Below are 57671 nucleotides of genomic sequence, written 5' to 3'. Positions count from 1 at the left end.
GAGGCGAACGGGCGCGCCCTGGCGTTCCTCGCCCACCGGTACGTCGGCAACGGCTTCGGCACCGTCTACGACATCAGCACCGTGCTGATCCTCTGGTTCGCGGGCGCATCGGCCATGGCCGGTCTGCTCAACCTCGTACCCCGGTATCTGCCGCGTTACGGCATGGCGCCCGACTGGGCCCGCGCCGTACGCCCGTTGGTGCTGGTCTTCACCGTGATCGCGTTCCTGATCACGGTGGTGTTCGAGGCCGACGTCACCGCCCAGGGCGGCGCGTACGCGACCGGGGTACTGGTGCTGATCACCTCGGCCGCGCTCGCCGTCACCCTGTCCTCGTGGCGACGGCACCGGCGCCGGGCGACCGTCGCGTTCGCGTTGATCACGCTGGTGCTCGGCTACACCACGGTCGCCAACGTGATCGAACGCCCCGACGGTGTCCGGATCGCCTCGCTGTTCATCGCCGCGATCATCGCCACCTCCATCCTGTCCCGAGTGTTCCGGGCCACCGAACTGCGCGTCAGCGGTGTGCGCCTGGACCCGGTGGCGCAGCGCTACCTCGCCGAGGTGGTCGAGCGTGGGGAGATCCACATCATCGCGAACGAACCCAACGAGCGCGACGAGACCGAGTACCGGGAGAAGGAGGCCGAGCAGCGTCACGACAACCACATCCCGGACGGTGAACCGGTCCTCTTCCTGGAGGTGACGGTCCGCGACCCGTCCGAGTTCGAGTCGGAACTGATCGTCACCGGCGAGGAGCGGTTCGGCTACCGGATCCTCCGGCTGGAGGGCGCCAGCATCGCCAACGCCATCGCCGGCCTGCTGCTGCACGTCCGGGACACGACGGGGAAGCTGCCGCACATCTACTTTGCCTGGACCGAGGGTAACCCGCTGATGTACCTGCTGCGTTACCTCTTCTTCGGCGACGGCGAGGTGGCCCCGCTCACCCGCGAGGTGCTCCGCCAGGCAGAACCGGATCGGCGTCGCCGCCCCCTGGTGCACGTCGGATGACCCCGCCGGGCCCGTCGCCCGCCGGCGGTTGCGGGTCGGCCGGGGTTCGGGCACCCCGGCCCGCGAGCATCCCGACCAGCAGGGGGAGCAGCAGGCACTGGGCGGCCACGGCAAGCCAGAACAACGGGGTACGACCGAGCCGGTCGACGTACTGGTAGGCGGCCCCGCCGACGATCCCGCTGGCGAAGGCGCCGATCCCGGCGGCGAGCCGGAGTTGACCGAAGACCACGGCGGGCGGACGGGTCGACGCGGCCAGCGCGGTCAGCTCGTTCTTGAGGAAGAGGACCACCTCGCCCAGGCAGACGAGCAGGGCACCGCCGAGGATCGCCACCGGGTGGCCGGCGGCGAGTGCGGCCATGCCGCCGCCCATGGCGGTGAACCCGATCCGCATCGCGGCCCGGTGGCTCAGCCGCCCGATCCAGCCGGCGAGCAGCGGCTGCACGACCACGATCACCGCCGCGTACGCCGTCAGCACCGCGCCGTAGTACCCGGCGGAGGTACGCGGGACCGCGTACACGGCGAGGAAGTGCTGGAAGAACATGAACAGGTAGACGCTGACCGTGGTGATCGCGAACGGCAGCGCGGGTATTTCGGCCAGCACCCGCCGTGGTCGGTCGACCGGTTCCCGCTCGGTGCGTCCGGGCTCGGTGCCGTCCTCGACCGGCAGCCGGGCGTGGCCGATCGTCACGACCGCGAACAGCCCGGTCACCACGGCGAACAGCGGCGCCGACGCGTTGAGCACGAACGGGCCGGCGGCGAGCGGCCCGAGCGCGATGCCGGCGTTGAGCGCCGAACCGCTCGCCGCCAGCAGGCCCGGTCGGCGGTCGGGGGCGACCCGGTGGATCAGGTACGCCTTGTTCGCCGGCAGGTAGAGCGCGGCCCCGCAACTGGTGAGCACGAGTGCGGCGATCGCCGCCGGGGGCCGGTCCAGGCCCGGGACGAAGGCGGCGAAGCCCACGGTACGGATCACCAGCGCCAGCAGCATGGTGCGTTGCAGTCCGATCCGTTCGGCGACGGCCGCGCCGACGATCCCACCGGCGAACTGCACCAGCGCGGCGACCGCGAGGACCGCTCCGACCACTCCCAGCCCGAGCCCGAGGCGCTGGTGCAGCAGGACCGACATGAACGGCAGCACGGCGAAACTGCCCAGCGGGATGAGGAAGGAACTGGCCAGCAGGAAGCGCTGGGCCCCGGTCCAGGCTCGCCATCCGCGCGCCGGTCGGCCGCCGGCCGCCGAGCGCCCGCTCACCCGGCGACGACCACCGGGCGTACGGTGCCGGCGGCGCTGAGCACCCGGTGCAGCGCCAGTTCGGCGGTACCCGCCTCGGCGAGCACCATGCCGGTGCAGCCGCGCTGGTCGGTGAGGTGTTCGATCCGGTCGCCGACGGCGGCGGTGGGGTACCAGCGCGGGGTGCCGGGGAAGTCGACCAGCCCGCTCAGCCCGCTCACCCCGCCCAGGGTGCCGATCCGGTCGGCGTAGACCAGGGCGAAGGCGACCGCCGGCCCGTCGACCGGGTCGGCGGTCAGCAGGGCCGGTGACCGTCCCAGGGCCAGCTCCACCAGGGCCTCGTACACGTTGGTCCGCAGCGACCGGGACAGCACCTCGCCGACCAGGGCGCCACCGATCCGGCCGTTGATCTCGACCAGTTCCGGCCCGTCGGTGGTGAGGACGAACTCGACGTGGGCGAATCCTCGGTCGAGTCCGACCGTCGCCAGCACCCGCCCCACCCAGTCCCGTACGGCGGCTAGCTCGACCTCGGGCAGCGCGACCGGGAACGCCGCGGCCTCCTCGCGTACCAGGGGTTCGCGGGAGACCTGCCGGCTGAGTACGCCGAGCAGCCGGGTCTGGCCGGACCAGCTGATCGTCTCGGCGCTGTAGAGGGGGCCGGCCAGGAACGGTTCGGCCATCAGCCGGCCGGTGAGCCGACGGGCGGTGGCCTCGGCCAGGGTGCTGGCCAGCTCCGAGCGGTCCCGCACGATCCACACGTTGCGCGACGAGGTGCCGGCCGAGTCTTTCAGCACCAGCGGCAGCCCGACCGCCCGGACCAGTACGTCGGCCGCCCGGTCCGCCCCACCGGCCGGTACGTCGACCGCGGTGCCCCGGCTCAGCCCGTGTTCGTGCAGCAGGGCGCGTACCCGGCGCTTGTCCCGCAGCAGTCGCCAGGTGTCGGCGTCGGTGCCGGGCAGCCCGAGTTCGTCCAGCAGCAGCCCGCCGGTGATCCCCCAGGTGTCGGTCGAGTTGATCAGCCCGTGCAGGTCCGGCACCGTACGCAGGATCCGGGCGCAGGCGGCCCGGTCGTGGGTGTCGACGTCGATGATGTCCAGGGCGTTCGGCGTCAGCCGGGACAGCTCGTGGCGGTACCAGCCCCGGTCGTGGGTGAGCAGGCACAGCCGTTCGCCGGCCCGGTCCGCCGCGTCGACCAGCCGGCCCAGCCCGAAGGTGAGCGCCTCCAGCAGGGCGATGGTCATCGGGCGGCCTCCGGTTCGGTCTGCAACCACGGTCGGCGTCCCCATTCGAGCACCGACCACGGTAGCGCCAGCTCCGCCAGCGAGCTGATCTCCCGTGGTCGCAGCCCGGCCGGGTCGTCCGCCTCGGCGTGCCGGGTGAACACCCGTTCGGCGTACCGGTGTCCGGTGTCGGCGCCGATCACCAGGTGGGTGCGGTGCCGGTCGCGGGCCGATTCCCAGCCGGCGGCCAGGTACGTCGCACCGGTGGAGAGGCCGGCGAAGACCGCGTGTGCGCGCAGCAGGTCGACCGCGCCGGCCATCGCGTGCCGGAAGTCGATCCAGTGGATGGTGTCGTACAACTCGTGCCGGACGTTGTCGAACCGGATGGCGCTGCCGATGCCGGCGATGATCGCGTCCGGGTCGGCGAAGCCGTCGCTGCCGAAGGTGACGCTGCCGAACGGCTGGATCCCGACCAGGCGTACCGGCCGCCCGGCCGCCCGCAGCGCCTGCGCGAGGCCACCGGTGGAGGCGCCGGTGCCGACCGAGCCGACCACCGTCAGGTCGTCACCGGGCAGCGCCTCGGCGAGCAGGGTGGCGAGTTCGTGGTAGCCGAGGTGCTCCATCTAGCGCCCCCCGAACAGGTAGCCGCGGCGGTGGATCAGGGTGACGAACACCGGCACCCCGACCAGGGCGGTGAGCACCCCGATCGGCAGTTCCTCGGGTGCGAACAGGGTGCGGGACGCCAGGTCGGTCCAGACCATGAAACCGGCCCCGACCAGCGGCGCCACCAGCAGCACCCGGCGGTGGCCGGAGCCGACCAGGATGCGTACCAGGTGCGGCATCACCAGGCCGACGAAACCGATGGCGCCGCTCACCGCGACCAGCAGGCCGGTGACGGCGGCGGTGAGCACGAACAGCCGGCGGCGCAACGCGACCACGTCCACCCCCATGCTCGCCGCGGTCTCGTCGCCCATCGCCAGCGCGTCCAGCTCCCGGGCCGAACGCGACAGCAGCACCATCGCGAGGACCACGCCGGTGGCGGCCAGCGGCAGCGAACCCCAGGTCGCCGCGCCGAGGCTGCCGAGCAGCCAGAACAACACGGTACGGGCGGCCTGCCCGTCGGGGGAGAGGAAGACCAGCAGACTCATCACCGCCTGGAACCCGTACGCCAGCGCTGTCCCGGTCAGCACCAGGCGCAGCGGGGTCAACCCGGCCGGTCCACGGGCGGCCAGGTACACCAGGGCCGCGGCGAACAGGCCGCCGAGCAGGGCGGCGGTGGAGAGCGCGTACAGGCCGAGGCCGGTGAAGAGACCGAACACCACGACCGAGGTGGCGCCCACCGAGGCGCCGGAGGAGATGCCGAGGACGAACGGGTCGGCGAGCGGGTTGCGGACCATCGCCTGCACCGCGACCCCGACCACGCTGAGTCCGGCACCGACCACCATGGCCAGCAGTACCCGTGGGGTGCGTACCTGCCACACGATCGTGTAGCCGGTGAGTTCGTCGGCGCCGATGGTGCCGCCGGTGAGCGCGGCGACCAGGTATCCGGCCACGTCCGGCAGGGGGATCACGGTCGGGCCGAGCGCGATCGCGGCCAGCGCCGACCCCCCCCAGGACCAGACCGAGCAGGAGTACGTATCCGGCCGTGCGGACCGGTGGTCGTCGTCGGGTGGGGCGGTCGGCGTCGACCGCCGTGTTACCCGGCTCGTTATGGTTCGCCACGTTTCAGTAGTGGGCGCCGCGGTCCCGTCGGTTCCTGAGCAAATCCGTTACTTTCGAATTCCGCGGACGATCAGCCGCTCGGCGTGGTTGTCGTAGCGGCCGCCGTCGAACCCGCCGAAGCACTCGACCTCGGTGAAGCCGGCCTGCTCGAACAAGGAGCGCAGCTCGGCGGCACTGTAGACGTACGAGGTGATGGTGGCCGAGCGGGCGGTCCCGTCGTGCACCAGCGTCCACTCGGTACGCAGCCGGGTCCAGTCGTCCAGGATCGTGTCCCGCAGGTACACCGTTCCCTCGGGCAGGTCGACCGCCTGGGGGCGCCCCACCCACCCGGCCAGGATCTCCTTGCCGAGTACGTCCATCAGCAACCGCCCGCCCGGCACCAGACTCGCGTACGCGTCGCGCAGCACCCGCAGGTTGTCCGCCGGTTCGGCGAAGTACCCGAACGACGTGTACATGTTCAGCACCACGTCGAAGCCGGCCGGCCGGACGAACTCGGCCATGTCGGCGCGGACCAGTTCGACCCGTACCCCGGCGTCGGCGCAGGTGGCGGCGGCCCGGTCCAGCATGGCCGGGCTGAGGTCGACGCCGGTCACCCGGTGACCCTGCCGGGCCAGTGGCACCAGGTACAGACCGGGTCCGCAGCACAGGTCGAGCACCCGGGCCCCGGCCGGAAACGCGAGCAGGGGCGACTCGGTCGTGTTCCGTGCCGCCTCGACCGCCCGACGGGGGGCGAACATGAGTGCGCCGAATCCCGACCACAGCCCGTCGTCCTCGTACCAGTGCACGCGTTTCCTCCGCTCGGGCCCGGCCTGATGCGCGTACGCGGCGGTCCACCGGACACCGCGCGCCGTCGTGACATCAGTCGGTCCCGGCGGGCCGGTGGTTCCCGGCTGTCCCGACGAGCGTCGGTGTGGCGTAATGATCGAGCGATCGGGGCAGGAACCATCCTGTCCGAAGTCGGCCGTCCGACGGGGCGGACCGGCTGCCGGTCACCGGAACTCAGGAGGACGTGTGGATTCGTGGTTTGTCGTCGCGCTGGTGGTCGTGGCCGCCGTGACGCTCGTGGTCGCGATCGTGCTCGTCGTCAGGCTGCTCAGGATGAGGTCGTTGATCCGGAGCAGCCGGATGCCGCTACCGGGCAGGTTCGCCTTCTGGGCGGCGGTGATCTACGGCATCTCGCCGGTGGACGTCCTGCCCGATCCGATCTACCTGGACGACATCGGGATCCTGCTCGGCGCGATCACCTACCTCGGGCACCTGGCGAAGAAGCACGGCATCATCGGTGGTCGGTCCGCCGAGCCTCGGATCGACCAGCCGACGGCCAGGGGAGTCGGGACGAAACCCTAGGCGCGGTCGTCGCCGGGCGGGGTGGGCTCGGCCGCGACCTCGAACGGGGTACGCAGTCGGGTCATCGCGGCCAGGCTCACGTCGACCTCCGGCCGCTGTTCGGCTGCCGGGTCCTTCGGCAGGTCGCCGAACGGGTTCGGGTCGTGAACGGTCACATCGGTCAACATCTGCTCCAATGCTTGCGCGCCGGTGCGCGGCTCACCCGCAGGCAGGTGCGAGTCGGGTGCGGAAGGGACGAGCGGGGTGGATCCGGTCGATGCCGGAGACCGCAACGCATCGTGCCATGAGCGTACCCGTAGCCTGCGACACGACTTTGGCGTACGGTGGCCGACCGTCGCCCGGCGGCGGGTAGAGTGGGTCATGCAGCGCCCCGGTCCCGACCGCTACCTGCGCTGATCTCGACCACCACGCGCCGCGACCGTTCGGTCAGCGCCGTGCAGGGCGATTCCTTCCACGTTCGGAGACACTCCATGGCGGCACGCCGCCCCAGTAAGACGATTGATTCCCCGCCCCGGTCCTTCGCCGAACTCGGCGTGCCCGGACCGCTCGTCGGCGCGCTCGACCGGGCGGGCATCACCAGCCCGTTCCCGATCCAGACCGCGACCCTGCCGGACTCGCTCGCCGGGCGGGACGTGCTCGGCCGGGGCAGGACCGGGTCCGGCAAGACGTACGCGTTCGCCATCCCGCTGCTCGCCCGGCTCCTCGCCACCCGCCCGGCCCGGCGGCCGGGTCGACCCCGGTCGCTGATCCTGGCGCCCACCAGGGAGCTGGCCACCCAGATCGAGGCGACGATCGCCCCGCTGGCCGCGGCCGTGTCACTGCGCACCCTGACCGTCTTCGGCGGGGTCGGCGCGCGGCCGCAGGTGAGCGCCCTGCGCGCTGGGGTCGACATCCTGATCGCCTGCCCCGGTCGGCTGGCCGACCACGTGTCGACCGGCGAGGCCGTCCTCGACGCGGTCGAGATCACCGTGCTGGACGAGGCCGACCACATGGCCGACCTCGGCTTCCTGCCCGTGGTGAAGCGGCTGCTCGACCGTACGCCGGCCGGCTCCCAGCGGCTGCTGTTCTCGGCGACCCTGGACGCCGGGATCGACGTGCTGGTCCGGCGGTACCTGAGCAACCCGGTCACGCACAGTGTCGACTCGGCCCAGTCCCCGGTCGCCGCGATGACCCATCACGTGCTCCGGGTACGCCACGACGACCGGTTGCCGGTCCTGATCGACCTGGCCGCCGCCCCCGGCCGCACCCTCGTGTTCACCCGTACCAAGCGGGGGGCGAAGAAGCTGACCAGCCAGTTGGTCGCCTCGGGCGTGTCGGCCGTGGAGTTGCACGGCAACCTGGCGCAGAACGTGCGTACCCGCAATCTGGCGGCGTTCTCCACCGGCGACGCCCGTACGCTGGTCGCCACGGACATCGCCGCGCGCGGCATCCACGTCGACGACGTGGCCCTGGTGATCCACGCCGATCCGCCGGCCGAGCACAAGGCATACCTGCACCGGTCCGGGCGGACCGCCCGCGCCGGGGCCAGCGGCACGGTGGTCACGCTGATGACCGAGGACCAGGTGAACGACGTGCGGGACCTCACCCGTCAGGCCGGCATCAACCCGACGGTCACTCCGCTGCGGCCCGGTGACGCCCTGCTCGCCGAGCTCGCTCCGGGTGAGCGGCTGTTCACCACCCCGCCGGCGCTGCGACCGGCGGTGTCGACCGGCGGGTCGACCGGCGGTGGTTCGGGTCGTGGTGGTTCGGGTCGCGGCGGGTCGAGCCGGGGCGGGACCGTCCGGGCCGGGTCGGACCGTGGCGGATCCGCCGATGGCGTGGCGGGTGCGGGTGGTTCGGCACGTGGTGGGACAAAGCGCCGCAGATCGCCACATAACGGGTCAGAACCGACCCGAGCGGCCTCGGACAGTGCTGGTTCGGGGCGTCCGGCCCGGGTGCCCACGGCCTCGACGGGCAGTGCGGCGGCGTTCTCGGCCGGCAGCCGGGTGGGTAGCCGCGGCCGGCGCTGACCGCGCGTCAGACGCACGACCGGCGCCGGCCGGGGTGAACAAGGGGAAGAGGGAATGACCAGCGGTGAGGGCCGCTGGCCGTGGTCGGCACGGGGGAAGTGCCGTCATGATCTCCCGGCGCGGGGCGATGCACGCCCACCCCGCGCCGGCCGGTTGCCGGGCCTCAGGCCCGCGGTGGCCCGTCGTAGTCCGGCGCGACGTAGACCGGGAGGCGTTCGCCGCCCCCACGGGCGTACCGACGGGTGTAGGTGACGTGCCCGCGTGGCTGCGGCAGCCGGGAGGCCGCCGTGGCCGGGTCAGCGGACTCGCCGCCCTCAACCGACGTAACCGGAACTTTCAGGTACATCGGCAGCGAGCGCGCAGCAGCCACAGATCGAGCGGGAGTCACCTCGTGGCGTTGGTCGTGCCACGGACCGCCAAGGAATAGGACCTTCATCCGCTTATCGTCCCCTGTCCGGGGCTCCAGCGCCTCATCCGTCGGTCCTTGAATCCGTGAGGCGCCCGAAAATCGTCCGATCAGGCGGTAAATACCCCGCCACCGCCGGACGATGGGGCCTCCATCATCGCGGCGGTGGGGGATATTCGAGCGGTGGAGCGGGCTCCGTTCGGGAGCACATTTCACCAGGTCAACGGTGAGTGGTCGACCGACTACCCGCCGATAAGGTCGAACCGTTCCCAGGCGCCGATCGCCGCTCGATTCGCGATCAGCGGCGCGGCGCCGCTGTTTTCCGCGGCGACGTACGAGTTGTTGCCGAGGGAACGGAGGCTGACGCTACCGTCGGTGTTGCGGACGAGTTGGAATGTTTCCCAGGTACCGATGGCGGTTTTGTTGGCGATCAGGGGCGCGGTCCCGTTGGACGCGCTGACGATGAGTCCGTTGGCCCTCGACCGCAGTGCGATGTTGCCGTTGCCGGCGTCGAGCCGGTCGAACTGCTCCCACGGGCCGACAGTGGTCCGGTTGGCGATCAGGGGCGCGGCACCGCCGTTGTCGGCGGTCACGTACCGGCTGTTGACCCGGGCCCGCAGACTCACCACCGGGCTCGTCGGCACGCCCGGGTTGAACCGCTCCGCCCAGTAGCGGGTCCGGTCCAGGTACGCGGTCTGCGCCGCCGTCCCGGTCAGCCCGTACGCACCCGAGTAGGTCAGGTAGCCGTGACCGGCCGGCGGGGTGGAACTCGCCGGCTCGATCGTCGAACCCTCGTGCCACTCGTTGAACGAGGTGATCGACACCCAGTCCGGCGGCGTCGGCGTACCCAGCGCGTTGCTCCACTGGCGGTCGTACGCGGCGCCGTTGTCCCGGTTCAGGGTGGGTGTGGTGTTGCCCGGCACCGCCCGGTCGTCCAGGTAACCGGGCGCCACCGACGGTGCCCAGACCAGCCCGTTCGCCCGGCAGAACGCCGCGGCGTTCGCCCAGCCCGGTGCGGTCGCCCCGGCGATCCCGTCATAGGTGTACATGCCGCCGAAGTTGGCCACCTTCGAGGTGTCGGTGGTCTGGGCCAGCACGATGTTGTTCGCCCGCACCTGGGCCAGCGGGGCCCAGTCGGTGATCCGCAGGCTCTCGAAGACGTAGAACGCCGCCCGGTTGCCGTGCGCGGCGTCCCGGTAGAAGGCCGGGCTCGACCCGTACCGGGAGTTGATGTAGTTGATGTCGGCGACCGTGCTGGCCGCGGTCCGCCCGCTGTACGGCTCCAGGTGCCAGGCGACCTTGATGCCGTACTGGGCGGCGGCGGTCAGGGTACGGGCAACCAGGTTGTCCTCGTACGAGCCCTGCCCCCACCAGCTGTAGACGATCGTGCCCACCCCGGCCTGGCTGATCCAGGCCATGTGCTGGTTGATCGTGGCGACGTCACCCGAGTCGTACGCGCCCCGGGTCGGGTAGAAGTCCGCCCCGATGTCCTGCGGCGGGGTGTGGTTGCCCTGCTGCCAGTGCCGGTAGCCGCCGTTGACGGCCGGGTTGCCGTACCAGGAGTAGTAGAAGATGTGGACGTTGGACGCGGGCGCGGCGAGTGCCTGGACGGGTGCTTGCGCGGGCACGGTGGCCCGCGCGGGTGGTGCCGCCTGTGCGGTCGGGCCGGGCGCGCCGGCGAACCCGACTGCGACGAGCAGCAGGGGCGCCAGGGCGAAGCGCGCCCAGCGGGAGATCCGGTGCATGTGTGTCCTCCGTAGTGGCCGAGCCGGACCCGTGACCGGTGCGGGCGGTGGAACGCCCGCACCGGTCAGCCGGGTTGCGGCGGTCAGCCGCCGATCAGGTCGAAGCGTTCCCAGGCGCCGATCGCCGGACGGTTGGCGATCAGTGCCTGGGCGCCACCGCCCTCGGCGGCGACGTACTGGTTGTTGCCGAGGCTGCGCAGGCTGACGCTGCCGTCGGTGTTGCGCACCAGGGTGAAGGTCTCCCAGGTGCCGATGGTCGTCTTGTTGGCGATCAGCGGCGCGGTGCCGTTGGACGCGGTGACGATGAGCCCGTTGGCCTTCGCCCGCAGGGCGATGTTGCCGTTGCCGGCGTCGAGCCGGTCGAACTGCTCCCACGGGCCGATCGCCGGCCGGTTCGCGATCAGGGGTGCCGCACCGCTGTTGTCGGCGGAGACGTACTGGCTGTTCACCCGCGCCCGCAGACTGAGCACCGCGGGTGTGGCGACGGTGCCGGTGGTGAAGGTGAACGCGTCGACGTCGAACAGGTTCCCCTGCCCGGTCACGCCCTTGAACACGAGGTAGAGCGAGGTGGTGCCGGTCGGCGCGTTCGACAGGTTGGCGGTCACGTTGGTGAACGTCTCCCAGCCACCGGTCGGCGCGACGGCGACGCTACCGAGCAGGGTGCCGGTGGCCGAGCCGGTACGCACCTCGATGGTGCCGCCGACCCCGCCGGAGGAGACCCGGGCGGTGAACTGGGTGGCGTTGCCCAGCAGGTACGGCTGGTACGAGATCCAGTCGCCGTTGTCGACGAAGCCGGCCGTGCGGCCACCCTCGGCGGCGGCGTGGTCGGCGGTCTGGATGCCGGACTGGGCGCCGAAGTGCTCACCCTGCCGGTGCTTCGGCTGGAGCGTCTTGGTGGCGCGCGAGGTGAGGCCGCCGTTGTCGGTGTAGGTGGCGTCGAAGACCCCGAAGATGTTCGCGGCCGAGTCGTGCTCACCGTCGACCGGGATGGTGATCGTCCCGGTGCAGCCGGTCTTGGAGGTGATCTGGTGGGCGTGGCTGTCATGCCCCAGCGAGTACGTCACCGTGACCCGGGCACAGTTGACCGTGCCGTCCTCGGCGTCACCGGCGGTCACCGTGAACGGCACGGTGTCGCCGAAGTTGAACAGCTGGCCGTCGGCCGGCAGTTGCAGGTTCACCGTCGGCGCGGTGTTGCCGACCGTCACCACCAGGCTGGCCGTGCCGGACAGCCCGGTCGGGTCGGTGACCCGCAACGTCGGCGAGTAGGTGCCGTTCGCGGTGTACACCTTGGTCGGGTTCGCCGCGGTCGAGGTGGTCCCGTCGCCGAAGGTCCAGAGGTACGACAGCGCCCCGCCCTCCGGGTCCGAGCTGCCGGCCGAGGAGAACCGGACGGTCAGCGGGTTCGCCCCGGAGGTGGGGGTGGCCGAGGCGACCGCCACCGGGCTGCGGTTGCCGCCGCCGATGTACTCGACCCGGATCAGCGCCTGGTTGTTCGACCCGGTGCCGTAGTCGAGCACGTACAGCGCCCCGTCCGGGCCGAACGCCATGTCCATCACCTGGGTACCGGTCCACGGGAAGGCGGAGATCTCGCCGGGGGTGCCGTTGGCGTTGACCGCGATCGCCTTGATCCAGCGGCGGCCGTACTCGCCGGCGAAGAACTGGCCGTCGAGCGACTGCGGGAACTTGACCGGGGAGTTCAGCGAGGCGTTGTACCGGTAGACCGGGCCGCCCATCGGCGACTCCGAGCCGCCACCGAACTCCGGCGGGGAGCCGGCGTCGCCGTACCTGATCCAGCTCGGCTTGGCGGCCGGCAGGGTGGTCTGGCCGGTGTTGCGGAACGAGTTGTTGGTCGGGCCGGTGGCGCAGTTGTACTTCGCCTGGGACGGGCCCGAGGGGAAGGTGTACTCGTTGTACGTCTCCGACGTGGTGTTCGTACCGGTGCAGTACGGCCAGCCGTAGTTGCCCGGCGCGGTGATCCGGTTGAACTCCACCTGACCGCCCGGTCCCCGGTTGGCGTCGCCGACACCGGCGTCCGGACCGTAGTCACCGAGGTAGACGATGCCGGTGGGCTTGTCGACGCTCATCCGGAACGGGTTGCGGAACCCCATCGCGTAGATCTCCGGCCGGGTGTTGGCCGTGCCCGGCGCGAACAGGTTGCCGGCCGGGACGGTGTACGTCCCGTCCGCCTGCGGCTTGATCCGCAGCACCTTGCCACGCAGGTCGTTGGTGTTGCCCGAGGAGCGCTGGGCGTCGAACTGCGGGTTGCGGGTGGTCCGCTCGTCGATCGGGGTGTACGAGTTCGACTCGAACGGGTTGGTGTCGTCACCGGTGCTCAGGTAGAGGTTGCCGGCGGCGTCGAAGTCGATGTCACCGCCGACGTGGCAGCACTGACCCCGGTCGTTGTTGACCTGGAGCATGATCCGCTCGCTGCCCAGGTTCAGCGTGTCGTCGGCGTTCAGGGTGAACCGGGACAGCCGCAGGTGCCCCTTCCAGCGGTCGAAGTCGGCCGCCGTACCGGTGGTCGGGGCGTCCCCGGCCGGGGTGGTGAGGGTGGGGGAGTAGTACAGGTAGATGAAGCGGTTGCTGGCGAAGTTGGGGTCCGCCGCGACGCCCTGCAACCCCTCCTCGTCGTGGGTGTAGACCGGGATGTTGCCGGCGACCTTGGTGTTGCCGGCCGCGTCGGTGACCCGGACGGTGCCGTTGCGGGCGGTGTGCACCACTGAACGGTTCGGCAGCACCGCCAGCGACATGGCCTCGCCGATCTCGGCGGAGCCGGTGGCGAGGACGACCTGCTGGTAGTCGGCGGGCGGGATCACCACGGCCTGGGCCGCGCTCGGCGCGGCGGCCAGGGTGAGCGCGGTGGTCGTGGCGACGACGGTGGCCGCGACGACCAGGCGCGACCAGCGATGGGGGGTAGGGGACATCGGGTTCCTTTCCGGGGTGGTGCCGGGGGTGTGGGGGAGAGCGCGGGGGTCAGGCGCCGTAGACCTCGAACTCCCAGAGCGAGTAGCCGTAGGGGGTCAGGGCGCGCTGGGTGCCGTACACCCGGACGTAGCGCCCGGTGCCGGTGAGGGTGACGTCGTCGACGCCGCCGTCGGAGGCGGTGGTCGAGTGCACGGTGGTCCAGGTGGTGCCGTCGGGCGAGGTCTGGATCTGGTACGCCCGGCCGTACGCGGCCTCCCAGTTCAGCCGTACCCGGCTGATCGAGCGGCTGGCGCCGAGGTCGACCGAGATCCACTGCGGATCGGCGTAGGCGCTGCCCCAGCGGGTGGCCGGATTGCCGTCGACGGCGTTGCCGGCCACGTGCCCGCTGCCGGTCTCGACGGTGGAGGCGGCGGTCGGCCGACCCGCCGACAGCAGCGACGGGGTGCCGGTGACCGGGGTGCCGTACACGTTGAGGTCCCACAGCGAGTAGCCCCAGGCGGTGGCGCGCTGGGTGCCGTACACCCGGACGTAGCGCCCGGTGCCGGTGAGGGTGACGTCGTCGACGCCGCCGTCCGACGTGGTGGTCGAGTGCACCGTGGTCCAGGTGCTGTTGTTGGCCGAGGTCTGGATCTGGTACGCCCGGCCGTACGCCGTCTCCCAGTTCAGCCGCACCCGGTTCAGGTTGTACGTCGCGCCCAGGTCGACCGAGATCCACTGCGGGTCGGCGGAGAGGCTGCCCCAGCGGGTGGCCGGGTTGTTGTCCACCGCGTTCGCCGCCACGTGCGGGCTGCCGGCCTCGACGCTGGAGGCGCTGGTCGGCTTGCCCTGGGCCAGGTCGGCGGTGGGCTGCGGCGGGTTGCCGCCCTCGGCCTTGATCCGGATGTTGCGGTAGTTGATGTCCATCCCGGCGCCGTCGTTCTGTACGCCGATGTAGCCGTTGGCGATGTTCCGGGTGCTGGTGTAGTCGTTGATCTTCACTCCGTTGAGCCAGATCTCCACCCGCTGCCCGTGCACCCCGATCTCGTACGTGTTCCACGACCCCGGCGGGTTCAGCGCGGCGGCCCGCGCGGCGGTGTCCGGCGCCTTCAGGCTGTAGACGCTGCCGGTGGTGCGCGACGGGTCGGCGTCGGTCGCGTCGATCTGGATCTCGTGACCGGTGTCGACCGGCTGCCACGGGTCGCCCTGCGGGTCGGGGAAGCCGATGAAGACGCCGCCGTTGTCGTCGCCGGGCATCATCCAGTCGAGCTTCAGCGAGTAGTTCGCGAACGTCCGGACCGGGTACCAGAGCAGCCCCATCCCGCCGACCGAGGTGAGCGTGCCGTCGGCCAGGGTGAAGCCGCCCGGACCCGCCTGGCGCCACTGGTTCAGGCTGGCCTGGCTGCCGTCGAACAGCGCGGTGTAGCCGACCTCGGGACGGCAGTCGGCCGGCTTGGACCCGGCCGCGATCTGGATCCCGCCGAGCAGCATCCGGGTGAAGTTCGCCTCGGTGTACGTCTGCTCGGTGTGCCCCAGACCGGTGTACCAGGACCGCCCGCCGCCGTAGCTCTGGCACCAGGTGATCGGGTGGTCCCCGGCCATCGACCCGCCGCTGTACGACGACTCGTCCAGGTTGGACAGCACTTTGACGTTGGCCCGAGGGTTGGCGCGGTAGTTGTACCACTCGTCGGTGCGGGTCCAGCTCTGCGGCAGGTGCGCGGTCGAGACGTTCGACCGGTCCTCGGTGCGTACGGTCGCCTGCTGGGTGGCCGGGTGCGAGGCGAAGTAGCCGCCGACCAGTCCGCCGTACCAGGCCCAGTCGTACTCGGTGTCGGCGGCGGCGTGTACCCCGACGTACCCGCCACCGGCGGCGATGTACGACTGGAACGCGGTCTGCTGGGTGGCGTCGAGCACGTCGCCGGTGGTGGAGAGCCAGACCACCGCCTGGTACTGGGCCAGGTTGGCGGTGGTGAACTGACCGGCGTCCTCGGTCGCGGTGACCGTGAAGCCGTTCGCCGCGCCGAGCGTCTGGATGGCGGCGATGCCGTTCGGGATGGACGAGTGCCGGAAGCCGGCGGTCTTGGAGAAGACCAGCACCTTGGTCAGCGGTGCCGCCGACGCCGCCGGTGGGGTCACCCCGACCAGGGCGGCCGTCGCCACCAGGGCGAGGCTGAGGACCGTGGAGAGCGCACGGATGCGCATGGTTGCTCCTTCGCGGAGGACTGGAGGGGGTCCGGGCAGTGCGCCGCCCATGGGCGTGGACGGGGCTGGTCAGCCGCCCGGCCGGGGGTCGTCAACCTGGCACCGCCCGCCGGGCGATGCTTGCGGCTGCCGACCCCCGCCGGGCGGCTCGTAGCTGGGTCGCTAGCTGGTGACCAGGGTGAACTTCTCCCAGGGGCCGATCGTGGGGCGGTTGGCGATGAGCGCGCCCGCGCCCCCGTTCTCGGCCGACACGTAACTGTTGTTGACCGTGGCCCGGAAGCTCACCGTGCCGTCCGAGTTGCTCACCTGCGTGAACGTCTCCCACGCGCCGGCCGACGGCCGGTTGGCGACCAGCGCCGCCGCACCGGCGTTCTCGGCGCAGACGAACTGGTTGTTCAACCGCGACCGCAGCGCCACGTTGCCCGAGCCGACGGCGACCACGTCGAACTGCTGCGCGGTGCCGACGGTGGTCGAGTTGGCGATCAGTGGCGCGGTGCCGGCGGTGACGTACTGGTTGTTGGCCATCGCCCGCAGCGCGGTTCCGCCGGTCGGTGGGGGAGTGCCGCCGGTGAGGATCCGCAGCGCGTCGACCATGCCGACCGCGGTCGCCTTGTTGACGATCCGGATCGTGTGCGAGCCGTTCGTCAGCCCGGTCTTGCTGTAGACCACCGCCTGCGCCTGCCGGGCCCCGCTGACGTACAGGTTCACGTTGGCCTGGAACACGTTGTCGATGTAGACGTCGACGTTGCCCATGTCGCCGTTGCGCTCGGACAGGTACTCCACCCCGGTGCCGGTGAAGGTGTACGAGGCGGTCGCGCCGACGGTGTTGGTGTGGTGGGTGTCGTCGTTGTAGTCGCCGTACCCTCGGGCGTTGGTCAGGTGCCAGTTGGCGTCGTAGGTGAGCAGCGTGTTGTTGACCAGCCCGCCGCCTCCGCCGCCCCCGCTGCCGAGGCCGAGCGTCGAGGCCGTGTTGAGCAGGCTCTTGGCGCCCTGGTTGGCGGTGCCGGTCAGGGTGGTGGAGGTGTAGTTGGCCAGCGGCTTGGCGGTCCGCTCGACCACGTACACCGCGTTCGCCGCCGTGGCGAAGGTGATCTCGCCGGCCGAGCTGGTGGTCAGGATGGCGTTGTCCGACGTACGCCGGACCCGGACCTCCTGGGTGCCCCACGGGTTGACCACCCGCGCCTGCTTGCCGTACAGGCTCTTGATTCCGACGTACTTGGTCTCGTTCGCCTCGCGCTCCGAGCTGACCAGGAAGCCGTCCTTGGCCAGCAGGGTGAACTTGCCGACGAAGCCGGACGGGACCGCCGGGAAGACCCGGATCTTGTCGTTGTAGCTCTGCATCAGCGACTCGTTCATCGCCGCCAGGTGGATGCCCAGGTACTCGAACACCCCGTTGGTGTTGTTGGTCATGCCGTTGGGGTAGTTCTGGTACTTCTGGAGCATCGTCCGCATGCCCTGGAACGCCTGGTCGGCGAGGCCGAGCCTCGCCGCGTGCACGTGGTCGTTGGACCACACGTTGCCGTACGGGTGCGGCCGCACGTTGAACGTGTTGATGGCGGTCTGCTGGTCCGGGTAGCCGATGCCGGTCTGGTCGTACGGCCAGACGAGCTCCAGCGACACGTTCTCGTTGTTGCGGGTCTGCGAGATCGGCGGGTCGTGCGGCAGGTAGGCGCCGTTCTGGATCTGGTACGGGGCCAGGTTGTTGACGATGTTCTGCCAGTTCGCCCGCAGCCCGCTGTCCAGCCCGAGCTGGTTGCTGACCGAGATGGTGAGCGGGAACAGCAGCCGTACGGCGGCCAGGTCGGTGATCGCGTTGCGCACGTCCCAGTACGTCTCGTGCGAGTTCGAGTTCGCCATGTAGTACCGGCCGTTGCCGTCGACCGAGAGCCGGTCCTCGTAGAACTTCACCGCCTCGCGCATGTACGGATACGCCGTGTTGCGCAGGTACGCCTCGTCATTGGTGTACCGGTACTGGAGGTACATGTTGTACGCGGCCTCGGTGCCGGTGGAGTACAGGTCGTTGACGTAGTCGCTGTTGATCGTCCCGCGCGCGTTGCCGTCCCAGCCCATCGTCTCCGGTACCCAGAGCCCGTCACTGCCGTACCGGGTTGTCGTGTACGACTTCAGCGGGGCGAGGTTGCGGCTGTAGAGCCGGTTGAACCCGCCCATCAGCTCGGTGTGGTTCGAGGCGTAGAACGAGTTGTAGACGTCGCGTTGGTTCCAGTACCAGTAGCCGTTGCTCCACTTGCTCTGGTCCTGCGTCGCCCGGAACACGCCGTTGATGAAGTGCAGCGGGTAGTTGCCGTAGCCACCCGCCGCGATCATGTACGTCGCCAGGTAGTAGACGTTCTCCAGGTAGTCGGCGTCACCGGCCGAGTTGGAGTACTGGACGAACGACTTCTCCCAGAACGCGTGCCACCAGTTGCGGTAGTTGTTCAGCGTGGTCGCGTACCCGGTGCTCTTCACCGAGGCGAGTTGGTTCTTCGCCTGGGTGACCGAGTTGAGGCCGGGGGAGTTGATCCGGCTGGCCGCGGTGAACCAGACCGTGTAGCTGGAGGTCGGGGTGATGTTCAGCCGGACCTGCCGGCCGTTGACGACCTGCGAGGTGTAGCTGGCGCCCTCGACCGTGGCGGCCAGCGTGTAGCCGAAGTTGTTCGGGTCGCTCTGCCCCCGGCTGATCCCGACGCCGGTCGAGTCCGCGAACGTCGAGTACGTCCGCCAGGTGTTCAGGTCCGGCACGTCGGCGATGTTCTGCACCGTGTTCGGGTCCCACAGGCTCAGGTCCAGCCCGACGCTGGTGACGCCCGGCCGGGTGTCCTCGACGTGGATGCCCATGACCTCGGAGTTGGGCGAGCCCATCACGGTGACCGTGCGGTTGCTGTCGTACTTCGTGGTGAGCGTGCCGTCGTAGAGCGACAGGCGCTGCTGGAACGTCGTGTACCCGGTGTCCATCTGTGGGTTGCTGAACAGGTTGACCAGCCCGGCCGCGTACGTCGACTGCTGCGACAGGTCCACGCCGGACACCTGCATGGTCAGGCCGTTCTGGTTCCAGGCCATCGCGCCGGTGCGCCCGTTGCCGACGGTCAGCCCGTGCAGCGGGTTGGTGTTCGGGCGGTTGTAGACGATGTCGTGCTTGGACAGGTAGTTGGCGTAGTTGACGTTCAGCGCTCCGGTGCTGGAGTTGAACGCCGCGTCCGTGGGTGACGCCGCCGCCGGGGCGCTCTGTCCGCTGACCGCCAGGCCGACCAGGAGCAGGGCGGCGGCGGCGATGCGGGTCGGCGTGCTCATCTTCATCGACACGATCCCCTCTAGATCGCTCGTTGCGATGTGCTCGTGCCACGGACGCGGTGCGTCCGTGCGACCCCCCATCCGCCGAAGTGGGGGGCTACCACGAGACTGTCGTGCATGGGTTCGGACGGTTTCCGGGCAGGATGATCCGACCGTGATGTCCAACCGACCCACATCTGTCACATGCAGTTAACATCGGATGTCTTTGCTAGTCAATCCTTGGCTGTCGATGTTCTGTCGGCCCAGCTCAGCGCCGGTGGACCGCTCTCCGGGCGCGGTGATCCTTGGTAGCAGGGCAGCCACCGGAAGCCATATCAGCCCTGTTCGGGCCGCTAACCCCGCCGCTGCGCCACGACTATCCAACGCCGAAATTCATCCGATGACGTGCCGCGCCGCCACGACTGCCAGCCCATCCAGCCCGGACCGACACCAACCGAACCGCCTCCCCCACCCCACCCCCACCGCCGCCCCCACCGCCGCCCCCACCGCCGCCCCCACCGCCGCCCCCACCGCCGCCCCCACCGCCGCCCCCACCGCCGCCCCCACCGCCGCCCCCACCGCCGCCCCCACCGCCGCCCCCACCGCCGCCCCCACCGCCGCCCCCACCGCCGCCCCCACCGCCGCCCCCACCCCACCACCTCGGCGATCTTGCACTTGTGGCGCCCGATTTAGGGCATTCATCCAGGTTTGCGGACGACCACAAGTGCAAGATCGTCGCGGTAGGCCGGGGTGGGGGGAGGGGTGGGGGGAGGGGGTGGGTCAGGGGTGTTTGGTTTTTCCTAGGTAGGTGCGTAGGTGTTGGGCGGTGAGCGTGTTCGCGTGGGTCAGCAGGTTGGCGGGGGTGCCGGTGAACACCACTCGGCCGCCGTCCTGTCCGGCGCCCGGACCGAGGTCGATCAGCCAGTCGGCGTGCGCCATCACCGCCTGGTGGTGCTCGATCACGATCACCGTGTTGCCGTTGTCGACCAGCCGGTCCAGCAGGGCGAGTAGCTTGTCCACGTCGGCCAGGTGCAGACCGGTGGTCGGCTCGTCCAGGACGTACGTGGTGGCCTTCTCGGCCATCTGGATGGCCAGCTTGATCCGTTGCCGTTCGCCGCCGGACAGGGTGGTCAGCGGCTGCCCCAGGCCGATGTAGCCCAGGCCCACGTCGGCCAGCCGGTCCAGGATCGCCCGCGCCGGTCCGCTGCCGAAGAAGTCCCGCGCCTCGGTCACCGACATCGCCAGCACCTCGCTGATGTCCCGGCCGCGCAGCCTGTGGGTGAGCACCTCGGCGGTGAAGCGCTTGCCCTCGCACTGCTCGCAGACCGACGCCACCCCGGCCATCATGGCGAGATCGGTGTAGACCAGACCGATCCCCTTGCAGTTGTGACACGCGCCCTCGGAGTTCGCGCTGAACAGGGCCGCCTTGACCCCGTTGGCCTTGGCGAAGGCGGTCCGGATCGGGTCGAGCAGACCGGTGTAGGTGGCCGGGTTGCTGCGCCGGGAACCCCGGATCGGCGACTGGTCGACCACGGCCACCCCGTCGCGGCGGGGCAGCGACCCGTGGATCAGCGAACTCTTGCCCGAACCGGCGACCCCGGTCACCACGGTCAGCACCCCGAGCGGGATGTCGACGTCGACGTCCCTGAGGTTGTGCAGGTGGGCACCGGTGATGTGCAACTGCCCCTGCGGCTGCCGTACGCGCTCGCGCAGTCGGGCCCGGTGGCCCAGGTGCCGGCCGGTGAGCGTGTCGGAGCGCCGGAGCCCGGCCACGTCACCGGTGTAACAGATCCGGCCGCCCGTCGATCCGGCGCCCGGCCCCAGGTCGACCACGTGGTCGGCGATCTCGATCACCTCGGGCTTGTGCTCCACCACCAGTACGGTGTTGCCCTTGTCGCGCAGCCGGATCAGCAGGTCGTTCATCCGCTGGATGTCGTGCGGGTGCAGACCCACCGTCGGTTCGTCGAAGACGTAGGTGACGTCGGTCAGGCTGGAGCCGAGGTGCCGGACCATCTTGACCCGCTGCGCCTCGCCCCCGGAGAGGGTGCCGGACTCCCGGTCCAGGCTCAGGTAGCCGAGGCCGATCTCGACCAGCGAGTCCAGGGTGTTGCGCAGGGTCTTGACCAGCGGCCCCACCGAGGCGTCACCGATCCCGCGGACGAACGCGGCCAGGTCGCTGATCTGCATCGCCGAGCACTCGGCGATGTTGCGGCCGTCGATGGTGCAGGCCAGGGCCGCCGCGTTGAGCCGGGTGCCGGCGCAGGCGGGGCAGCCGGTGAAGGTGACGGCCCGGTCGACGAAGGCCCGGATGTGCGGCTGCATCGACTCGCGGTCCTTGGCCAGGTAGAGCCGCTGCACCTTGACCAGGAGGCCCTCGTACGTGGTGTTGAAGTTGTGGGTCTTGATCTTGGTGGCCGGTTTGTTGAGGAAGTCCTCCCACTGCTCGGGGGTGTAGTCCCTCAGCTTCGTGTCCGGGTCGAACAGGCCGGACTGGACGAAGGTCTGCCAGTACCACGAGCCGACGGCGAAGCTGGGCGCGGTGATCGCGCCCTCGTTGAGCGACAGGTTCACGTCGAACAGTTGGTGGATGTCGGTCGCGGAGACCCGGCCGAGTCCCTCGCACTCCGGGCACATGCCCTCGGCGCTGTTGAAGCTGAACGCGGTCGAGGTGCCGACGTACGGGGTGCCGAGTCGGCTGAAGATGATCCGCAGCATGGTGTGGGCGTCGGTGGCCGTACCGACGGTGGAGCGCGAGTTGGCGCCCATCCGCTCCTGGTCGACCACGATCGCGGCACTGAGGTTGTGCAGGGCGTCCACGTCCGGCCGGCCCAGACTCGGCATGAACGACTGGACGAAGGCGGTGTAGGTCTCGTTGATCAGCCGTTGCGACTCGGCCGCGATGGTGCCGAAGACCAGCGAGGACTTACCGGAACCGGAGACGCCGGTGAAGACCGTGAGTCGGCGCTTGGGGATGTCCAGGGATACGTCGGTCAGGTTGTTCTCCCTGGCTCCCCGTACCTCGATCATCTCGTGGCTGTCCGCGGCCGGGCGGGCCGGGTCGGGGCCGGCGACGGCGTGCCGGCCGGGCGTGGTGGCGAGCTGTCCCCGCCGCTCGTCCTCGGCGAACAGCACTCCGCCGCCCGGCCCGTCCCCGTTGCCCGCCGGCTGGCTGGCGTGGTCGGTTCCCATACCGTTCCCCCCTGATAACCTTACGGCATAAATGGATAACCCGACGAGGTTAGTTTATGTGCTAAGGAGTTGCAAGTGGTGGTCTTTGCCGGCCAGGGCGATCCTCGCCGTTCGATGGCCCTGCTGTGGCGCACGCCCGGCTCCGCCGAGGTGCGGACCGGGCCGGGGCCCAAGCCGGCACTGAGCGTGGACGAGATCGTCGACGCCGCGATCGAGGTGGCCGACCGGGACGGAATGGCCGGACTCTCCATGCGCGCGGTGGGCGAGCGGTTCGGGCGTACGGCGATGGCCCTCTACACGTACGTCCCGAACAAGAGCGAACTGCTCGACCTGATGTACGACCGGGCGCACGCCGAACTGCCCACCGAGTACGCGCCGGAGCCGGACTGGCGGGCCACCGTCACCGCCTGGGCGGGCGACCTCTGGGCGTTCTACCTGCGACACCCGTGGGTGCTACAGGTGTCCCAGGCCCGGCCGGTGCTGGGGCCGAACGAGTACGTCGTGCTGGAGACGTTGCTGCGGATCCTCTACCGGACCGGACTGCGGTCGCAGGCCGTGCGGCGTACCGTCGGCACGCTGTTCCACTTCGTCCGGGGCATCGCCCAAACGGTCACCGAGGCCCGGCACGCGAAGGTGGCGACCGGGATGTCGGACGAGGACTGGTGGTACGCCCGTTCGGCCCTGCTGGCGGAGGTCGCGCCCGACTTCGGTGAGCGGTTCCCGACCGTGACCCGGCTGGAGAGCGACCGGGGGTTCCGGCTCGACGACGAGAGCGTGCCCTACCTGGAGCAGGAGGCGAGGGAGACGTTCGACTTCGGGCTCACCGTGCTGCTCGACGGCATCGAGGCGGTCGTGGGTGCCGGTGGCGGACCGGTTCCGTCCGTCGGGTAGGTGGAGAAATGCGGTGGCCGGGTACCGGCGACTCGTGCAGCATGGCCCGGTGCCGCAGAGCCCGACCACCGTCTCGATCGCCCGGACGAGTCCCGAAGCCGACGACGCGCGCCGGATCCTGCGCGCGTACTACCACGACATCGTGGGCCGCTACCACGGTCGGGAGGCGACCACCGCCGAGGTCGACTCGGTGCTGGTCGAGGAGCCGAGCGACGATCTCACGCCGCCGGGCGGCCTGTTCTGGGTGGTGACCGACGGCGCGGTGGCCGTCGGCTGCGCCGGTCTGCGGCTCCTGTCGGCCGGGGTCGGCGAGGTGACCCGGGTGTTCGTCGCGGCGGCCGCACGGCGACGGGGGATCGGCTCGCTGCTGCTGACCGAGGTGGAGACCGCGGCCCGCGACCGCGGCCTGTCCCGGCTCCGGCTGGACACGCGCCACGACCTGGTCGAGGCGCGCCGGCTCTACAACCGGCACGGGTACGCCGAGGTCGAGCCGTTCAACGACAGCCCGTACGCCGCGCACTGGTTCGTCAAGCCACTCCGTTAGACGGTGGGAGGGATTGCCGTGCGACGCTCGTACGTCGTCACCGGCGGTGGTCGAGGGATCGGGCGTTCCATCGCGGAGCGGCTGCTCGGCGACGGCCACGCGGTCGTGTTGGTCGAACTCGATCCCGCGGCGGTGGCCTGGACCACGGGTCATCCGGCCGGTCCGCGGCTCGTCGCGGTGCTGGGTAGTGCCTCGGACGAGCGGGTGACCGCGGCGGCGGCGGATCTCGCGGCGACGGCGGGGACCTTCGCCGGCTGGGTCAACAACGCCGCCGTCTTCCGTGACGCGGCGCTGCACTCCGCGCCGGCCCGTGAGGTCGCCGACCTGATCGCCCGCAACGTCGAGCCGGCCGTGGTCGGCTGTGCGACGGCGGTCCGCCGGTTCCTCGCCGCCGGTACGCCGGGTGCGATAGTCAACATCTCCTCGCACCAGGCCCTGCGCCCGGTACGCGGCGCGCTGCCCTACGCCACCGCCAAGGCCGCGGTGGAGGGCCTCACCCGCGCGGCGGCGGTCGACTACGGGCCGTACGGCATCCGGGTCAACGCCGTGGCGCTCGGCACCATCACCACCGAGCGCTACGAGTCGCTTCTGCTTGGTCGTCCGCCCGAGGAGGCGGCCGGGGTGCGGGCGGAGATGGCCCGACTGCACCCGGTGGGGCGGGTGGGCCGACCCGACGAGGTCGCGGCGACGGTCGCCTACCTGCTCTCGGACGAGGCGAGTTTCGTCAACGGCGCCGTCCTGCCGGTGGACGGCGGCCGCTCGGCGCTCGGGCTGGACCCCGAGGCGACCTGACGGTGCGGTGGGGCGGTCGGCGTACTCCATGAGGACAACGTGCCGTCCGGGCGGGTAACTTGGCAATGGCAAGATTCGCTCGGGAGGGTCGTACCGGACTCGAAGCTGTCGTACCCCGGCGGCATCATCGCGTGATGTCGGTCCCCGCCGCGCCGCCCGACCCGGACAGTCCCGTCAGAGCGGACAGGGGAGTAGGTAGGCTCGCGGTCAGCGCCGGCCCGCCGACCGACGATCATGCCGATCCACGGCGTGTACACCGCACCTCCGGGGGAGTTCAGCTCGTTGACTGCACAGCCTGAGATTCTGTACGGGGCAGATGACCTCACCCATCTGGAAGGCCTGGACGCCGTCCGGAAGCGACCCGGCATGTACATCGGGTCCACCGACAGCCGTGGCGTGGGCCACCTGTTCAACGAGATCCTGGACAACTCCACCGACGAGGGCGTCGCCGGTCACGCCACGCACGTCGAGGTCACGCTGCACGCCGACGGCTCCGTCCAGGTGGACGACGACGGTCGCGGCATCCCGACCGACCTGCACGCGCGCTCCGGACTGTCCGGCGTCGAACTGGTGCTGACCCGGCTGCACGCGGGCGGGAAGTTCGGCGGCGCCGGCTACAAGACCTCCGGCGGCCTGCACGGCGTGGGCGCCTCGGCGGTCAACGCGCTCTCCCACCGGTTCGACGTGACCGTGCAGCGGGGCGGGCAGGTCCACCAGATGTCGTTCCAGCACGGCGTACCCGGTGTCTTCGACGGCGCGGGGCCCTCGGCCGCCTTCACCCGGCAGCCCGGCCTCCGACCGCTGGGCCGGATGAAGCGCGGTGCCCCCACCGGCACCTCCATCCGCTACTGGCACGACGCTCGCTACTTCGAGACCGGGGCGACGCTCGACGTCGACGCCGTCCGGGCCAAGCTGCGCAACACCGCGTTCCTCGTGCCCGGTGTCACGTACGCGCTGCGCGACAACACCGCCGAGTCACCCACCACCGAGACGTTCCACTTCCCCGACGGCCTGACCGACATGGTGGACTTCCTGACCCCGGCCGGCGACAAGCCCGTCTCCGGCACCCTCCTGATCATCGGCGAGGGCACCTACCGGGAGAACGCCGCCGACGAGCACGGCGTCATGCAGAGCAACGTCGAGCGCCGGGCCGAGGTCGAGGTCGCGCTCAAGTGGGGAACCGGCTACGACCGGACGGTGGAGACCTTCACCAACACCATCCGCAACATGCACGGCGGCACCCACCGCAAGGGCTTCGAACGCGGTGCCGTACGGGCGTTGACGACCGCCATCCGCAACACCCGCGGCCTGCTCAAGCCGAAGGAGGACCCGCCGATCCTCGACGACGTGCTGGAGGGCATGACCGTCGTGGTGCACGTGCGGATCCCCGAGCCGCAGTTCACCTCGCAGACCAAGGACGAGCTGTCCACCGCACCGGTCACCAAGGTGGTCCAGACGGTGGTGGAGCAGCAGCTCAAGGTCTGGCTGGAGGACCGGCGGACCAAGGCCGAGGCGCGTACCGTGCTCCAGAAGATCGTGGACGCCGCGCGGGTCCGGTTGACCCAGAAGCAGCAGAAGGACGCGGCCCGGCGCAAGACCGCGCTTGAGGGCGCCTCGATGCCACCGAAGCTGGTGGACTGCCGCTCCACCGGGGTCGAGCGCAGCGAGCTGTTCATCGTCGAGGGCGACAGCGCGCTGGGCACGGCCAGGCTGGCCCGGTCGTCGGAGTACCAGGCCCTGCTGCCGATCCGGGGCAAGATCCTGAACGTGCAGAAGGCCAGCCTGCAACAGGTGCTGGACAACGTCGAGTGTTCGGCCATCGTCCAGGTGCTCGGTGCCGGCTCGGGCCGCACCTTCGACCTCGACGCGATGCGGTACGGCCGCATCATGATTATGGCGGACGCGGACGTGGACGGCTCGCACATCCGTACCCTGCTGATCACCCTGTTCGCGAAGTACATGCGGCCGGTGATCGAGGCCGGTCGGCTCTTCGCGGCGGTGCCACCGCTGCACAAGGTCAGCACCAAGGGCCGCAACCCGGAGACCCACTACACGTACACCCAGGCCGAGATGACGAGCAGGGTGGCCCGGCTGGAGAAGGCCGGCAAGCAGGTCGTCACGCCGATCCCCCGGTTCAAGGGCCTCGGCGAGATGGACGCCGACGAGTTGTGGGACACCACGATGAACCCGGCCACCCGCGCGGTCCGGCGGATCAAACTCGACGACGCCCAGGCGGCCGAGGATGTGCTGGAACTGCTGATGGGGGAGAAGGTCGAACCCCGCAAGAACTGGCTCATCGACTCCGCCAGCCGGGTCGATCAGGAAACCATCGACACCTGACGGGTGGAGCCGGCCTCCCGCAGGCCGGTTCCACCGCGCCCGAGTCGCTGTGTAACGAGAGCGGTCGCCGAACCGGCCGACGGATGGAAGAGAGCACGCAGTCATGGCACGCCGTACCGGCAAACCCTCGAAGGTCGACCTGTCCGCCTTCGACCAGGCGGGGGCGCGGGTTCTCGACAACCCGCTCGCCACCGAGGTGGAGGACTCCTACCTGGAGTACGCCTTCTCGGTGATCCACTCCCGGGCACTGCCGGACGCGCGCGACGGTCTCAAGCCGGTGCACCGCCGCATCCTCTACTCCATGAGCGAGCAGGGCTACCGGCCCGACCGGGGCCACGTGAAGTCGGCCCGCGTGGTCGGTGACGTGATGGGTAAGTACCACCCGCACGGCGACACCGCCATCTACGACGCGATGGTCCGGCTGGCGCAGGATTTCTCCCTCAACGTGCCGCTGATCGACGGCCACGGAAACTTCGGTTCCCCGGACGACGGCCCGGCCGCCGCCCGATACACCGAGGCGCGGATGTCCCGCGAGGCGATGCTGCTGGTCGGCGAGCTGGGCGAGGGCACCGTCGACTTCCGGCCGAACTACGACGGGTCGCTCTCCGAGCCCGCCGTACTGCCGGCGGCCTTCCCTAACCTGCTGGTCAACGGCACCTCGGGGATCGCGGTCGGGATGGCCACGAACATGATTCCGCACAACCTCGGCGAGGTGGTCGCGGCGGCCCGCTGGCTGATCAGGCACCCGGACGCGTCCCTGGACAAGCTGATGGAGTTCGTCCCCGGCCCGGACCTGCCCACCGGTGGGTTGCTGCTCGGCCTGGACGAGGTGCGCAAGGCGTACGAGACCGGCCGTGGGGTGGTCCGGATGCGGGGCCGGGTGACCATTGGCCCGCTGGAGGGCAGCCGGGGCCGGCAGGCGATCACCGTCACCGAACTGCCCTACGGCGTCGGTGCGGAGAAGGTCATCGAGGCGATCACCGACGAGGTACGCGGCAAGCCGATCACCTCCGGCCCGCGCAAGGGCCAGCGCCAGCCGGCCCGGCTACAGGGCATCGCCGACGTGAAGGACCTGACCGACCGGGAGAACGGCACCCGCCTGGTCATCGAGTGCAAGGTCGGGGTCAACCCGCAGGCGCTGCTCGCCGACCTCTACCGGCTCACCCCGCTGGAGCAGTCGTTCGGCATCAACAACCTCGTCCTGGTCGACGGGCAGCCGCAGACCCTCGGGCTCAAGGCGCTGCTCGATGTCTTCCTCGCCCACCGCTACCAGGTGGTCACCCGTCGCACCTCGTTCCGTCGGCGCAAGCGGCAGGACCGGCTGCACCTGGTCGACGGCCTGCTGATCGCGCTGCTCGACATCGACGAGGTGGTCCGGCTGATCCGGGGCAGCGACAACGCGCTCGCCGCCCGGGACGCCCTGATGGGCCGGTTCCAGCTCTCCGAGATCCAGGCCGGCTACATTCTCGACACCCCGTTGCGGCGCCTCACCCGGTTCGACCGGATCGAGCTGGAGGCCGAGCGGGACCAGTTGCGCAGCGAGATCGCCGCGCTGTCGGCCATCCTGGACGACGAGAGCGTGCTACGCCGGGTGGTCTCCGACGAGCTCGCCGCCGTGGTCAAGGACTTCGCCACCGAGCGGCGGACGACCCTGGTCGACGGGGATCTCAAGGAGGTGCTGGCCGCCTCCGCGCCGGCCGGTCCGCTGGAGGTCGCCGACGACCCCTGTCAGGTGATCCTCTCCGCGACCGGTCTGGTCGCCCGGACCGCCGCCGAGTCCGAGGAGAGCTCCGAGGGGCGGCGCCGCAACGGCCGGACCAAACACGACGCGGTCCGTACGGTGGTCCGGGCCACCGCCCGTGGCCAGGTGCTGCTGATCACCAGCGCGGGTCGGGCGTTCAAGACCGACGTCCTTCCGCTGCCGGTGCTGCCGGAGCAGGCCGGGACGGTGTCGGTCAGCGGCGGCATGTCCGCGTCCGAGCTGGTGTCGCTGCGCTCGGGCGAGACGGTGGTGGGGCTGGCGCCGCTGGGCGACCAGGCGACCGGGTCGCCGGGCCTGGCCCTGGGCACCAGGCAGGGCATGGTCAAGGTGTGCGCGCCGGAGTGGCCGGTCCGGTCGGACGAGTTCGAGGTGATCGGGCTGCGCGAGGGCGACGAGGTGGTCGGCGCGACCTGGCTGTCCGACGGGGCGGACGCGCTCGTCTTCGTCACCTCGGACGCCTCACTGCTGCGGTTCCCGGCGCAGCTCGTCCGTCCGCAGGGCCTCAAGGGCGGCGGGATGGCCGGTATCAACCTCGCCGCCGACGCGCGGGTCCTGTTCTTCGGCGCGGTCCGGGCCAACGACCCGGAACACGGCGACCCGATGGTGGTGACCAGCACCGGCAGCGGTGTGAAGGTCACGCCGTTCGCGCTCTACCCGGCCAAGGGGCGGGCCACCGGCGGGGTGCGGGCACAGCGGTTCCTCAAGGGCGAGACCCGGCTGGTCGTGGCGTGGGTCGGCCCCCGTCCGGTCGGGGCGAGCAAGCGGGGGGAACCGCTCGCCCTGCCCGCTCCCGACGAGCGCCGCGACGGGTCCGGCACCGCCATCTTCGGCCCGGACATCGTCGGCCACCTGATCGAACGGGGCTGACCAGGGTCGTGCCGCGGACGGTGGGGGTGAACGGTAGCGGTTGTCAGGGCTGGGGGCCGGCGGCCGGCGCAGGGTACGTTTCCGCCACCCCGGTACGCCGGCCGCCGGTCCCTGGTCTCGCTACCTGCCGTTCGGAGCGGTGTCCCACTCCGGGTTGCCGAGGGTCGTCACCCAGCCCCGTACCCGCTCGACGTCGGTGGGGGCGAAGGCGAGGCTGAGCAGGAGCAGCAGCCGCGCCTTCTGCGGCAGCAGGTCGTCGCCGGCGATGATCGGCGCGGTGGTGCTGCCGCCGTAGACGGAACCGGAGCCGGTCCGGGTCGTACTCACGAAGACCACGCCCTGCGCGGCGGCGGCGGTCCGGGCGCTGCTCTGGGCGGACGACAGCCCGCCGGCGCCGGTGCCGGCGGTGACGATGCCCTTGACCCCGGCGGCGGCGAACCCGCTGATCGCCTCACCGCCGGCCTGCTGGTAGCTGTACACGACCTCGACCCGGGGCAGTGCGGTCGGCTGGATCCGGGACAGGTCGAACGGGGTCAGCCAGTCCCGGGTCCGGTCGCAGTCGTCGACCCGTGCCGGTGCCCGCCCGACCTTGATGTTCGGCCCGTCGACCCAGCCCAGTACGCCGAACTCCCGGCTCTGGAAGGTGTCCATCCGGGAGGAGTTGGTCTTGGTCACGTCGCGGGCGGCGTGGAACTCGTCGCCGAGCAGCAGCACAGTGCCGTAGCAGTAGGTGGTCTGGCTGGCCGCCAGCACGATGGAGTTGTAGAGGTTCGCCGGCCCGTCCGCGCCGATCACCTGCGGCCCGTCCGGGGTGACCGCCGCCCACGGCCGCATCGCACCGGTGATCACCACCGGCTTGCGGCTCTGCACGGTCAGGTCGAGCCAGTACGCGAACTCCTCCATCGTGTCGGTGCCGCTGGTGACGACCACCGCGTCGGCCGACTTCAGCGCGTTCTGCACGGCGAGGGTGAGCGCGTGGAACTCGGCCATGGTGTATCCGCCGGAGCCCTTGTTGCCGAACTGCACGGTGCTGACGTCGGCGACCTGCCCGATCTCCGGCTGGAGCTGGCCGACCATGCTGGAGATCGCGATCTGCCCGGACCGGTAGTCGGTGAAGCTGCTGCGCGAGGTGGCGACGCCGGAGATGGTGCCGCCGGTGCCGATCACGGTCACCTTCGGCTTGCGGGTCTTCGCCGTGGCGAGCGCCTCGGTGTACGCGACGCTGCGGATCCCGGCCGGAGCCTGCACTCCGGTCACCGCGCCGGCCGGTGGCGCCCCCGCCTCGGCGTCGGTCGAGCCGCCGTTGCCCAGTGCCGAGGTGTCGATCCCGCCGGCCAGGCCGAGCACGAGGGCGGCACCGAGGGACGCGCTGAGCAGCGGCGTGAGTACGGCACCGAGGCGCCACGGCGCCGGCCGGGACCGGGCCGGCGGTTCGGGACGATTCGCTGCGGTGGGCGGGTTCGGGTCGGACGGGATGGTCGGGTCGGACATGGCGGCCTCCGCGGTGGGGTGCGGTACAACGGAAACCGCATCCTCCGAGTCAGAGTTTTCGATCTTGTTAATCTTCGATTTCGCCTCGCCGGTGCTGCTCCGACTACGCCGCCGACACCCGTCACCGCAGCCTGCCTCGCCGCACGCCGGGTGCGCCTTCTAGCCTGTCCGGGTGCGGATGAAGACTGGATCGTTCCTGCTCGCCCTCGGTGTCGCCGCCGCCCTGCTGCCCGGCTGCGGGCGCGGTGCCGACGTCGAGCCGCCGCCGGCCACCCCGACCCCGGACGCGAGCGCGGTGGCCGCCGCCCCGGACACCGGCGCCAGCGACGGGCTCGGCGCCGCGCCGACGGGCAGGCCGTCGACCTCGCCCGGCCGGGCCCCGGCGCGGGCGGGCAATCCCGGCGGCGGCGCCACGGTCCCGGCCGACGGCCGCGCGGTCGACACCAGCCGCCCCACCCGCAGGGTCGGCACCGGCACGCCCGCGAGCTGCACCGGCAGGGCGGTCGTGGCGGCGGTCGCGGCGGGCGGGATCATCACGTTCGACTGCGGACCGGATCCGGTGACCATCACCCTGACCGAGACCGCGAAGGTGCGCAACGCGAACGGGCCCAGGGTCGTGCTGGACGGCGGCGGCAAGGTCACCCTCAGCGGTGGCGGGAAACGTCGCATCCTCTACCTGAACACCTGCGACCAGGCGCAGGGCTGGACCACCTCGCACTGCGACAACCAGGACCACCCGCAGCTCACCGTACAGAACCTGACGTTTGCCGATGGGAACTCCACCGGTGAGAAGACCGAGGGCGGCGGCGGGGGAGCGATCTTCGTCCGGGGCGGGCAGTTCAAGGTGGTCAACTCGCGCTTCGTCCGCAACCGGTGCGACCGTACCGGGCCGGATCTGGGCGGGGCCGCCATCCGGGTGCTCAGCCAGTTTCAGGGCAGACCGGTGTACGTGGTCGACAGCACCTTCGGCGGTGCCGCCGGCCAGGGCGGCTCCTGCTCCAACGGTGGCGCGCTGAGCAGCATCGGTGTTTCGTGGGTGGTGCTCAACAGCGTGTTCAGCCACAACGAGGCGATCGGCCGGGGCGCCAACCCGGCCCGCGGCGGCACCCCCGGTGGGGGCAGCGGCGGGGCGATCTACTGCGACGGCAACAGGTTCACCGTACGGATCGCCGGCAGCATCGTCGAGGACAACCACGCCGAGGAGGGCGGCGGTGCGGTCTTCTTCGTCAGCAACGACCGTACCGGCACCATGCGGATCGAGGCGTCGACGCTGCGACGCAATCCGAGTGACGGATTCGAGACCCAGGGCTTGCCCGGAATCTTCTTCCTCGGCGCGAATCGGCCGACAACCACGGGATCGAAATTGAGCTGAGTCCGGCCGGTAGGTCACGTTGGAGCGGCTCACGGACACGCACGTCTTTGCCGATTCGGCGAAAGACCGCAAGATATCGGAAGACAGCAAGAAGTCTATTGTGGAAGCTGAAGGCGCCTCTCTAGGTTCGGGTGCATGAATCTCCCGACCGAACCGATCGGAAGCGTTCCCCGACCACCCGAACTGCTCGCCGGCATCGCCGACTTCGAGGCCGGACGGATCGGACGCGACGCGCTCGACGCCCTCTACGACGACGCGGTACGCGACACCATCGCCCGATTCGAGGCGCTCGGCTCGCCGGTCGTCACCGACGGCGAGCAGAGCAAACCGAGCTTCGCCACTTATCCCGTACACGGCTCGCCGGCCCTGTCCCCGGACGGGGTGGTGATCCCGTTCGCCGACGGGCACACCCGTACGCTGCCCAGTCTCACCGCCGGCCCGTTCCGGTACGCCACCCGCGCCGAGGGTTACCTGCGGGCCGCCCAGCGGCACACCTCCGTACCGGTCAAGCAGGCCGTGATCGCGCCGTCCGCGCTGAGCCTGCTCTACCCGGCCGGCGGCATCCCCGGCTACGACCGGGAAGCCTTCCTCGACGACCTGGTGGACGAGGCGGAGGCCGACATCCGGGGCGCCCTCGACGCCGGCGCCCACGCGGTCCAGCTCGACTTCACCGAGGGCCGGCTGTCGGTCAAGCTCGATCCGTCCAAGGGCATCCTCGACTCGTTCGTGGCGCTCAACAACCGGGTGCTGGACCGGTTCACCCCCGAGCAGCGGGCCAAGATCGGCGTGCACACCTGCCCCGGCGGCGACCAGGACTCGACCCACAGCGCCGACGTCGACTACGCCGAACTGCTGCCGAGCCTGTTCGCACTGCACGCCGGCATCTTCTACGTACAACTGGCCAGCGAGCCCGAGCCGGACCGGGTGCTGGCGGCGATCGCCGCCCACGCCCGCCCGGACCAGCGGGTCTTCATCGGGGTGACCGACCCCATCGACCCGGTGGTCGAAACGCCGCAGCAGGTCCGCGACCGGGTGCTGCGGGCCGCCGAGTACATCGCGCCGGAGCGGCTCGGCACCTGCGACGACTGCGGGTTCGCGCCGTTCGGCGACGACCGGTCGACCTCACGAGAGACGGCCTGGGCGAAGGTACGCGCCCGGGTGGAAGGCACCGCACTGGCAGCACGAGAACTGGGAGTGTGAAAACGTGGCACACATCGATCTGGGCGTCGACGAGGCCGAGTTCCCGGGCATCCGGGGCCCGCTGCGGTTCCGTCCGGAGACGGCCAAGCCGCTCAACGAACTGGCCGAGGTACTGCTGCGGCAGGGCCCGCACCCGCTGACCCCGGGCGAGCGTGAACTGATCGCGGCGTACGTCTCCGGGCTCAACGACTGCGAGTTCTGCTGTAGCTCGCACTCGGCGTTCGCCGCCCGGCAACTGGACGAGGGCATGACCCTGGTCGACCAGGTGCGGGCCGACCTCGACAACGCGCCGGTGTCGGCGAAGCTGCGCGCGTTGCTGCGGATCGCGGGAGCGGTCCAGAACAGCGGCCGCAAGGTCACTCCCGACCTGGTCGAGGCCGCCCGTACCGAGGGCGCCACCGACCTGGAGATTCACGACACGGTGCTGATCGCGGCGGCGTTCTGCATGTTCAACCGGTACGTCGACGGCCTCGGCACCCTGGTACCGGCCGACTCGGCCTACTACCCGGCCTCGGCGGAACGGGTCGTCACGGTCGGCTACGGCACCTGAGTCGTACCGCCGGCGTCGTGGGTCCGGGTGAGCCGGTCCTGGAGGCGGGCGTGCCGGAACTGGTAGACCGAACCCACCACGCGGAGGATCTCCCGCCGGTGGGCGTCCTCCAGGAACCGCATCCCGCGCACGGGACCGTCTCCCCGGGCCCACAGCTGTAGGAACAGCAGACCGGTCCGCCAGGTGCTGGACACCGTGATCGTGGCGGCGACCGCGGTCGCCAGGCCGAGCGTCAGCCCGGTGACGATCCCGACGACGGCGGCGACCGGCAGCGAATCGTGCCGAATGCTCGCCATCGCGTCGGTGAACCCGGCGGCGAAGCCGACCACCAGGCCGAAGATGCCGCCGACGGACAGGCCCCGCCGTCGATCCTGCCGCCACGCCGTGATCGGGTCGATCGGGGCGGCGACGTCGAAGGACGCTGCCGAGAAGCCGTCGATGAGGCCGAACGCGAGAACGAACGCCAGCCCGGTGACCAGCCCGGTGCCGAGTCCGGTCGGCAGCCCGTACGCGAGACCGACCGGTACGCCGGTCGCCAGCCCGATCGGCACCCCGGTCGCGATGCCGGCCGGCAGCCCGTGGGTGAGCCCGGCCCGGATGGTGCGCCCGAGCCCGGACTGCGGGGCGAGGGCGGAGCCGGTCGGTCGCAGCCCCACGCCGGAGGCGACCCCGGTCGCGATCCCGGCGGCGAGGGCGGCGCCGAGCGCGACCGGGACGGCGGTGGCGGCCCCGTACGCCGGACCGACGGTCAGGACGGTGGCGATGCCGACCGCGAGCCCGGAAACCAGCCCCATGCCGAGGCTGAACCGGGAGCCGGCCGATCCGGAGAACCCGCCGACCGGCGACTCCCGCCGCTCGACGGCCAACCCGATCGCCAGCCCCAGCAGCAGTCCGATCACCGTCGCCGGCAGCGGGTCCATGGTGGTGCGCTCGCCGAACTCCTCGGTGAACCGGGCGACGACCGCGGCGGTCGCCCCGGCGGCGACGCCGACGAACAGCACCGTGGCGACGATCCGTATCGGGGCCGACGCCCACTCGTGCATCTGCCACCAGGCGAGGTCACGGGTCTTCATCCGGGTGGCGGTGTGGCCGAGCCAGCGCCGGGCCCGGACCAGGTCGTACGGCCCGGCCTCCTGACCGGGGCGGAGCCGGTAGGCGGCCGGCAGGACCCGGTCGAACAGGAAGTCCTCGATCTCGGTCGAATCGTGGAAGCGGCCCGGTTCCAGCAGCTCGTCGACGTCGGCGGGGTCGACGAAGGTGTCCCGGAGCAGGGTCACGGTCAGCGGCGAGGACAGGGCCCGGGCGAGCGAGCTGTCCGGCTGTTCGCGGAGCCGTTCCACCAGGCGTTGCCAGGCCGGGGGCGGGGCCGTCACCCGCCACCGGGCGAGGTAGTCGGCGGCGACGCCTGCCGGCAGCGGCCGCAGTTCGAGCGCGGCGGCGCCGTGCAGGTGCCCGCCGCGTACGGCGTCGGTGAACTCCTCGCCGCGGGTGAGCAGCACCAGCCGGAAGTCCGCCTGTTCGTCGATCGCCTCCAGCGCGTTCGGCCGCGACTCGGCCGCCATCTCGTCGAAGCCGTCGAGGAAGAGTGCGACGAGGCCCTCGTCGACCAGCCGGCCGGCGGCGTCGGGCCCGTACTGCGGCGCGTTCAGGAAGGCGAACTCGCTGGCGAGCCGGCCCACCAGCCAGGTACGCAGCGACTGTCGCCCCGGCTCCCAGCTCTGCGGGGTGAGCAGCACCGGCACCGGCACCCGCCGCCGTACGTCGGGGTCGAGCCGGCGGCGGTGGCGCAGTGCCTCGACCAGGGTCAGGATCGCCGCGGCGGTCTTGCCGGCACCGGGGTCACCGAGGATCACCAGCCGGCCGGAACCCAGCCCGGCGTACACCCGGAAGAGTTGCGCCACCCCGCCCGCCTCGACCATGTCGGCGGTCACGGCCTCGGTGCCCGGCAACGGTTCGAACCTACCCAGGGTCGGGCCGTCGGGGTCGCCGATCGCGTCCTCGACCCGACCGGTCACCGGCCGGGGTGACCACGTCCAGCGGACCGGGATCGGCGTGGGCTGGTGCAGCCGCCGGTCTGCGGCCGCCCTTTCCCACTGCTCCTGCATCGCCTTCGCGAGGGCGTCGGCGGCCAGCGTGAGCGACTCGGCGCCGTCCTGCCCCTGCAACCGCCGGTGCCGCCAGAGCACCGCCACCAGCCCGCTCAGCAGGGGGGTGACGATCGCCGTCACGACCGAGATGACGATTCCGGTCGCCTCCCTGTTGCCGGCGGCGAGGGTGAAGGCGACCACCGCCCCGCCGCTCAGCAGCAGCCCAAGGATGGCCAGACCGACCACTGGCCACGGTCGTAGGCGCTCAGCCGGCCGCACACCCCGAAGTGTGCCAGTCCACAGCCGACCCCCACCAGCCACCATCTCGCCCCGGGTTCGGCACTGATCATCGGTTGCTCAGGCACGTGACACACCGGGGGGAGTGTGCCTGAGCAACCGATGATCACCGGAGGTCGGCGTCAGGCGTACTCGTCGGTCACCGCTATCCAGGCGTCGGCCCGGAAGTTCTTGCCCCGGATGTCCACGGTGACCCGACGGAACCGGTTGGCGCGCAGGTCACGCGGCTCGTGCCGGACTATCTCGTCGTAGACGGTGGCGGACACGGCAACCGCCAGGTCCGCCCCGGTCGCCTCGCGCAACGCCGTACGGAGTTCCGCGCTGTCACGCAACCGGCTGACGTGGATGACGGCGTCACCGGCGTACCACAACCAGATGCTCTCCCGGCAGTTGGTGGTGATGAGCCGGCTGAACTGGCGCAAGCACCGGTTCCTTCAGGTGTCGATCGTCGCGTTGCTGCTCGCCCTCGGCGCGCTGAGCGGTCAGGTGTTCCTCGCCTGGCACGGCTGAGCGAGCCCCACGGGTCAGCGAGCCCCACGGGCCAGCGAGCCCCACGGGCCAGCGAGCTGCCGGATCAGCGGATCAGCGGGCTGCCGGACGGTCCGGTGCCGGGCCGGTCGACTCGCGAATGGTCAGTGTCGCGGGCAGGATGACCGTACGCCGGACCGGTTCGGTGGTGGGTTCGTCCAGTCGGGCGAGCAGCATGGCGACCGCCACCTCACCGGCCTGTTCGATCGGTCCGGTCAGGGTGGTCAGTGGCGGGTGGCAGAAGTCGGCGCCGAAGATGTCGTCGCAGCCGATCACGCTGAGGTCGCCGGGCACGTCGACGCCGCGTTCGCGCAGCCGGGGCAGCATGCCGATGGCGAACAGGTCGTTGAAGCAGATGCAGGCGGTCGCCCCGGCGGCCAGCACCGCGTCGGCGGCGGCCGTACCCGATCGGCGCCCGCGCGGGAACGGCCCGACCTGGCGGAACCGATGCCCGTACCGTTCGCCGGCCGCGCACATGGACCGCCACCGGGCCCGGTTCGACCAGGCGGTGTCCGGGCCGGCGACGTAGACGATGTCGCGGTGGCCGAGGTTGACCAGGTGTTCGACCGCCAGGCCGATGCCGGTCGGGGTGTCGATCACCACGCTCTGCACGCCCCGGACGTTGCGGTTGACGGTGACCAGCGGGATCTCCCCGGCCAGCGTGGTCAGGGCCCCCTCGGGTAGCCGGGAGGCGGCGAGGATGGCGCCGTCGAGCGACCGGCGCATCTTGTGCAGCATCTCCGCCTCGTGCTCGCCGGAATCCTCGGTGTCGATCAGCAGTTGGGCGTAGCCGGTGGCCTTCAACCGTTGCTGTGCGCCCCGGATCAGGCCGAAGTAGAACGGGTTCGTCACGTCGGAGACCAGGACCGCGATGGTCCCGGTCCGTCCGGAGATCAGGGCCCGCGCCTGCGAATTGGGTACGTAGTTCAGCTCGCGGGCGGCGGCCTGGATCCGGTCCCGGGTGGCCGGGTTGACCCGGCCCGGTTTGTTCAGTGCCCGGGACACGGTCGACGGTACGACGCCGGTCACCCGGGCGATGTCGGTGATGGTGACCGGCCGGGCCCGGCGGACGCCCTCGGTGCCTCCCCCGTCACCGGGCGACCCGCTCCCCGTCTCGCCCGGCGGCCCGCTTCCCATGCCGTCAGGCAACCACGTTGGCAAACGGGTGGCAAACGATTGCCATCGATCGCGGCCCATTGTTACGGTCCCGTGAATTCCGCCACTGAGGTGCGCCGGTGCGCTGCCTCCCGCCGAGGAGCTGAGGTAGATGAAAGCGCGACGAACCCTGGCCGGGCTGACCGGTCTGATCGTGGTCGGGCTGGGCCTGACCGCCTGCGGTGCCGACGACGGCGCCTCCGATGGTGCCGGGTCCACCCTGGACGTGCTGGTGCAGGCCAACTCGATCTATCCCGAGCAGCAGCGGAAGTGGTTCTCCGACGTCTCCGCGAAGTTCGCCGCCGACACCGGGGTGACCGTACGGTTCGAGACGTTCGCCTCCCCGAACGACGAGCTGACGAAGATCCAGACCTCGGTGCTCTCCGGCCAGGGACCGGACATCTACTCCCTCGGCACCACCTTCACCCCGACCGCGTACGCCACCGGCGCCTTCGTCGAACTCACCGCCGACGACTGGGCGAAGGTCGGTGGGCGGGACAAGTTCCTTCCCGCCACGCTCGGCATCTCCGGGCCGGAGCAGGGCCGGGAGGTCGGCGTACCGTTCGCCAGCCGGCCGTTTGTGATGGCGTACAACAAGGAGCTGCTGGCGGCGGCCGGCATCGACAAGCCCGCCGACAGCTGGGACGGGCTGCGCGAGCAGGCCAAGCGGCTCACCACCGGCGGCCGGTACGGTCTCGCGGTCGCCTACGCCGACTCGTTCGACCCGTGGAAGTTCATCTGGGCGATGGACGTGCAGGCGGGAAACCCCCTGGTCACCGGCGGTACGCTGCGGCTGGACGACCCGACGACGCTGGCCGCGTACCGCAGCTATCTCGGCTGGTTGGCGACCGACAGGGTGGTCGACCCGGCCTCGGTGGGCTGGAAGAACGCGCAGGCCATCGCCGCGTTCGCGGCCGGTAAGGCGGCATTCCTGCCGATGGTGTCGGGCACCTCGAAGGTGACCCTGGATGCCTCGGCCGTCGCCGGCAAGTACGCGTACGCGATCATGCCCACCACGCCGCCCGGCGCGACCGCCCTGCCCGCCCAGGGCCGCCCGGCCGCCAGCATCCTCTCCGGCGACAACCTGGTGGTGGCGAAGTACAGCAGGAACAGGGACAACGCGTTCAAGCTGATCAAGCTGCTGACCGACCCGGAGATGCAGGGCACCTACTACAAGACGTTCGGTGAGTTGCCGACGAACACCGAGGCCGCCGGCGCGCTCAGTGGCGACCCGACGCTCACCGCGCTGGTCGAGTCGTCCTCGAAAGCGGTCGGCACCCCGTTCAGCGGCGCCTGGAGCCAGATCCAGCTCGCCCTGGTCAACGTGGTGGTCCAGTCGATCCCCACGCTGTCCGCCGGCCGGATCGACGAGGCGAAACTGCGGTCCCTGCTCGCCGAGGCGCAGAAGTCCGGGCAGGCCGCGCTGGACAAGGCAAAGTGACGCCGGCACCGCTGACCGAGGACGGCCCGGTGACCACCGTCGGCCCGCGCCGGACGGAGCCGCCGACGCCCGTGGGTGGACCGGCCCCGACGGCCGCGCCGGTCCACCGCGAGTCGGCCCGACCCCGGCGTACGCGGCAACGCCACCGTCCGCTGTGGATGCTGGTTCCCGGCGGGCTGCTCACCCTCGTGGTGATCGTCGTCCCGTTGCTCACCGCCGGCTACATCTCCCTGCTCGACCTCGACCAGTACTCGATCCGGCAGTGGGTGGGGGCGCCGTTCGTCGCGCTCGACAACTACGTCGAGGCGGTACGCGCCTCCCACCTGCCGCACGCCATCGGCGTCAGTCTCGGCTACGCGCTGCTCGCCACGCTGCTGACCCTGCCGCTGGGGGTCGCCGCCGCGCTCGCCACGCACGACCGGTTCCGGGGCCGGGCGCTGGTCCGGTCGATCTTCCTGATCCCGTACGTGCTGCCGGCGTTCGTGGTCGGCACGGTGTGGCGGATCATCCTGCAACCCGACGGGGTGGCCAACGCCGTCCTCGGGCAGCTCGGCTTCGCGCCCGGACTCTGGCTCAACGGTCCGCGCAGCTTCTGGGCCCTGGTGATCGTGCAGGTCTGGACCGCCTGGCCGCTGGTCTACCTGCTGGCCGTGTCCGGGCTGCACACCGTCGACCCGGTCGTGCACGAGGCCGCCGCGCTCGACGGGGCCGGCTGGTGGGCCAGGCTCCGGTACGTGATCGGCCCCTACCTGCGCGGGCCGGTGTCGCTGGCGCTGGTGATCTCGTTCCTGCACCACGTCAACAACTTCACCCTCCCGTTCGTGCTGTTCGGGGTGCCCGCCCCGCGTGACGTCGAGGTGCTGCCGGTGCTGACGTACGTGGAGAGCTTCCAGAACTTCCGGTTCGGGCTCAGCGCGGCGATGGCGGTGCTGTCGCTGGTGCTGGTCGCCATCCCGATCGCGGTCTACCTGCGGGCGGTACGCCTCGACACCGGAGACGAGGGCCGCAACCCGTGAGCACCCGTACCCGATCTCGTTCGACCGACGTCGGCCGGCTGCTGCCCGGCCCGCTGCGCGCGGCCGTGCTCGTCGTCCTGCTGGTGCTGGTCGGGGCCCCGCTGGTCTACATGTTCCTCGCCTCGATCAACTCGGATCTCTCCGTCGCGGCCGGCGAGTTCCTGCCGCGCAGCCCGGACCTCGGCAACTACCGGCGGATCTGGTCCACCACCGACCTCGGCCCCGGACTGGTCAACAGCGTGCTGGTCGCCGGCGCCGTCGCGGTGGTCTGCGCGCTGGTCTCGATCGTCAGCGCGTACGTCCTGGTCCGGGTCGCCTTCCGGGGCCGGATCGCCATCCTGCGCGGCCTGCTCGCGTTGCAGACGATCCCCGGCACGCTGATGCTGCTGCCGGTCTTCGTGCTGTTCGCCAGCGCCGCGACGGTGCTCGGCGTGCCGGTGATCGGCACCCGGTGGGCGCTGTTCCTCACCTACCTGACCTTCGGGCTGCCGTTCTCCACCTGGGTCATGGTGACCTACCTGCGCGGACTGCCGCGCGAGCTGGACGAGGCGGCCCGGGTCGACGGTGCCTCGTCGTGGCGGGTGCTGACCCGGATCATCGTGCCGCTGAGCTGGCCCGGACTGACCGTGTCGGCGATCTTCGCCTTCCTGCTCGGCTGGAACGACGTGCTGTTCGCCTCCGTACTGACCAACCCGGACACCCGTACGGCGGCGGTGTCGTTGCAGATCTTCGGCGCCACCCAGGAGGGCGGCGCGATCCCGGTCTACGGCCAACTGATGGCGGCGGCGTTGATCTGTGCCGTGCCGGTGGTCGTGCTCTACCTCTTCTTCCAGCGCTACCTGATCAGTGGCCTCACCACGGGCGGGGTGAAATGACCCCGGCCCCGCCCACTTCACGATTCCCCGACGATCGGAGAACAGACGGTATGAACGGCGGCGCCACCGACCCATCCGCCCCGGCCCCGATCGACGCCCCGGCCCCGATCGACGTCGCGATCGTCGGCGCCGGCATCATCGGCGCCAACCACGCGGCGGCCGTCGACCGGCACCCCCGGCTGCGGGTCGCCGCCCTGGTCGACCCGGACGAGGCGGCCAGCGCCGCACTGGCCCGGAGCATCGCCGAGCGCACCGGGGGCGAACCGCCCGGCCGCTATTCGAACCTCGGCGACGCGCTGGCCGACCGCCCGATCGGCCTCGTCGCGATCTGCACACCGAGCGGGCTGCACGCCCCGATCGCCGAGCAGGCGGTCGCCGCCGGCGCCCACGTCGTGATCGAGAAGCCGCTGGACGTGACGCTGAGCCGGGCCCGGCGGCTGGCCGACGCCGCCACCGCCGCGCAGGCGCGGGGACTGGTCGTCTCGGTGGTCAGCCAGCACCGCTTCGACCCGGCCAGCGTGGCGGTGGCGCAGGCCGTCGCCGCCGGCCAACTCGGGCCGATCACCTCCGCGGTGGCATCCGTACCGTGGTGGCGCGACCAGGGCTACTACGACTCGGCCGGCTGGCGCGGCACCTGGGCGTACGACGGCGGCGGGGCGCTGATGAACCAGGGCGTACACACCGTGGACCTGCTGCTCTGGCTGCTCGGCCGCCCGGTTGAGGTGTCCGCCCAGACGTCCCGGCTGGCCCACCACGGCATCGAGGTCGAGGACGTCGCGGTCGCCACCATCCGGTTCGCCTCCGGGGCGCTGGCCGTGCTGCACGCGACCACGGCCGCGTATCCGGGGATCGGCACGCGCCTTCAGGTGCACGGCGCCCGTGGCTCCGCGGTGATCCACGACGACCAGCTCGAATACTTCCACGTCGCGGACGACGCCGACGACCGCCCGCCGCGACGCCCGGCCAACCAGGCGGCCGACCGGGTTCCGCCCGGTGAGCTGCGCGACGCACCCAAATCGGAGGACGGTTTCGTGCTCGGTCACCTACGCCAGTACCGGGACGTGGTCGAGGCGATCGACCAGCGTCGACCACCCGGTGTACGGGTCGAGGACGGGTTGCTGTCGCTCGCCGTGGTCGAGGCGGTCTACCGGTCCGCCGTACTGGCCCGTCCGGTCGCGGTCGCCGACGTGCTCGCCGGCACCTTCGACGACGTACCGTTCGCGACCGGCGGCACGCTGCCGGTGCCGGCCGGGGAGGGGGAGCGGCGATGAGGTTCTCCGTCTTCACCGCCTCGACTCCGCAGTGGACGCCGAGCCAGGCGGCCAACGCACTGGCGGCACAGGGTTGGGACGGCATCGAGTGGCGGGTCACCGACCAGCAGCCAGCCGCCGAGCCGGGATTCTGGGCCGGCAACCGGGCCACCTGGCCGCTGGCCGGGCTGGAGGACCACCTGCCCGAGATCGCCCGGATCACCCGGTCGGCGGGGCTGGACTACTCCGGCATCGGCGGCTATGTGCCCAGCCGTGAGCGGGCGGACGTGGAACGGATGCTGGCCGCCACCGCCGCCCTCGGCGCCGGTCGGGTCCGGGTGACGATGCCGGCGCTTCGCACCGGCCGCTACCCGGAGCTGTTCGACACCACCCGCCGCGACCTGGACTGGGCCGCCGGCCGGGCCGCCGAGTACGGCGTCAGCGTGCTGGTCGAGCTGCACCACAAGACCATCGTGTCGTCCGCGTCGGCCGCGATCCGGCTGGTCGACGGGCTGGACCCGGCTCGGGTCGGGGTCATCCACGATGTCGGCAACCTGGTCATCGAGGGGCACGAGGACTACCTCGCCGGGTTCGAGATGCTAGGCCCGTACCTCGCCCACGTGCACGTCAAGAACGTCGCCTGGCGCCCGGTGGGGCAGCGGTCGGACGGGTCGACCGAGTGGGCGGAGGACTGGGCGCCGCTGCCGGACGGTCAGGCGGACCTCGGTGCGTACTTCGACGCGCTGGGGGCGGTCGGCTACGACGGGTGGGTGACGGTCGAGGACTTCTCCACCGTCCAGCCGCTCGCCGAACGTACCCGCGACAACCTGGCGTACCTGCGGACGCTGTCCGGGCAGGTCGCTACGGGTTGAGTTCGTCGGTGAAGCTCGCCACCTCCCGTCCGTCGGCGCCGTACGCGACCAGCAGCCCATGGGCCATGTTCGCGCTGCGGAAGGAGAACTCCCGCTGCCCCGGGCCCAGTTCCAGCAGCGGGATGGTCCGGGGTGCGCCACCGGGTGCGGACCGGTATTCGAGCCGCGTGACGACGGGGTCGACAACGCCGTTGACCCGTACCTTGGTCTTCTCCCGGACGACACCGAAGCGGACCGCGACGCCGGTCGACGGGTCGGCGCACCCCGCCCCGCTCCGGCAGAAGTAGAAATAGCGCGGGTTGCCCGCGTCCGCCAGCGTGTACGCCTTGAACGTCGGATCCGCCCCCGCCGGCAGCGGCAGCACGGCGAAGCACGCCAGCGTGACCGTGACCGTGATCCCCGCCCGCAGCCAGCCGCGCCTACGACCGGATCTCCGGGCGGTGCCGACCGCGACCGTGGCGAGCCCGCCGAAGCCGGCCAGGCAGACGGCGACGACACCGAGCGCGCGGGCGTTCTCCAGCAGGAACTGCACGCCGGGAAAGGTCGACACCCCGTCCAGCAGCGCACCCAGGGAGAAGACCATCACCACCAGCAGGGTCGCCCCGGCGATCCGGCGGAGCGGGCCCTGCGCGCCGACCAGGAGCATCGCCGCCAGCACCGGCCAGACCTGATGGTGGGTCCACGACACCGGGGAGGCGACCACGGTGGCGCAGCCGACCAGCACCGCCGCGCGTACCGGTTGGTTGTCGGCCTGGAGGCCGCGGGCCCGCAGCAGTGCGGTGCCGCAGACCAGGGCGACCAGCGCGGCCCAGAGCGGCGGCAGCGCCTGCGGGGACACCCCGACCCGCATCAGCATGCCGTGTACGGACTGGTTGCCCAGCGAGGCGAGGTTGCCGATCCGGGACGTCTCCAGCATGGTCGAAGTCCAGTACGTCCAGCTGTCCGCCGGTAGGACGATCGCGGCGAGGACGGCACAGCCGACGAACGCGGCGACCGCCCTACCGGCGTCGGCGTACCGGCGCGAGACCAGGAAGAAGACCACGAACAGCAGCGGGGTCAGTTTGATCGCGGCGGCGACGCCGACCAGGGCGCCCCGGTAGCGGGCCGGGGTCAGCCCCACCGCGTCGACCAGGGCGAGCAGCACGATGAAGATGCTGACCTGGCCGAACCGCAGGTTGCTCTGCGCTGGTGCGGAGACCAGCAGCGCGCAGGCGACGGCGGCGGCGACAAGCCGGCGGTGCCGGTTCGCGACGCCGAACGCGCCGCTCACCGCGCCGGCGACGGCGGCCACCGCCGCGCACACGGCGACCAGCCAGATCACCTGTACGGCGGCCTCCGGCAGCGCCACCATCGGACGCATCAGCAGCATCGCGAACGGCGGATAGGTGAACGGCCCGCCGTTGGCGGCGACGTACTCGTACAGCGGTCGGGCCGCCTCGACGGTCTGCGCTGCCCCGTAGTAGATGTGCAGGTCGGACAGTCGGTCGGCGGCCGGTCGGCGCAGCACCAGCACCGACGACACGACGGCGATCACGCCGAAGAGCAGCCACACCGAACCGGCCCTGCGCCACGCCATCGGACCAACGTACCCAATCTTCCCGCTGGCGGACACACATCGCGCACGATCGATGCTAGGTTGGCGCGGATCCCGCGTCGACGCCCGGCGGGACGACTACCAGGCGTTGGGGAGACCGTGCGCGCAACGGTGACGCAGGACCAGTGGCAGGCCGCGCGAAGCGCGCTACGGGACGCCGGTGACCGGTTCGCCGACCTGGTCGCCGGGTCACCGGCGGACGCGCCGGTGACCGCACACTGGTCGGTGGCGGAGATGACCGCCCACGTCGCGGCGATAGCCCGGCTCTACACGTCGATGGTCGCGACCGAACCGACCCCGCTGCCGTTCTCGGGCCTCGGGGAGCTGCTGCGGATCACCACCGTGGACACGATCGCCCACCTGAACGAGGTGGTGCTCGCCCAGTGCACCGAACGCGACCTGACCGTGCTCGATCGGTGGCTGCGCGACGACATCGACCACATCCTGGCCCTGACCGCCGACCGGGACCCGGACGCCGGGATCGACTGGCTCGGTGCGGCCCGCCCCACGCTGGCCGGCGTCTTCGCCCACCTGGTCAACGAGCTGCTGCTGCACGGCTGGGACATCGCCCGCGCCCGGCGGGTGCCGTGGCGGATCCCACCCGCGTACGCCAGCATGTACTTCGAGCTGTTCGTCCTCGGCATGCTCCGCGACGGTCACGACTACGGGCGGCTGCTGGACAACGACGAACCGCCACGGGAGCGGCGGATCACGGTCGAGTTCCGGTCCCGCTACACCTCCCCGGTGACCCTCGTACTGCACCGGGGCAGGGTGAGCGCCGAGCCGGTCGGACCGGCACCGGACGTACGGGTGTCGTTCGACCCGGTCACCCTCAACCTGATGCTGTTCGGCCGGGTCGGCAAGCTGCGCGCGGTGCTCACCGGGGGACTGGTCGTGTCGGGCCGCCGTCCGTGGCTGCTGCCGACCTTCCTGCGTACGCTCCGGGCACCCGGCAGCTGAGTCCCGCCGTCAGCCCGGCGTGGCGAGTCGGGTGATCGCGGCGATCGACCGGTCCACGTCCGCCTCGGTGGTGGCGGCGTTCGACACCGAGATCCGCATGAGTCGTCGACCGCGCCAGGTCGTACCGCCGGCCCAGCAGGTGCCGTCGGCCTGGACCGCCGCGACCACCCGGTCGGTGCGCGCGTCGTCGCCGAAGCCGACGAGCACCTGGTTGAGGACCACCTCGTTCGCCACCTCGAACCCGGCCGAGGTCAGGCCCTCGGCGAACCGGCGGGCCAACGCGCAGCACCGCTCGACCAGCGCCGCGACCCCGTCGCGGCCCAGTTCCCGCAGTCCGGCCCAGACGGCGAACCCACGGGCCCGGCGCGAGGACTCGGCGGTGAGGTCCGCCCCCACCGGTTCGGCGCCGGAACCGACCAGGTACGCGGCTGCGTAGGACATCGCCGCCGCGTGTACGTCGGGCCGGGCGCAGAACGCGAACCCCGAGTCGTACGGAAGGTTCAGCCACTTGTGCCCGTCGCAGGCCCACGAGTCGGCCAGTTCCAGCCCGTCTACCAGGTGCCGGGTGGCCGGGTTGACCGCCGCCCACAGCCCGAACGCCCCGTCCACGTGCACCCAGCCACCGTGCCGGCGGACCAGTTCGCACGCCTCCCGAAGCTGGTCGCAGGCACCGGTGTTCACGTTCCCGGATTGCAGGCACACGATGGTGGGTCCGGGGGAGGCGGCCCGCAGCACCTCCCGCAGCGAAGCGAGGTCGATGGCGCCGTCCGGCCCGGCCGGCACCGCCTCCACCACCTGCGTCCCGAGGCCGAGCAGACGCAGCGACCGGTCGATGGTGCCGTGCCGCTCGTCGCCGGCGATCACCCGGATCGGCGGCGCCCCGAGCAGTCCGCGTCGCTCGACGTCCCAGCCGGCCTCGGCCAGCACCCGGTGCCGGGCGGCGGCAAGCCCGACGGTGTTGGCCGCCTGGGCGCCGGTGACGAAACCGACCGATGCCGACGCCGGGATCCCCAGCAGGTCCTTCAGCCAGCCGCCGGCGGCGGCCTCCGCCGCGATGGCGGCCGGTGACGTGACGGCATTGGTCGCGAGCTGGTCCCAACCGGCGGCGAGAATGTCGGCCGCGGTCGCCGTCGGCAATGCGCCGCCGACCACGAACCCGAAGTATCGCGGGCCGGCGCTCGCGACCAGACCCGGCCCGGCCGCGGCGACCAGGTCCGCCAGTACCCGCTCCGGCGGGCAGGGCGCGGAGGGCAACGGGCCGGAAAACGCCTCGGTCAACGCCGCCCGGTCCACCGGGACTCCGACCGGCCGGTCCGGCAACGATCCCCGATAGCCGGCCGCATGGTCAGCGGCCGAGCGGAACAAACGAGCGAGTTCCTCCACCGACGGAGCGTATCCACAGTCTCCGGTCCATACCCGAGGCAACTCGTGAACATCAGCGGTTATCCAGCGTGTCGGCCTGGTGGTGGAGGTCTGCCGCGATGTCGTCCCACTCGGGACCGTGCAGGCCGCATTCCCACCATCTTGCGGCTATCGCGACAGTACGAGGGCGCGAGACAGAATCGTGATGCGCGCCGGGTCCCAGCAGCGGCGATGACCTCGACCCGTTCCGTCAGCTCGTCACGGCGAACCCGGCGAGACTCCGCCAAAACTGCAAACCCTGAATGGAGGGTGGCAGCACCGGAGGCACCGTGCTCGCGCACGCCCTTGCGCCGCGCGTTGTTCCGTTGCGGCTCGTCAATCGGTCCGGATGCGGAGGCTCCGCGCCAGGGTAGGAATCATCACCGCAGCAGGGACGAGGTGTAGCCCGAGGAGGGCGGTGGTGGTGGCGGTGTTTGCCCCGGTGAGGAGGGGCGGGACCAACGAGATCGCGGTCAGCGACACTGCCGTCCACCCGAATCGCTTGGCGGGGCGCGCGCTGCGACGAAGAAAAACGATGGCAATGACGATGCCCACGACCGAGAAGAAGCCGGTCACCACGGCGATCCCCGACAACGGGATCGTCTCGCCCCCATCGGGGACCTCGAAGTCGACGCCAACGGCCCGGGCGAGCGCAGCGGCGAGGGTGGTGGCCACCATCGCTGCGAGCGTGGCAATCAAGCCGGTGCCGGCGAGCCTGCGGAGTCCCTGGGTGTGGCTGGTCTGGCCCGATGCCGGGCCTGCGGCGACCCCGGTCTCATTCATGCTGTTCATGGTGTTCTCCCAACGTTCGGTAACCGTGCCTTGACCACCGCGACACGCTTGCGACCGCGCAGCGTGAGCGTCCACACCGGGACTACTCCGTGCCGTCCGCCGGCAGGCGCTCCGGCAGCCCGAGCCGCGGAAACTGGTCGTCGTGAAAGATGACGATCTCGGTGATCGCCCCGCCGGTGACGCGCAGGACGTCGATCGTCAGCGGCAGGTACGCGCCCTCCTGCTCCCGCCAGAGGTAGAAGGCGACGGCGGGCTGCCGGTTCACGAAGGTCAGTACGCCGCGTAGGTGCCCCATGTCTGCGAAGCCATCCTCGACCCAGTCGTTCACCACCGTGTCGCGGCCGACGTGCAGGCCCGGCGTGGGCGGCATCGAGCAGCGGACATCGTCCCGCAGCATGGCGGCAAGCCCGTCGATGTCCTTGGCCACGCTCGCGTCGGTGAAGCGGCGCACCAGCTCGCGCGTTTCGGCGCGCTCCTCGCCGCCGGTCCAGTCCTGCCGCTCGGCGGGCAGGTGCTCCCGCATGCCGGCGCGAGCCCGCTGCAACGCGCTGTTCACGGAGTTGACGGAGTCCCCGAGGAGTTCCGCGACGTCCTTTGCCGGCCAGCCGAGTACGTCCCGCAGGATCAGCACGGCCCGCGGGCGCGGCGCGAGGTGCTGGACTGCGACCAGGTACGCCAGCTCGATCGTCTCCCGCGCGACGGCGACGGTCTCCGGCTCGTCCGCCTCGCCCGCGGGCAGCTCGTCGAGTAGTTGGTCCGGGTAGGGCTGCAACCACAGCACCTCGCCGTCGGTCGCAGGCTCCGGGCGGCACTTGGCGAGCAGGTCCAGGCAGGCGTTGGTGGCGATCCGGTACAGCCACGCCCGGAACGTCGACCGCCCCTCGAAGGTCTCCCGCCGCCGCCAGGCCCGGAGGAACGTCTCCTGCACGGTGTCCTCGGCGTCCTCGAACGACCCGAGCATCCGGTAGCAGTGCACGTGCAGCTCCCGCCGGTGCCGCTTCGCCAGCCCCGAGAACGCCGGCTCGTCGACCTCGCCCAGACCGGTCCCGCCCAGCTCATCCAGTCGCGTGTCCGCATTCATCACGTCATCCTTCCGCCTCGTCATGTCCCGTCGTAGGTGTGACAGGCGCGGGCGCGGAAACTCATCACCAGGGTCCGGTCGGCATTTCCTCCGTGGGGGCGCCGGGGGTGGTCGTACCGGTGATGTGGGGGCGTGGCGCAGCACGCCCCCACCATGCCGCCGGTCAGCCCATGCTTCGGGCGCCGTCCAGGGACTCGCGGATGATGTCGGCGTGGCCGGCGTGCTGGGCGGTCTCGGTGATGATGTGCATCAGCACCCGGCGGGCCGACCACCGCTCGCCGGGCTCGAACCACGGGGCCGTCGGTAGCGGCTGGGTGGCGTCCAGGTCGTCCAGGGTGACGACCAGTTCATCCGTACGGCGGGCCTCCTCGGCGTAGTCCGCCAGGACACCGGCCAGGGTCTCGCCGGGTAGTAGCCGGAACTCGTCGGCCCGTCGGGCCCAGTCGTCCTCGGTCATGGCGGTGGAGTCGCCCATCACCGACGGCCCGTCCACGATGAAGTTCACCCAGCCCCGTTCGGCTGCGGTGACGTGTTTGATCAGGCCGCCCAGACACAGCTCGCTGACGGTGGTTCGCTGCCCGGCCTGCTCGTCGGTGAGGTCGCGGGTGGTGAAGCGCAGGAAGTGCCGGTGTTTGGCCAGCATCGCCAGCAGGTCGGCGCGCTCGCCGCTGGTGGGCGGCGCGTCGGGCAGGTCACGGCTGGTGCGCTCATCGGCGGTCGTGGTCTCGCTCATGGTCTCCGGTTCCTTGTCCTTTTCCGTCGGTCAGGACCCACGCTAGGTCCCACTGCGGCCACTTTCTGACCTGAATTGCGCGAGAATCAGGGGTATGGCGAACACCAGCTCCCGGACGCTGCGGCTGCTTTCTCTGCTCCAGACCCACAGGTACTGGCCGGGCGCCCAACTTGCCGAGCGACTGGGGGTCTCCGTCCGTACCCTGCGCCGGGACATCGACCGGCTGCGGGAGCTGGGCTATCCGGTTGAGGCGCAGCGCGGCGTGGACGGCGGCTACCAGCTCACCGCCGGCGCGGCACTGCCGCCGCTGGTGGTCGACGACGAGGAGGCGGTCGCCCTGGCCGTCGGACTACAGGCCGCCGCGCAGAGCGCGGTGGAAGGGCTCGCCGAGTCCTCGGTGCGAGTGCTGGCCAAGGTGGTGCAGGTGATGCCCGCCCGGCTGCGGCGCCAGGTCGAGGCGCTGCGCGCGATGACCCTGTCCGCCGGCTGGGACAGCCCGGCCCGGCCGGGCGTCGACCCGGGCGTGCTCACCTCGGTCGCGCTGGCGTGTCGGGACAGCGAACACCTCCGCTTCTCCTACACCGCCGCCAGCGGCCAGCACACCGACCGGCACGTCGAACCGCATCGGCTGGTCTCCCTCGGCCGCCGCTGGTACCTGGTCGCCTACGACCTGACCCGCCACCACTGGCGCAGCTTCCGGGTCGACCGCCTCACCGCGCCACACGGCACCGGCTCCCGGTTCCGGCCCCGCGATCTGCCCGCCGCCGACGCCGCCGAGTTCGTCCGTTCCAGCCTGGGCAACCTGCCCCAGCAGTACCGGGTGGAGGTCCTGGTCGACGCCCCGGCCGCGGCCGTACGGGAGCGGATCGGCCAGTGGAGCACGGTCGAGGAAATCGACGCCGAGCACTGCCGGGTGCGTATGACCGCCGACTCCCTGGATTGGCCGACCATGGCGCTGGGCGCGCTCGGCGCCGACTTCCGCGTCCTCGACCCGCCCGAACTACTGGAGCAGATCCACGACTGGGGCGCCCGCTTCAACCGGGCTGGAGCCTGACCCGCTTCCCACGCTCGACGCGCTGGCGGCATAACCGTAGGCGGGGGCGCGACGATCTTGCACTTGTGGTGGTGAACAAATCCGGATGAGGGCCCCAATCCGGGCGCCACAACTGCAAGATCGTCGACGAGATTGCAGGCGGTCGGGCGCCTGCCCGCTTTGCGTGGCCGCAGGTCGAGAATCCGATTTACTGGGGCCCTGTCACCGGCGAGCGCACTGCGTTGTAACCGTCGTGATCACCGCGCGGTCAGGTTCCGATCTCCCAGCGGCGGTCGTCGGGTGCCGGATTCCCGGTCCCGCAGTCCCATGTGATCAGCCACGTGCCGTTGGCAGTGCCCGCGCCGGAAACAGCAAGACAGTATCCTGTCTTCCAGTTTTTCCACCTGTTGTAGACGAGCCCACCAGGGCTGGTGCTGGGCCGAACCCACATTTGTCGGTCATCCGTCACGCTGCATACTTCCTGCGTGACCTGGGCTCCCTTCGTGTTCCATCCCTTGATGCAGAGCCCGCTGTGTCGATTTTTCAGGATGTAGGTCATCGTCCCATCGGGCGACAAGACGTAATCGCCGGTATGCAGGCCCCATAGTTGGTTGTTCTGCTTCGGCGACATGCAGTCCCACGTGTCCAGCTTCTTGCCGACCACCGTGGACGAGGCCGGGACGGTGATGCACCTCGGGTTGCCATTGATCCATGCGTAGATCTGCTTGTAGCCGGTGACCACCGCGTTGGCTGGAACCGCTGCCAGGCCGACGGCCATCATCGCGACCACCATCACGGAAAGTGCGCGTACCAGGGCTTTCTTCATCGATTCTCCTGCCTGATGAGGTGCGGGTGGATCGAAACAAGCCTTCACTTTGCATGGATCTGTATACATCTCCCGAATAGCTCAAGCAATGAGCCCGAACAAGCTCGAACGGATCCGAACTGGGTCCGAACGCATCGTCTGGCGCTTCGCCCATCAACTCGGCGTCCTCCAAGCCACGGCGTTGCCGTCAGTGGAGGGTTTCGTGCTGACGCGCCCAGGCCTCGGCCGAGGCGCGGCTGTCGGCAGCCGGAGAATCGAGCAGGCAACGGGAACACCGGGCGAAGAATTCCCCATCCTCTTTCCACGCGTGTACCTGTCCGGGCTTCACCCAGTTGGGCGACCAGTCCACTTCGAAGGCGTACAGCAGCCCGGAGGTGACCCCTTCCATCAACCGTTCGATTGCGACGTCGCTGAGCCCCAACTCCAACCCGTCGTTCGTTACCTGAAGCTCGGTCCTGACGCTGTCCTCCAACAGGGAGACCACGCGAGCCGTGCGTGCACTGTCAGCCTCTTTCCCCATGCGCACATTCTGCCGGACGATCAACCATTGTCGGCTCCTGATGCTGGGCGACCGTGAAGAACACTACGGTGCGTGGTGACAGTGTGTCCCTGTTGCCGTGCGCAACCTGCGGTGGTCGAGTCTGCGGGCCAGGTGCGAGGATCACTCCATGGAGATTCGGTTCGACTTCGGTGACGATCATGGTCGCGTGTTGGTGGAGGTTGTACCGAACGCCGACCCGGTGGCCGTCGGTAAGAGCGAGCGGGAACTGGGCGTGCCGGTGTGTACCGCGTCCGTCGAGTTCAGCGCCAGTGGCTTCCGGCCCGCACTCTTCGACGCTCCTTCCCGTTGGCGCTCCGGTGCCGTCCAGTGGCGGGCGCACAGCTTCCTGACCATCGGTCCGTGGAACGTCGACCGGCAGGAATCCTCTCGCTGAGCAACGTTGATTGACAGCGTCAAGCGGGGAGCGTTCCTCAACCCGAAGGAGCCATTCGTGTATCACGCCATCGTCAAGCGCATCGCCACCAAGAATTTCACCAGGGTCAACGAGAAGGATTACGACGCCCTGCTCAAGGACTGTGCGCCGGATGTCTACCACAGCTTCGGCGGGAAGCACGCCCTCGGCGGCGAGCGCCACGACCGGGAGGCTCTGCGGCGCTGGTTCGAGCGCCTCGGACGTCTCAGCCCGACCCTGCGACTGACGGTGCGCGACGTCTGGGTGAAGGGAGGCCCCCGCAACACCACGATCATCATCCGCTGGACGGCGACCCAGGACATGCCCGACGGGTCGCCGTACAACAACCATGGCGTACACATTGTGCGGATGAAGTGGGGCAGGATCGTGTCGATCGACGCCAACGAGGATTCTCAACTGGTGGCCGAGGGCCTGCGAATTATCGCCGCCCACGGTGTGACCGAAGCCCTGGCCGAACCCATCGTGAGCTGAGCGCAAGGCTTCGGCAAACCGCCTTTTGGTGGGGTGTGGGTCGTCAACTCCGGCGGGTCAGGCGCCGCTGTTCCGCTCCTTGTACGCGGGTGGGACCGAACGCCGGGGCGGTACGTATCCCGGCAGTGCTCGGCGGTGCACGACGAACGGCATCTCGGGCTGAGCCGGCCCACCCGGCGGCATCTCGACACCCCGCATCGGCAGCCAGTCCCCACCCCACACGGCGGCGTCCCTGGGCAGGTACGTCACCCGCATGTGGAGATCACCATCGCCGGGCGTGAGGTGCGGACGGGTGCCCCGCTGGTAGTCGTCCTGTTCCGCGTTCACGATGTCGCCGATTTTGACGAGTGGCCTTTGCATCTGCTGGCGACCGCCAAGCGCCGCGGTGCCGGGTCGGTGATCGTGTTCGGACATCAGTGTCTTTCCTTTCCTCGGTGGAAGGGGTCGCCCCGGTAGTGAATACGGGTGGGGAAGGCACGGGGCGACCCCGCGGTTCCACCCGGGCTCTTGCCGAAAGCTCCGAGCAGTCCCACTCGTGACACTGTGGTCCCCGATGCCCTATGGTCGGAAGGCATTGGCAGCGGCAGGGCCGACCTGATGGGCGTCGGTTCCGGGTGAGGTGCCGTGAATAGTCGATCTTTGATTTGGGGGATGTCGAATGGTGGACGTACCGGGTCCATTGGCCGAGTTCATCGTTGGGGAGATACGCCGGGCGAGGGCGGCATCGGGTCAGACGCAGGAGGCGTTCGGCAAGCTCGCCGGCTTCAGCGGGTCACACGTGAGCGCGGTCGAGAACGGCACCCGCACGTTGACAATGGACTTTGTCCGTGGCGGGGACCGGGCGCTCCACACCGGGGGCGTCTACGAACGGCTCGTGCTCAAGTTCGGCGCCCCGTCGTGGTTCCAACCGTGGCTGGACGCGGAGCAGAAGGCCGACCAGATCCGTACCTTTCAGCCGAACCTGATTCCCGGCCTCCTCCAGACCGAGGACTACGCCCGCGTGGTGTTCCAACTCGACACCGAGCTGAGCGAAGCGGAGGTGGAACAGGCCGTGGCGAGCCGGATCGACCGGCAGGCGGTCCTGGACCGGGACGACCCGCCGTACCTCATCGCCGTGCTGGACGAGGCCGCGCTGCACCGCTTCGCCGAGGGCAGCGACAAGATGTTGGCCGCCCAACTCCTGCACCTGCTGCGGATGGCGGAGCGCCCGCGCGTCAGCGTGCACGTCATCCCGGCCGGCGTCGGCCTGCATCTCGGGCTGAGCGGCCCGTTCGTGCTGGCCCGGTCGCCGGAGGGGGACTGGGTCGGGCACATGGAGGATCAGCTCGGCGGTACGGTCGTGCATCGGACCGAGCAGGTGGCTAGGCTGCTGGCAAGGTGGGAGAGCGTCCGAAACGAGGCTCTGCCGACGCGTCAGTCCCTCGACCTGATCAAGGAAGTGGTGAAGCCATGGATCTGACCGACCCCAGGTGGCGTAAGTCCTCCCGCAGCGGCTCCGGCGGTGGTGACTGCGTGGAGGTCGCCGACAACCTCCCCGGCCGGGTGCTGGTCCGCGACACCAAAAACCGCGACGGCGGCACCCTGATCTTCGCCCCCGACGCGTGGCAAGCCTTCGTCTGCCTGGCAAAGCAACACTGACCCACAAGACTTCGAGCGGCGCCCCTGTTGCCCAACTGGCACAGGGGCGCCGTCGTCATTGGGAACTCCTCAGGATGACGAGCTGTCGGGTCGCCCGGGTCATCGCCACGTACCGGTCGACCGCCCCCTCGATGCCCTCGCCGAACGCCTCCGGGTCCACGAGCACCACCAGGTCGAACTCAAGCCCCTTCGACAGCTCCGGCGTCAGCGACAGCACGCGGGCCGTCCCCTCGAACGCGGGAGCGCCGATCACACAGGCGATCCCGTTATCGTGCGCCGCGAGCCAGGCATCCACGATCAACCCCAGATCAAGAACACTTCCGTGTACGACCGGCACGCCGTTACCGCGAATGGACGTTGGCACGTTCGCGTCCGGGAGCACGGCTCGGATGACCGGCTCCGCTTCCGCCATGACCTCCTGTGGCGTGCGGTAGTTGATGCTCAGCGACGCCAGGCTGATCCGGTCGATCCCGACCCGCCGGAGCCGTTCCCGCCACGACTCGGTGAACCCGTGCCTGGCCTGGGCCCGGTCCCCGACGATGGTGAAGCTCCGGGACGGGCAGCGCAGCAACAACATCTGCCATTCCGCGTCGGTCAACTCCTGGGCCTCGTCCACCACTATGTGCGCGAACGGCCCGGCGAGCAGGTCCGGATCGGCCTCCGGCAGCGCGGTCGCCTCGACCAGGGCGTCCCGCAGGTCCCGCCCGTGCAGCATGATCATGGCGCCTTCGTTGTCGTCCTCGGCCGCCAGCAGTTCCTCCGCGACCCGGTCCATCTGCTCGCGTTTCGCCGCGACGGCGGCGTTCTGCCGAACCTGACGCCGGGACGCCTCCGGGTCACCGAGCCGCTGCCGTGCCGCGTCCAGGAACGGCAGGTCGGACACCGTCCACGCCCGCGCGTCCGCGCGCCGCAGCCTCCGGATCTCGTCCGCCCCGAGCCAGGGCGCGCACCGGCGCAGGTACGCGGGCACCGACCACAGGTCCCCGACGAGATCGGCCGCTTCGAGCAGCGGCCACGCCCGGTTGAAGGTGCCGAGCAGTTCCCGGTTGCGCCGCAGCGACCGGCGGAGCAGGTCTTCCGGCTCGTCACCGTCGTACCTGTCGACCAGGATCTCCAGCAGTTTCTCCCAGATCTGGTCGCGCGCCTCGTTGTGTGGGGTGCCGGGATCCGGTGTCTCGAACGCCTCGGCCCAGTCGTCGGCGCTCAGCCAGCTCTCCGACCAGTCGGTCATGACCAGCGTCGGTTTGGTCGGCGGCTCCTCGTAGAACCTGACGGCCGCCTCGATCATTGTCACCACGTTCGCCGACGACTTCAGCAGCGCCACCGCCGGGTCGGTCTCGACCGCCGCCGAGGCTCCCTCGGCGACCAGGTCCCTCAGGGTGCAGGTCTGCACGTCGTCCTCGCCGAGGCTGGGCAGGACGTCGGCGACGTACGCCAGGTAGGGCTGGTGCGGGCCGACGAACAGCACCCCGCCCCGGCGGTGACCGAGGCGCGGATCGGAGTAGAGCAGGTAGGCCGTACGGTGCAGGGCGACGACGGTCTTGCCCGTACCGGGACCGCCGTCGACGACGAGCGCGCCACGGGATCCCGCGCGGATGATGGCGTCCTGGTCGGCCTGGATGGTGCCGAGCACGTCCCGCATCCGGGGCGAGCGGTTGCCGCCCAGGCTGGCGATGAAGGCGGACTGGTCGTCCAGCGCGGCGTGCCCCTCGAACCCGTCCGGGGCGAACACCTCGTCCCAGTAGTCGGTGATCCGGCCGAGGGTCCAGCGGTACCGGCGGCGGCTGGTCAGACCCATCGGGTTCGCGTGGGTCGCGCCGAAGAACGGCTCGGCCGCCGGGGATCGCCAGTCGAGCAGCAGCCGCCGACCCGCGCTGTCGGTGAGGGCGAGCCGACCGACGTACACGGGTTCGGGGTTGTCCGCTTCGACCATGTGACCGAGGCACAGGTCCGATCCGTAGCGGCGCAGGGTGCGCAGGCGGGCGGTCAGCCGGTGGATCTCCTGGTCCCGGTCCATCGCCGCCTGGCCGACGCCGCCGGGCGCCCTGCGCTCCGCGTCGAGGCGGTCGGTCAGGTCGGCGATCGCCCGCTCCAGGCTCGCCGCGATGGCGGCGAAGTGCCGCTCGTCGGCGGCGATCAGCGCGGGGTCGGATTTGGGGGAGTGGTCGGGTAGGTCGAACGCGCTGATGCTCGGGCGGCTCACGCTCTTGTGATCTCCGTTTCCGCAGGTGCTGGCCTCGGCCGCTGATTCTGCGGGATGACCCGGGTCTTGCCGCAAGCCCCCCGGTCGGCTATACCTTGAAAGTGGAGGAGGGGCTACGAGCCCACCACGTTCACGAAGCGGATCGGGACCGGGCGCCGTGCGGCCGTGTCGAGAGCCTGTTCCGGTCGACGATGCACGATGATGCGATCGCCTTCGATGTCCACCGAAAGACCCGTACGCGGATTCGGATTCTCCTGCTGGCCACCGGCCCCGGCTCGATCGCCGGGCCGACCGGGGGCGTCCCGGTTCGGCTGCCCGGCCCCTCGATCCGTCGGCGAGGGCAACGGATACTGCACGTGTGGTGGCGTCACGGTGGTCGGCTGGTCATACGCCG

Annotated in this window: 49 protein-coding genes (1 of these 49 cut by a window edge); 23 read left to right on the top strand and 26 right to left on the bottom strand. The window is 70.8% G+C overall.

Annotated features, from left to right (window positions below; all coding sequences use genetic code 11):
* Positions 1-1005, top strand: the 3' portion of a protein-coding gene (locus OG792_RS18185) for an amino acid transporter (RefSeq protein ID WP_329100400.1). Its footprint begins 957 nt before the window's first position; the window shows 1005 of its 1962 coding nt (coding positions 958-1962); the start codon falls outside the window, past its left edge; the stop codon is at positions 1003-1005.
* Here the strand turns inward: OG792_RS18185 and OG792_RS18180 are convergent.
* From OG792_RS18180 to OG792_RS18160, 5 genes are all read right to left on the bottom strand, one after another.
* Positions 938-2254, bottom strand: a complete 1317-nt coding sequence (locus OG792_RS18180; protein WP_329100397.1) for an MFS transporter — start codon at positions 2252-2254, stop codon at positions 938-940. The genes OG792_RS18185 and OG792_RS18180 overlap by 68 nt on opposite strands.
* Positions 2251-3474, bottom strand: a complete 1224-nt coding sequence (locus OG792_RS18175) for an ATP-grasp domain-containing protein (RefSeq protein WP_329100395.1) — start codon at positions 3472-3474, stop codon at positions 2251-2253. Before OG792_RS18175 ends, OG792_RS18180 begins: the two co-directional genes overlap by 4 nt.
* Positions 3471-4076, bottom strand: a complete 606-nt coding sequence (locus tag OG792_RS18170) for a pyridoxal-phosphate dependent enzyme (protein WP_329100394.1) — start codon at positions 4074-4076, stop codon at positions 3471-3473. Before OG792_RS18170 ends, OG792_RS18175 begins: the two co-directional genes overlap by 4 nt.
* On the bottom strand, positions 4077-5042 hold the full coding sequence (locus OG792_RS18165) for a FecCD family ABC transporter permease (RefSeq protein WP_442932483.1): 966 nt from the start codon (positions 5040-5042) through the stop codon (positions 4077-4079). It lies immediately after the preceding gene.
* Between the two features lie 180 nt (positions 5043-5222).
* Positions 5223-5960, bottom strand: coding sequence for a class I SAM-dependent methyltransferase (locus OG792_RS18160; protein WP_329100390.1), 738 nt, complete (start codon positions 5958-5960; stop codon positions 5223-5225).
* A 226-nt stretch (positions 5961-6186) separates the two neighbouring features.
* Between OG792_RS18160 and OG792_RS18155 the strand changes: the two genes are divergently transcribed.
* Entirely contained in the window at positions 6187-6522 is a 336-nt protein-coding gene (locus OG792_RS18155; RefSeq protein WP_329100388.1) for a YkvA family protein, read from the top strand.
* On the opposite strand, the gene OG792_RS18150 is transcribed toward OG792_RS18155, so the two are convergent.
* Positions 6519-6689 (bottom strand): hypothetical protein, encoded by a 171-nt coding sequence (locus tag OG792_RS18150; RefSeq protein ID WP_329100387.1) that lies wholly within the window; start codon positions 6687-6689, stop codon positions 6519-6521. The genes OG792_RS18155 and OG792_RS18150 overlap by 4 nt on opposite strands.
* Positions 6690-6992: 303 nt before the next feature.
* Between OG792_RS18150 and OG792_RS18145 the strand changes: the two genes are divergently transcribed.
* Positions 6993-8531: a DEAD/DEAH box helicase gene (locus OG792_RS18145; protein ID WP_329100385.1), complete on the top strand. Its 1539-nt coding sequence runs from the start codon at positions 6993-6995 to the stop codon at positions 8529-8531.
* Positions 8532-8694: 163 nt separating this feature from the next.
* On the opposite strand, the gene OG792_RS18140 is transcribed toward OG792_RS18145, so the two are convergent.
* The 7 genes from OG792_RS18140 to OG792_RS18110 all read right to left on the bottom strand — a co-directional run bounded on the left by OG792_RS18140 (position 8695) and on the right by OG792_RS18110 (position 22079).
* On the bottom strand, positions 8695-8901 hold the full coding sequence (locus tag OG792_RS18140; protein WP_329100383.1) for a hypothetical protein: 207 nt from the start codon (positions 8899-8901) through the stop codon (positions 8695-8697).
* 278 nt (positions 8902-9179) lie between these two features.
* Positions 9180-10682 carry a glycoside hydrolase family 99 protein gene (locus tag OG792_RS18135; RefSeq protein WP_329100381.1) on the bottom strand — a complete coding sequence of 501 codons (1503 nt, stop codon included), beginning with the start codon at positions 10680-10682 and terminating at the stop codon, positions 9180-9182.
* An 83-nt stretch (positions 10683-10765) separates the two neighbouring features.
* Positions 10766-13606: a PQQ-dependent sugar dehydrogenase gene (locus OG792_RS18130; protein ID WP_329100379.1), complete on the bottom strand. Its 2841-nt coding sequence runs from the start codon at positions 13604-13606 to the stop codon at positions 10766-10768.
* 49 nt (positions 13607-13655) lie between these two features.
* Entirely contained in the window at positions 13656-15785 is a 2130-nt protein-coding gene (locus tag OG792_RS18125) for a ThuA domain-containing protein (protein WP_329100377.1), read from the bottom strand.
* Between the two features lie 162 nt (positions 15786-15947).
* Positions 15948-19079 carry a glycosyl hydrolase family 95 catalytic domain-containing protein gene (locus OG792_RS18120; protein ID WP_329100375.1) on the bottom strand — a complete coding sequence of 1044 codons (3132 nt, stop codon included), beginning with the start codon at positions 19077-19079 and terminating at the stop codon, positions 15948-15950.
* Positions 19080-19445: 366 nt separating this feature from the next.
* Positions 19446-19703: a hypothetical protein gene (locus tag OG792_RS18115; RefSeq protein WP_329100373.1), complete on the bottom strand. Its 258-nt coding sequence runs from the start codon at positions 19701-19703 to the stop codon at positions 19446-19448.
* A gap of 129 nt (positions 19704-19832) precedes the next feature.
* Positions 19833-22079: an excinuclease ABC subunit UvrA gene (locus tag OG792_RS18110; RefSeq protein ID WP_329111314.1), complete on the bottom strand. Its 2247-nt coding sequence runs from the start codon at positions 22077-22079 to the stop codon at positions 19833-19835.
* 237 nt (positions 22080-22316) lie between these two features.
* Here OG792_RS18110 and OG792_RS18105 point away from each other — a divergent pair, with 237 nt between their 5' ends.
* From OG792_RS18105 to OG792_RS18085, 5 genes are all read left to right on the top strand, one after another.
* On the top strand, positions 22317-23132 hold the full coding sequence (locus tag OG792_RS18105; RefSeq protein ID WP_329100371.1) for a TetR/AcrR family transcriptional regulator: 816 nt from the start codon (positions 22317-22319) through the stop codon (positions 23130-23132).
* Positions 23133-23181: 49 nt separating this feature from the next.
* Positions 23182-23676: a GNAT family N-acetyltransferase gene (locus OG792_RS18100; protein ID WP_329100369.1), complete on the top strand. Its 495-nt coding sequence runs from the start codon at positions 23182-23184 to the stop codon at positions 23674-23676.
* 18 nt (positions 23677-23694) lie between these two features.
* Positions 23695-24468 (top strand): SDR family NAD(P)-dependent oxidoreductase, encoded by a 774-nt coding sequence (locus tag OG792_RS18095; protein WP_329100367.1) that lies wholly within the window; start codon positions 23695-23697, stop codon positions 24466-24468.
* Between the two features lie 234 nt (positions 24469-24702).
* Positions 24703-26808 (top strand): DNA gyrase/topoisomerase IV subunit B, encoded by a 2106-nt coding sequence (locus OG792_RS18090; protein ID WP_329100365.1) that lies wholly within the window; start codon positions 24703-24705, stop codon positions 26806-26808.
* A 103-nt stretch (positions 26809-26911) separates the two neighbouring features.
* Positions 26912-29437: a DNA gyrase/topoisomerase IV subunit A gene (locus tag OG792_RS18085; RefSeq protein ID WP_329100364.1), complete on the top strand. Its 2526-nt coding sequence runs from the start codon at positions 26912-26914 to the stop codon at positions 29435-29437.
* Positions 29438-29557: 120 nt separating this feature from the next.
* Here OG792_RS18085 and OG792_RS18080 read toward each other — a convergent pair whose 3' ends face one another.
* Positions 29558-30928 (bottom strand): asparaginase, encoded by a 1371-nt coding sequence (locus OG792_RS18080; RefSeq protein WP_329100362.1) that lies wholly within the window; start codon positions 30926-30928, stop codon positions 29558-29560.
* A 178-nt stretch (positions 30929-31106) separates the two neighbouring features.
* Here OG792_RS18080 and OG792_RS18075 point away from each other — a divergent pair, with 178 nt between their 5' ends.
* From OG792_RS18075 to OG792_RS18065, 3 genes are all read left to right on the top strand, one after another.
* Entirely contained in the window at positions 31107-32300 is a 1194-nt protein-coding gene (locus OG792_RS18075; protein ID WP_329111313.1) for a hypothetical protein, read from the top strand.
* A 135-nt stretch (positions 32301-32435) separates the two neighbouring features.
* Complete coding sequence (locus OG792_RS18070; RefSeq protein ID WP_329100360.1) at positions 32436-33500, top strand: cobalamin-independent methionine synthase II family protein; 1065 nt, start codon at positions 32436-32438, stop codon at positions 33498-33500.
* Positions 33501-33504: 4 nt separating this feature from the next.
* Entirely contained in the window at positions 33505-34050 is a 546-nt protein-coding gene (locus OG792_RS18065) for a carboxymuconolactone decarboxylase family protein (RefSeq protein WP_329100358.1), read from the top strand.
* Here the strand turns inward: OG792_RS18065 and OG792_RS18060 are convergent.
* Positions 34038-36383: a hypothetical protein gene (locus tag OG792_RS18060; protein WP_329100356.1), complete on the bottom strand. Its 2346-nt coding sequence runs from the start codon at positions 36381-36383 to the stop codon at positions 34038-34040. The genes OG792_RS18065 and OG792_RS18060 overlap by 13 nt on opposite strands.
* 173 nt (positions 36384-36556) lie before the next feature.
* On the bottom strand, positions 36557-36766 hold the full coding sequence (locus OG792_RS18055) for a hypothetical protein (protein ID WP_329100355.1): 210 nt from the start codon (positions 36764-36766) through the stop codon (positions 36557-36559).
* A 13-nt stretch (positions 36767-36779) separates the two neighbouring features.
* Between OG792_RS18055 and OG792_RS18050 the strand changes: the two genes are divergently transcribed.
* Positions 36780-36944: a hypothetical protein gene (locus tag OG792_RS18050; protein ID WP_329100353.1), complete on the top strand. Its 165-nt coding sequence runs from the start codon at positions 36780-36782 to the stop codon at positions 36942-36944.
* A gap of 72 nt (positions 36945-37016) precedes the next feature.
* Here OG792_RS18050 and OG792_RS18045 read toward each other — a convergent pair whose 3' ends face one another.
* Positions 37017-38099, bottom strand: a complete 1083-nt coding sequence (locus OG792_RS18045; protein ID WP_329100351.1) for a LacI family DNA-binding transcriptional regulator — start codon at positions 38097-38099, stop codon at positions 37017-37019.
* Between the two features lie 130 nt (positions 38100-38229).
* Between OG792_RS18045 and OG792_RS18040 the strand changes: the two genes are divergently transcribed.
* Genes OG792_RS18040 through OG792_RS18020 form a run of 5 tightly spaced genes read left to right on the top strand, consistent with a single transcriptional unit; the run spans position 38230 to position 43571 of the window.
* Entirely contained in the window at positions 38230-39558 is a 1329-nt protein-coding gene (locus tag OG792_RS18040) for a sugar ABC transporter substrate-binding protein (protein ID WP_329100349.1), read from the top strand.
* Positions 39555-40574, top strand: a complete 1020-nt coding sequence (locus tag OG792_RS18035) for a carbohydrate ABC transporter permease (protein WP_329100348.1) — start codon at positions 39555-39557, stop codon at positions 40572-40574. Before OG792_RS18040 ends, OG792_RS18035 begins: the two co-directional genes overlap by 4 nt.
* Positions 40571-41449, top strand: coding sequence for a carbohydrate ABC transporter permease (locus tag OG792_RS18030; protein WP_329100346.1), 879 nt, complete (start codon positions 40571-40573; stop codon positions 41447-41449). The genes OG792_RS18035 and OG792_RS18030 overlap by 4 nt, the downstream gene beginning before the upstream one ends.
* A 50-nt stretch (positions 41450-41499) precedes the next feature.
* On the top strand, positions 41500-42720 hold the full coding sequence (locus OG792_RS18025; protein ID WP_329100344.1) for a Gfo/Idh/MocA family protein: 1221 nt from the start codon (positions 41500-41502) through the stop codon (positions 42718-42720).
* Complete coding sequence (locus OG792_RS18020; protein WP_329100342.1) at positions 42717-43571, top strand: sugar phosphate isomerase/epimerase family protein; 855 nt, start codon at positions 42717-42719, stop codon at positions 43569-43571. The genes OG792_RS18025 and OG792_RS18020 overlap by 4 nt, the downstream gene beginning before the upstream one ends.
* Here OG792_RS18020 and OG792_RS18015 read toward each other — a convergent pair.
* Complete coding sequence (locus OG792_RS18015; RefSeq protein ID WP_329100341.1) at positions 43561-45147, bottom strand: glycosyltransferase 87 family protein; 1587 nt, start codon at positions 45145-45147, stop codon at positions 43561-43563. The two genes, OG792_RS18020 and OG792_RS18015, sit on opposite strands and share 11 nt — an antisense overlap.
* A 129-nt stretch (positions 45148-45276) precedes the next feature.
* Between OG792_RS18015 and OG792_RS18010 the strand changes: the two genes are divergently transcribed.
* A complete protein-coding gene (locus OG792_RS18010; RefSeq protein ID WP_329100339.1) occupies positions 45277-46125 on the top strand; it encodes a maleylpyruvate isomerase N-terminal domain-containing protein in 849 nt (282 codons plus the stop codon).
* A gap of 9 nt (positions 46126-46134) precedes the next feature.
* Here OG792_RS18010 and OG792_RS18005 read toward each other — a convergent pair whose 3' ends face one another.
* The 4 genes from OG792_RS18005 to OG792_RS17990 all read right to left on the bottom strand — a co-directional run bounded on the left by OG792_RS18005 (position 46135) and on the right by OG792_RS17990 (position 50132).
* Positions 46135-47508, bottom strand: a complete 1374-nt coding sequence (locus OG792_RS18005) for a pyridoxal phosphate-dependent decarboxylase family protein (RefSeq protein WP_329100337.1) — start codon at positions 47506-47508, stop codon at positions 46135-46137.
* 354 nt (positions 47509-47862) lie between these two features.
* Complete coding sequence (locus OG792_RS18000) at positions 47863-48318, bottom strand: DUF6069 family protein (protein ID WP_329100335.1); 456 nt, start codon at positions 48316-48318, stop codon at positions 47863-47865.
* Between the two features lie 82 nt (positions 48319-48400).
* Entirely contained in the window at positions 48401-49399 is a 999-nt protein-coding gene (locus OG792_RS17995; RefSeq protein ID WP_329100332.1) for an RNA polymerase subunit sigma-70, read from the bottom strand.
* A gap of 163 nt (positions 49400-49562) precedes the next feature.
* A complete protein-coding gene (locus OG792_RS17990) occupies positions 49563-50132 on the bottom strand; it encodes a DinB family protein (RefSeq protein WP_329100330.1) in 570 nt (189 codons plus the stop codon).
* A gap of 94 nt (positions 50133-50226) precedes the next feature.
* Here OG792_RS17990 and OG792_RS17985 point away from each other — a divergent pair, with 94 nt between their 5' ends.
* Complete coding sequence (locus OG792_RS17985; protein ID WP_329100328.1) at positions 50227-51186, top strand: helix-turn-helix transcriptional regulator; 960 nt, start codon at positions 50227-50229, stop codon at positions 51184-51186.
* Between the two features lie 247 nt (positions 51187-51433).
* Here the strand turns inward: OG792_RS17985 and OG792_RS17980 are convergent, their stop codons facing one another.
* Both OG792_RS17980 and OG792_RS17975 read right to left on the bottom strand, forming a co-directional pair.
* Positions 51434-51991, bottom strand: coding sequence for an RICIN domain-containing protein (locus OG792_RS17980; protein ID WP_329100326.1), 558 nt, complete (start codon positions 51989-51991; stop codon positions 51434-51436).
* 187 nt (positions 51992-52178) lie between these two features.
* A complete protein-coding gene (locus OG792_RS17975; protein WP_329100324.1) occupies positions 52179-52535 on the bottom strand; it encodes a hypothetical protein in 357 nt (118 codons plus the stop codon).
* A gap of 124 nt (positions 52536-52659) precedes the next feature.
* Here OG792_RS17975 and OG792_RS17970 point away from each other — a divergent pair, with 124 nt between their 5' ends.
* Together OG792_RS17970 and OG792_RS17965 are read left to right on the top strand one after the other, a co-directional pair.
* A complete protein-coding gene (locus OG792_RS17970) occupies positions 52660-52926 on the top strand; it encodes a hypothetical protein (protein ID WP_329100321.1) in 267 nt (88 codons plus the stop codon).
* 57 nt (positions 52927-52983) lie between these two features.
* On the top strand, positions 52984-53436 hold the full coding sequence (locus OG792_RS17965; RefSeq protein ID WP_329100319.1) for a nuclear transport factor 2 family protein: 453 nt from the start codon (positions 52984-52986) through the stop codon (positions 53434-53436).
* A gap of 57 nt (positions 53437-53493) precedes the next feature.
* Here the strand turns inward: OG792_RS17965 and OG792_RS17960 are convergent, their stop codons facing one another.
* Positions 53494-53850: a hypothetical protein gene (locus OG792_RS17960; protein ID WP_329100316.1), complete on the bottom strand. Its 357-nt coding sequence runs from the start codon at positions 53848-53850 to the stop codon at positions 53494-53496.
* Between the two features lie 244 nt (positions 53851-54094).
* Between OG792_RS17960 and OG792_RS17955 the strand changes: the two genes are divergently transcribed.
* On the top strand, positions 54095-54895 hold the full coding sequence (locus tag OG792_RS17955; protein WP_329111010.1) for a helix-turn-helix domain-containing protein: 801 nt from the start codon (positions 54095-54097) through the stop codon (positions 54893-54895).
* The gene (locus OG792_RS17950; protein ID WP_329111008.1) at positions 54886-55074 is read left to right on the top strand and encodes a DUF397 domain-containing protein; all 189 of its coding nucleotides are present in this window, start codon (positions 54886-54888) and stop codon (positions 55072-55074) included. Before OG792_RS17955 ends, OG792_RS17950 begins: the two co-directional genes overlap by 10 nt.
* Positions 55075-55129: 55 nt before the next feature.
* Here the strand turns inward: OG792_RS17950 and helR are convergent, their stop codons facing one another.
* A complete protein-coding gene (gene helR / locus OG792_RS17945; protein WP_329111007.1) occupies positions 55130-57277 on the bottom strand; it encodes an RNA polymerase recycling motor ATPase HelR in 2148 nt (715 codons plus the stop codon).
* Positions 57278-57671: the final 394 nt, after the last annotated feature.

The organism is Micromonospora sp. NBC_01699, assembly GCF_036250065.1.
In the GTDB taxonomy this organism is placed as follows: Bacteria; Actinomycetota; Actinomycetes; order Mycobacteriales; family Micromonosporaceae; genus Micromonospora_G.
Note: the sequence above shows the minus strand (reverse complement) of the source record. Positions and strands in the feature narration are given on the sequence as shown.

Bases quoted from the DNA above. Each gene is read 5' to 3' on its own strand.
- OG792_RS18175 (WP_329100395.1), bottom strand. From the start codon at position 3,474: ATGACCATCGCCCTGCTGGAGGCGCTCACCTTCGGGCTGGGCCGGCTG.
- OG792_RS18170 (WP_329100394.1), bottom strand. From the start codon at position 4,076: ATGGAGCACCTCGGCTACCACGAACTCGCCACCCTGCTCGCCGAGGCG.
- OG792_RS18150 (WP_329100387.1), bottom strand. From the start codon at position 6,689: ATGTTGACCGATGTGACCGTTCACGACCCGAACCCGTTCGGCGACCTG.
- OG792_RS18145 (WP_329100385.1), top strand. From the start codon at position 6,993: ATGGCGGCACGCCGCCCCAGTAAGACGATTGATTCCCCGCCCCGGTCC.
- OG792_RS18135 (WP_329100381.1), bottom strand. From the start codon at position 10,682: ATGCACCGGATCTCCCGCTGGGCGCGCTTCGCCCTGGCGCCCCTGCTG.
- OG792_RS18130 (WP_329100379.1), bottom strand. From the start codon at position 13,606: ATGTCCCCTACCCCCCATCGCTGGTCGCGCCTGGTCGTCGCGGCCACC.
- OG792_RS18125 (WP_329100377.1), bottom strand. From the start codon at position 15,785: ATGCGCATCCGTGCGCTCTCCACGGTCCTCAGCCTCGCCCTGGTGGCG.
- OG792_RS18120 (WP_329100375.1), bottom strand. From the start codon at position 19,079: ATGAAGATGAGCACGCCGACCCGCATCGCCGCCGCCGCCCTGCTCCTG.
- OG792_RS18110 (WP_329111314.1), bottom strand. From the start codon at position 22,079: ATGATCGAGGTACGGGGAGCCAGGGAGAACAACCTGACCGACGTATCC.
- OG792_RS18090 (WP_329100365.1), top strand. From the start codon at position 24,703: ATGCCGATCCACGGCGTGTACACCGCACCTCCGGGGGAGTTCAGCTCG.
- OG792_RS18085 (WP_329100364.1), top strand. From the start codon at position 26,912: ATGGCACGCCGTACCGGCAAACCCTCGAAGGTCGACCTGTCCGCCTTC.
- OG792_RS18080 (WP_329100362.1), bottom strand. From the start codon at position 30,928: ATGTCCGACCCGACCATCCCGTCCGACCCGAACCCGCCCACCGCAGCG.
- OG792_RS18075 (WP_329111313.1), top strand. From the start codon at position 31,107: ATGAAGACTGGATCGTTCCTGCTCGCCCTCGGTGTCGCCGCCGCCCTG.
- OG792_RS18070 (WP_329100360.1), top strand. From the start codon at position 32,436: ATGAATCTCCCGACCGAACCGATCGGAAGCGTTCCCCGACCACCCGAA.
- OG792_RS18050 (WP_329100353.1), top strand. From the start codon at position 36,780: ATGACGGCGTCACCGGCGTACCACAACCAGATGCTCTCCCGGCAGTTG.
- OG792_RS18045 (WP_329100351.1), bottom strand. From the start codon at position 38,099: ATGGGAAGCGGGCCGCCGGGCGAGACGGGGAGCGGGTCGCCCGGTGAC.
- OG792_RS18040 (WP_329100349.1), top strand. From the start codon at position 38,230: ATGAAAGCGCGACGAACCCTGGCCGGGCTGACCGGTCTGATCGTGGTC.
- OG792_RS18025 (WP_329100344.1), top strand. From the start codon at position 41,500: ATGAACGGCGGCGCCACCGACCCATCCGCCCCGGCCCCGATCGACGCC.
- OG792_RS18020 (WP_329100342.1), top strand. From the start codon at position 42,717: ATGAGGTTCTCCGTCTTCACCGCCTCGACTCCGCAGTGGACGCCGAGC.
- OG792_RS18015 (WP_329100341.1), bottom strand. From the start codon at position 45,147: ATGGCGTGGCGCAGGGCCGGTTCGGTGTGGCTGCTCTTCGGCGTGATC.
- OG792_RS18000 (WP_329100335.1), bottom strand. From the start codon at position 48,318: ATGAACAGCATGAATGAGACCGGGGTCGCCGCAGGCCCGGCATCGGGC.
- OG792_RS17995 (WP_329100332.1), bottom strand. From the start codon at position 49,399: ATGAATGCGGACACGCGACTGGATGAGCTGGGCGGGACCGGTCTGGGC.
- OG792_RS17990 (WP_329100330.1), bottom strand. From the start codon at position 50,132: ATGAGCGAGACCACGACCGCCGATGAGCGCACCAGCCGTGACCTGCCC.
- OG792_RS17985 (WP_329100328.1), top strand. From the start codon at position 50,227: ATGGCGAACACCAGCTCCCGGACGCTGCGGCTGCTTTCTCTGCTCCAG.
- OG792_RS17980 (WP_329100326.1), bottom strand. From the start codon at position 51,991: ATGAAGAAAGCCCTGGTACGCGCACTTTCCGTGATGGTGGTCGCGATG.
- OG792_RS17970 (WP_329100321.1), top strand. From the start codon at position 52,660: ATGGAGATTCGGTTCGACTTCGGTGACGATCATGGTCGCGTGTTGGTG.
- OG792_RS17960 (WP_329100316.1), bottom strand. From the start codon at position 53,850: ATGTCCGAACACGATCACCGACCCGGCACCGCGGCGCTTGGCGGTCGC.
- OG792_RS17955 (WP_329111010.1), top strand. From the start codon at position 54,095: ATGGTGGACGTACCGGGTCCATTGGCCGAGTTCATCGTTGGGGAGATA.
- OG792_RS17950 (WP_329111008.1), top strand. From the start codon at position 54,886: ATGGATCTGACCGACCCCAGGTGGCGTAAGTCCTCCCGCAGCGGCTCC.